Origin of the sequence: Mucilaginibacter frigoritolerans, from assembly GCF_007830615.1 — a bacterium.
GTDB lineage: Bacteria > Bacteroidota > Bacteroidia > Sphingobacteriales > Sphingobacteriaceae > Mucilaginibacter > Mucilaginibacter frigoritolerans.
Window position 1 is genome coordinate 346,029 of sequence record NZ_VLLI01000003.1, and the last position, 57,671, is coordinate 403,699.

At 39.6% G+C, this 57,671-nt stretch carries 55 protein-coding genes (2 of these 55 cut by a window edge); 12 read left to right on the forward strand and 43 right to left on the reverse strand.

Features of this window, described 5'->3' with window-relative positions; all coding sequences use genetic code 11:
* Positions 1-45, reverse strand: the start of a protein-coding gene (locus tag JN11_RS07270; RefSeq protein ID WP_144911159.1) for a DUF4783 domain-containing protein. Its footprint begins 354 nt before the window's first position; 45 of the gene's 399 nt are visible here — the first part of the coding sequence; it begins with the start codon at positions 43-45; its stop codon lies off the left edge, out of view.
* A gap of 251 nt (positions 46-296) precedes the next feature.
* Here JN11_RS07270 and gpmI point away from each other — a divergent pair, with 251 nt between their 5' ends.
* Positions 297-1,820 carry a 2,3-bisphosphoglycerate-independent phosphoglycerate mutase gene (gene gpmI, locus JN11_RS07275; protein WP_394348823.1) on the forward strand — a complete coding sequence of 508 codons (1,524 nt, stop codon included), beginning with the start codon at positions 297-299 and terminating at the stop codon, positions 1,818-1,820.
* Positions 1,807-2,364, forward strand: coding sequence for a hypothetical protein (locus tag JN11_RS07280; protein ID WP_144911163.1), 558 nt, complete (start codon positions 1,807-1,809; stop codon positions 2,362-2,364). The genes gpmI and JN11_RS07280 overlap by 14 nt, the downstream gene beginning before the upstream one ends.
* Here JN11_RS07280 and JN11_RS07285 read toward each other — a convergent pair whose 3' ends face one another.
* Positions 2,365-2,994: a tetratricopeptide repeat protein gene (locus JN11_RS07285; RefSeq protein WP_144911164.1), complete on the reverse strand. Its 630-nt coding sequence runs from the start codon at positions 2,992-2,994 to the stop codon at positions 2,365-2,367.
* A gap of 370 nt (positions 2,995-3,364) precedes the next feature.
* On the opposite strand from JN11_RS07285, the gene lon reads away from it, so the two are divergent.
* From lon to JN11_RS07300, 3 genes are all read left to right on the forward strand, one after another.
* The gene (lon, locus tag JN11_RS07290; protein ID WP_144911166.1) at positions 3,365-5,848 is read left to right on the forward strand and encodes an endopeptidase La; all 2,484 of its coding nucleotides are present in this window, start codon (positions 3,365-3,367) and stop codon (positions 5,846-5,848) included.
* Between the two features lie 228 nt (positions 5,849-6,076).
* A complete protein-coding gene (locus JN11_RS07295) occupies positions 6,077-6,628 on the forward strand; it encodes a hypothetical protein (protein WP_144911168.1) in 552 nt (183 codons plus the stop codon).
* Between the two features lie 219 nt (positions 6,629-6,847).
* Complete coding sequence (locus JN11_RS07300; protein ID WP_144911169.1) at positions 6,848-7,810, forward strand: lipid A deacylase LpxR family protein; 963 nt, start codon at positions 6,848-6,850, stop codon at positions 7,808-7,810.
* A gap of 102 nt (positions 7,811-7,912) precedes the next feature.
* Here the strand turns inward: JN11_RS07300 and arfB are convergent, their stop codons facing one another.
* Complete coding sequence (gene arfB, locus JN11_RS07305) at positions 7,913-8,329, reverse strand: alternative ribosome rescue aminoacyl-tRNA hydrolase ArfB (RefSeq protein ID WP_144911171.1); 417 nt, start codon at positions 8,327-8,329, stop codon at positions 7,913-7,915.
* Positions 8,330-8,457: 128 nt separating this feature from the next.
* Between arfB and cmk the strand changes: the two genes are divergently transcribed.
* Positions 8,458-9,129, forward strand: coding sequence for a (d)CMP kinase (cmk, locus tag JN11_RS07310; RefSeq protein ID WP_144911173.1), 672 nt, complete (start codon positions 8,458-8,460; stop codon positions 9,127-9,129).
* A 75-nt stretch (positions 9,130-9,204) separates the two neighbouring features.
* Here cmk and JN11_RS07315 read toward each other — a convergent pair whose 3' ends face one another.
* Positions 9,205-9,657 (reverse strand): deoxycytidylate deaminase, encoded by a 453-nt coding sequence (locus JN11_RS07315; RefSeq protein WP_170227709.1) that lies wholly within the window; start codon positions 9,655-9,657, stop codon positions 9,205-9,207.
* Between the two features lie 87 nt (positions 9,658-9,744).
* Positions 9,745-11,379 (reverse strand): MFS transporter, encoded by a 1,635-nt coding sequence (locus JN11_RS07320; RefSeq protein ID WP_144911175.1) that lies wholly within the window; start codon positions 11,377-11,379, stop codon positions 9,745-9,747.
* Between the two features lie 192 nt (positions 11,380-11,571).
* Here JN11_RS07320 and JN11_RS07325 point away from each other — a divergent pair, with 192 nt between their 5' ends.
* Positions 11,572-12,900: a sugar porter family MFS transporter gene (locus JN11_RS07325; RefSeq protein WP_144911177.1), complete on the forward strand. Its 1,329-nt coding sequence runs from the start codon at positions 11,572-11,574 to the stop codon at positions 12,898-12,900.
* Positions 12,901-13,042: 142 nt separating this feature from the next.
* Positions 13,043-13,702 carry a LysE family translocator gene (locus JN11_RS07330; protein ID WP_144911179.1) on the forward strand — a complete coding sequence of 220 codons (660 nt, stop codon included), beginning with the start codon at positions 13,043-13,045 and terminating at the stop codon, positions 13,700-13,702.
* A 139-nt stretch (positions 13,703-13,841) separates the two neighbouring features.
* Here JN11_RS07330 and JN11_RS07335 read toward each other — a convergent pair whose 3' ends face one another.
* Entirely contained in the window at positions 13,842-15,749 is a 1,908-nt protein-coding gene (locus tag JN11_RS07335; RefSeq protein WP_144911181.1) for an amidophosphoribosyltransferase, read from the reverse strand.
* A 247-nt stretch (positions 15,750-15,996) separates the two neighbouring features.
* Between JN11_RS07335 and JN11_RS07340 the strand changes: the two genes are divergently transcribed.
* Positions 15,997-16,851 (forward strand): sugar phosphate isomerase/epimerase family protein, encoded by an 855-nt coding sequence (locus JN11_RS07340; protein WP_144911183.1) that lies wholly within the window; start codon positions 15,997-15,999, stop codon positions 16,849-16,851.
* A gap of 396 nt (positions 16,852-17,247) precedes the next feature.
* Here JN11_RS07340 and JN11_RS07345 read toward each other — a convergent pair whose 3' ends face one another.
* The 30 genes from JN11_RS07345 to JN11_RS07490 all read right to left on the reverse strand — a co-directional run bounded on the left by JN11_RS07345 (position 17,248) and on the right by JN11_RS07490 (position 47,787).
* Positions 17,248-19,221: an amidohydrolase family protein gene (locus JN11_RS07345; RefSeq protein ID WP_144911184.1), complete on the reverse strand. Its 1,974-nt coding sequence runs from the start codon at positions 19,219-19,221 to the stop codon at positions 17,248-17,250.
* Between the two features lie 154 nt (positions 19,222-19,375).
* Positions 19,376-20,683: an ammonium transporter gene (locus tag JN11_RS07350; protein WP_144911186.1), complete on the reverse strand. Its 1,308-nt coding sequence runs from the start codon at positions 20,681-20,683 to the stop codon at positions 19,376-19,378.
* 106 nt (positions 20,684-20,789) lie between these two features.
* Positions 20,790-22,301: an NADH-quinone oxidoreductase subunit N gene (locus JN11_RS07355; RefSeq protein WP_144911188.1), complete on the reverse strand. Its 1,512-nt coding sequence runs from the start codon at positions 22,299-22,301 to the stop codon at positions 20,790-20,792.
* 4 nt (positions 22,302-22,305) lie between these two features.
* Positions 22,306-24,255: a DUF4139 domain-containing protein gene (locus JN11_RS07360; RefSeq protein ID WP_144911190.1), complete on the reverse strand. Its 1,950-nt coding sequence runs from the start codon at positions 24,253-24,255 to the stop codon at positions 22,306-22,308.
* 106 nt (positions 24,256-24,361) lie between these two features.
* Positions 24,362-25,966 carry a complex I subunit 4 family protein gene (locus JN11_RS07365; RefSeq protein ID WP_144911192.1) on the reverse strand — a complete coding sequence of 535 codons (1,605 nt, stop codon included), beginning with the start codon at positions 25,964-25,966 and terminating at the stop codon, positions 24,362-24,364.
* A 9-nt stretch (positions 25,967-25,975) separates the two neighbouring features.
* Positions 25,976-28,093, reverse strand: a complete 2,118-nt coding sequence (gene nuoL, locus JN11_RS07370; RefSeq protein WP_170227710.1) for an NADH-quinone oxidoreductase subunit L — start codon at positions 28,091-28,093, stop codon at positions 25,976-25,978.
* A gap of 2 nt (positions 28,094-28,095) precedes the next feature.
* Entirely contained in the window at positions 28,096-28,632 is a 537-nt protein-coding gene (locus JN11_RS07375; RefSeq protein WP_144911194.1) for a TonB-dependent receptor plug domain-containing protein, read from the reverse strand.
* A gap of 2 nt (positions 28,633-28,634) precedes the next feature.
* Entirely contained in the window at positions 28,635-28,940 is a 306-nt protein-coding gene (gene nuoK / locus JN11_RS07380) for an NADH-quinone oxidoreductase subunit NuoK (RefSeq protein WP_144911196.1), read from the reverse strand.
* Positions 28,937-29,485 carry an NADH-quinone oxidoreductase subunit J family protein gene (locus tag JN11_RS07385; RefSeq protein WP_144911198.1) on the reverse strand — a complete coding sequence of 183 codons (549 nt, stop codon included), beginning with the start codon at positions 29,483-29,485 and terminating at the stop codon, positions 28,937-28,939. Before JN11_RS07385 ends, nuoK begins: the two co-directional genes overlap by 4 nt.
* Positions 29,482-30,066 carry a 4Fe-4S binding protein gene (locus tag JN11_RS07390; protein ID WP_144911200.1) on the reverse strand — a complete coding sequence of 195 codons (585 nt, stop codon included), beginning with the start codon at positions 30,064-30,066 and terminating at the stop codon, positions 29,482-29,484. The genes JN11_RS07385 and JN11_RS07390 overlap by 4 nt, the downstream gene beginning before the upstream one ends.
* Before the next feature lie 99 nt (positions 30,067-30,165).
* The gene (nuoH, locus tag JN11_RS07395) at positions 30,166-31,236 is read right to left on the reverse strand and encodes an NADH-quinone oxidoreductase subunit NuoH (RefSeq protein WP_144911202.1); all 1,071 of its coding nucleotides are present in this window, start codon (positions 31,234-31,236) and stop codon (positions 30,166-30,168) included.
* 243 nt (positions 31,237-31,479) lie between these two features.
* The gene (locus tag JN11_RS07400; protein ID WP_144911204.1) at positions 31,480-31,983 is read right to left on the reverse strand and encodes a hypothetical protein; all 504 of its coding nucleotides are present in this window, start codon (positions 31,981-31,983) and stop codon (positions 31,480-31,482) included.
* 23 nt (positions 31,984-32,006) lie between these two features.
* Positions 32,007-32,516, reverse strand: a complete 510-nt coding sequence (locus tag JN11_RS07405) for a type 1 periplasmic-binding domain-containing protein (protein WP_144911206.1) — start codon at positions 32,514-32,516, stop codon at positions 32,007-32,009.
* A gap of 157 nt (positions 32,517-32,673) precedes the next feature.
* Positions 32,674-33,507 carry a glutamate racemase gene (murI, locus tag JN11_RS07410; protein WP_144911208.1) on the reverse strand — a complete coding sequence of 278 codons (834 nt, stop codon included), beginning with the start codon at positions 33,505-33,507 and terminating at the stop codon, positions 32,674-32,676.
* Between the two features lie 65 nt (positions 33,508-33,572).
* The gene (locus tag JN11_RS07415) at positions 33,573-34,088 is read right to left on the reverse strand and encodes an OmpH family outer membrane protein (protein WP_144911210.1); all 516 of its coding nucleotides are present in this window, start codon (positions 34,086-34,088) and stop codon (positions 33,573-33,575) included.
* Between the two features lie 54 nt (positions 34,089-34,142).
* A complete protein-coding gene (locus JN11_RS07420) occupies positions 34,143-34,673 on the reverse strand; it encodes an OmpH family outer membrane protein (protein ID WP_144911212.1) in 531 nt (176 codons plus the stop codon).
* A 16-nt stretch (positions 34,674-34,689) separates the two neighbouring features.
* Positions 34,690-37,245 carry an outer membrane protein assembly factor BamA gene (bamA, locus tag JN11_RS07425; RefSeq protein WP_144911214.1) on the reverse strand — a complete coding sequence of 852 codons (2,556 nt, stop codon included), beginning with the start codon at positions 37,243-37,245 and terminating at the stop codon, positions 34,690-34,692.
* 63 nt (positions 37,246-37,308) lie between these two features.
* Positions 37,309-38,049, reverse strand: a complete 741-nt coding sequence (locus JN11_RS07430) for an isoprenyl transferase (RefSeq protein WP_144911216.1) — start codon at positions 38,047-38,049, stop codon at positions 37,309-37,311.
* A gap of 498 nt (positions 38,050-38,547) precedes the next feature.
* The gene (locus tag JN11_RS07435; protein WP_144911218.1) at positions 38,548-39,066 is read right to left on the reverse strand and encodes an ExbD/TolR family protein; all 519 of its coding nucleotides are present in this window, start codon (positions 39,064-39,066) and stop codon (positions 38,548-38,550) included.
* Positions 39,067-39,203: 137 nt separating this feature from the next.
* Positions 39,204-39,989 (reverse strand): type IX secretion system protein PorG, encoded by a 786-nt coding sequence (porG, locus tag JN11_RS07440; RefSeq protein WP_144911220.1) that lies wholly within the window; start codon positions 39,987-39,989, stop codon positions 39,204-39,206.
* Positions 39,990-39,998: 9 nt separating this feature from the next.
* The gene (locus JN11_RS07445; protein ID WP_144911222.1) at positions 39,999-40,880 is read right to left on the reverse strand and encodes an NAD kinase; all 882 of its coding nucleotides are present in this window, start codon (positions 40,878-40,880) and stop codon (positions 39,999-40,001) included.
* A 45-nt stretch (positions 40,881-40,925) separates the two neighbouring features.
* The gene (locus tag JN11_RS07450; protein WP_144911224.1) at positions 40,926-41,276 is read right to left on the reverse strand and encodes a four helix bundle protein; all 351 of its coding nucleotides are present in this window, start codon (positions 41,274-41,276) and stop codon (positions 40,926-40,928) included.
* Positions 41,277-41,401: 125 nt separating this feature from the next.
* Positions 41,402-42,064 carry a CBS domain-containing protein gene (locus JN11_RS07455; protein ID WP_144911226.1) on the reverse strand — a complete coding sequence of 221 codons (663 nt, stop codon included), beginning with the start codon at positions 42,062-42,064 and terminating at the stop codon, positions 41,402-41,404.
* 1 nt (position 42,065) lies between these two features.
* A complete protein-coding gene (locus tag JN11_RS07460) occupies positions 42,066-42,827 on the reverse strand; it encodes an alpha/beta fold hydrolase (RefSeq protein ID WP_144911228.1) in 762 nt (253 codons plus the stop codon).
* Positions 42,828-43,066: 239 nt separating this feature from the next.
* Entirely contained in the window at positions 43,067-43,516 is a 450-nt protein-coding gene (locus tag JN11_RS07465; RefSeq protein WP_144911230.1) for a GatB/YqeY domain-containing protein, read from the reverse strand.
* A gap of 75 nt (positions 43,517-43,591) precedes the next feature.
* Positions 43,592-44,350, reverse strand: coding sequence for an SDR family oxidoreductase (locus JN11_RS07470; protein WP_144911232.1), 759 nt, complete (start codon positions 44,348-44,350; stop codon positions 43,592-43,594).
* Positions 44,351-44,654: 304 nt separating this feature from the next.
* A complete protein-coding gene (gene porT / locus JN11_RS07475; protein WP_144911234.1) occupies positions 44,655-45,395 on the reverse strand; it encodes a type IX secretion/gliding motility protein PorT/SprT in 741 nt (246 codons plus the stop codon).
* Entirely contained in the window at positions 45,392-46,123 is a 732-nt protein-coding gene (gene ubiE / locus JN11_RS07480) for a bifunctional demethylmenaquinone methyltransferase/2-methoxy-6-polyprenyl-1,4-benzoquinol methylase UbiE (protein ID WP_144911236.1), read from the reverse strand. The genes porT and ubiE overlap by 4 nt, the downstream gene beginning before the upstream one ends.
* Before the next feature lie 132 nt (positions 46,124-46,255).
* On the reverse strand, positions 46,256-47,227 hold the full coding sequence (locus JN11_RS07485) for a quinone oxidoreductase family protein (protein ID WP_144911238.1): 972 nt from the start codon (positions 47,225-47,227) through the stop codon (positions 46,256-46,258).
* A 68-nt stretch (positions 47,228-47,295) separates the two neighbouring features.
* The gene (locus tag JN11_RS07490; RefSeq protein ID WP_144911241.1) at positions 47,296-47,787 is read right to left on the reverse strand and encodes a VOC family protein; all 492 of its coding nucleotides are present in this window, start codon (positions 47,785-47,787) and stop codon (positions 47,296-47,298) included.
* A gap of 136 nt (positions 47,788-47,923) precedes the next feature.
* Between JN11_RS07490 and yihA the strand changes: the two genes are divergently transcribed.
* Positions 47,924-48,541 (forward strand): ribosome biogenesis GTP-binding protein YihA/YsxC, encoded by a 618-nt coding sequence (gene yihA / locus JN11_RS07495; RefSeq protein ID WP_144911243.1) that lies wholly within the window; start codon positions 47,924-47,926, stop codon positions 48,539-48,541.
* Between the two features lie 12 nt (positions 48,542-48,553).
* Positions 48,554-48,973, forward strand: a complete 420-nt coding sequence (locus tag JN11_RS07500; RefSeq protein WP_144911245.1) for an OsmC family protein — start codon at positions 48,554-48,556, stop codon at positions 48,971-48,973.
* Positions 48,974-49,052: 79 nt separating this feature from the next.
* Here the strand turns inward: JN11_RS07500 and JN11_RS07505 are convergent, their stop codons facing one another.
* Together JN11_RS07505 and rpsT are read right to left on the reverse strand one after the other, a co-directional pair.
* Entirely contained in the window at positions 49,053-51,260 is a 2,208-nt protein-coding gene (locus tag JN11_RS07505; protein ID WP_144911246.1) for a tetratricopeptide repeat-containing sensor histidine kinase, read from the reverse strand.
* 162 nt (positions 51,261-51,422) lie between these two features.
* Complete coding sequence (gene rpsT, locus JN11_RS07510; RefSeq protein ID WP_144911248.1) at positions 51,423-51,677, reverse strand: 30S ribosomal protein S20; 255 nt, start codon at positions 51,675-51,677, stop codon at positions 51,423-51,425.
* 202 nt (positions 51,678-51,879) lie between these two features.
* Between rpsT and JN11_RS07515 the strand changes: the two genes are divergently transcribed.
* Positions 51,880-52,839, forward strand: coding sequence for a zinc dependent phospholipase C family protein (locus JN11_RS07515; RefSeq protein ID WP_144911250.1), 960 nt, complete (start codon positions 51,880-51,882; stop codon positions 52,837-52,839).
* An 8-nt stretch (positions 52,840-52,847) separates the two neighbouring features.
* Here the strand turns inward: JN11_RS07515 and JN11_RS07520 are convergent, their stop codons facing one another.
* The 5 genes from JN11_RS07520 to gldG all read right to left on the reverse strand — a co-directional run.
* Positions 52,848-53,501: a VTT domain-containing protein gene (locus JN11_RS07520; RefSeq protein WP_144911252.1), complete on the reverse strand. Its 654-nt coding sequence runs from the start codon at positions 53,499-53,501 to the stop codon at positions 52,848-52,850.
* Positions 53,502-53,571: 70 nt separating this feature from the next.
* Positions 53,572-54,303, reverse strand: a complete 732-nt coding sequence (locus JN11_RS07525) for a DUF4397 domain-containing protein (protein ID WP_170227711.1) — start codon at positions 54,301-54,303, stop codon at positions 53,572-53,574.
* Between the two features lie 10 nt (positions 54,304-54,313).
* Entirely contained in the window at positions 54,314-54,994 is a 681-nt protein-coding gene (locus JN11_RS07530; protein WP_144911256.1) for a DUF4397 domain-containing protein, read from the reverse strand.
* Between the two features lie 191 nt (positions 54,995-55,185).
* Positions 55,186-56,310, reverse strand: a complete 1,125-nt coding sequence (gene dnaN / locus JN11_RS07535; RefSeq protein WP_144911258.1) for a DNA polymerase III subunit beta — start codon at positions 56,308-56,310, stop codon at positions 55,186-55,188.
* Positions 56,311-56,343: 33 nt separating this feature from the next.
* Positions 56,344-57,671: the 3' portion of a gliding motility-associated ABC transporter substrate-binding protein GldG gene (gene gldG / locus JN11_RS07540; protein WP_144911259.1), read on the reverse strand. It continues 1,087 nt past the right edge of the window; only the last 1,328 of its 2,415 coding nucleotides appear in the window; its start codon lies beyond the right edge, outside the window; its stop codon occupies positions 56,344-56,346.

Below are 57,671 nucleotides of genomic sequence, written 5' to 3' on the forward strand. Positions count from 1 at the left end.
CAGGTAGGAGATAAACAGCAATGGCAGGCAAAGTAGCTTTATCATAACTATAGGACAACGAAAAAAACTGGACGTTACTAAGTATTTGACATTCGATTATAGGTAAAATATGGCAAAATCTACACTAAAACATTCAACACTTTCATCAATTTACCGTACAAACAACAGTTTATTTCCTTTTGAGTTTGGGGCACTAACTCAATTATTAGTTTTAATAATTGAGTTAATGCCCGGGCACAGGGGCATTAACTCAATTATAATATACCATATTACAACGTTGCGTTTATATTTGCATTGTGGAAAAACATAAAAAAATTGCATTAATAATTCTTGACGGCTGGGGATACGGCCGTAATGATGAGTCGAACGCTATTGTGGCAGCCCAAACGCCATTCTTCGACTCCCTGATTAGTAACTACCCAAATTCAAAGCTGGAAGCATCTGGCACCGCTGTAGGTTTACCTGCCGGACAGATGGGAAACTCAGAAGTTGGCCACATGAACTTAGGTGCAGGCCGCGTAGTATACCAGGAACTTGGCCGCATACACAAAGCGGTTGAAGATAATGAACTACCCGGTAACCCGGTATTAAAGGAAGCTTTTGAATACGCTAAACAAAGCGGTAAAAAGGTACACCTTATTGGCCTGGTATCTGACGGTGGTGTTCACTCACACATTAAACATATTAAAGGCTTATGCGATGCCACTAAAGTTTATGATTTAGATAAAGTATTTATCCATGCTTTTTTAGATGGACGTGATACAGATCCAAAATCAGGCTTAGGCTTTATTACCGACCTGGAAGAATATATTGAAGGATCAAACATAAAAGTAGCTTCGGCAATTGGCAGATACTATGCTATGGACCGCGATAATCGTTGGGAAAGAGTTAAATTGGCTTATGATCTGATGATTAATGGTGTTGGCGAACCCACCACTAGCGTTACCCAATCTATCAAAGAATCCTATTTAAAGGATGTTACCGATGAGTTTATAAAACCTATTGTACAGGTTGATGCTGAAGGCACCCCGCTTGCGGTAATTGAAGAAGGCGATGTTGTAATCTGCTTTAACTTCAGAACAGACAGAGGGCGCGAAATCACCATCGCTTTAACTCAAAGGGCATTCCCTGAATATAATATGCATCCGCTTAACCTGCACTATATCACCATGACACCTTATGATGAAACATTTAAAAATGTGAAAGTGGTGTTTGATAAGGATGATTTAACGCAAACCCTCGGTGAAATTTTACAGAATGCAGGCAAAAATCAGATTCGTATTGCCGAAACTGAAAAATATCCGCATGTTACCTTTTTCTTTTCGGGTGGCCGCGAGAAAGAATTCACCAATGAAAAACGCTTATTAGTGCCTTCACCAAAAGTGGCAACTTATGATTTACAGCCCGAAATGAGCGCCGAAGGGATTCGTGATGCCATTATTCCGGAGTTAAAGAGCGGATGGGCCGATTTTATTGCACTTAACTTTGCCAATACCGATATGGTTGGCCATACCGGCGTGTTCAGCGCTGTGGTAAAAGCTGCCGAAACTGCCGATGCCTGCACTAAAGCGGTTGTTGAAACGGGTATTGCAAACGGTTATTCGTTCATCATCATTGCCGACCATGGTAATGCTGATTATATGATTAATGAAGATGGATCGCCAAATACGGCACATACTACCAACCTGGTACCTTGTATAATTATTGATAGCGATGTTAAACAGGTAAAAGATGGCAAACTGGGTGATATTGCACCAACCATTTTGCATCTGCTTGGCGTTGCAATCCCTGAAAAAATGACCGGGAATGTATTGGTATAAAACTACAAAATGGACAGGCTTTGCAATGTTATGCTGCATTATACTTTGCGGCACGGCTTGCAAGCCTGACATTAAAGAAACCGGAGCCGCGCTGAAGTATTTTGACATTAAAGGATATTTTAGTGCCGATATTGCGCACCTGAATCATTTAAAGATCCAGGTGCTTAAAACAGTTTCTCACAACGGAACTACCGAAAGCAAAACAGTAAAAATTGACAACTGGGGGCAGGAATTCAACCTTTTTATAGATGCCGATATTAACAAACCTGCCTGGCAAAAAAGCTACACCGTTATAACTGACGACTCCCTTTTATTTTATAAAGCGATAGACCCTGAGCTTAAAATGCGCGAAATGATTATAAAGCGCGATAATAAGCAAAAGGTAAAGTGGATATTGATTTTTAACCGCACTAAAAACATCCTGTATACCACTACAGAAAAACTATCCTATTATCCGGATTCGCTTTATTTAATTGAAAAAGATCAGCATGTAAGGTTAATGGGCAATAATCATTACCGCATTGAGGGGGTAATAAAGCACTAATTAGCGGTGTGCAAGCACCTCGTCTAATTTCAGTTTGGATTGATCAATGAGGGTAGATATATCGGCCCGATTTGGATTATCAGTCAAAACCCTTTCAAAATCAGAGATAGAGGCTTTTAATGAATTAATACCGCGGTTTTTATCGTAATACTTGCCGGTAGTTTGCAATTTAAAGAGGCCGTACTCCCTGTAAGCTATGCCACGCGTTTGGTAATATTTGTTCTGGGTATCGTTCGGATTAATAGATATGGCTTTTGTAAGGTCATAAATTGCCCCTATTAAATACTTCTCCTTATCTGCCGGCGAAAGCTGATTATCCTTGCCCAAATAGCTTTTATCCCGTGCCCGGTAATAATAGGCGGTGGCATCTGTTGGGTTTATTGAAATTTCTTTGGTGTAAGCGGCTATTGATTTTTTGTAGTTTTCGCTGTGGTAATAAGAATATCCCAGCATCCACAGCGCATTAGCATTGGTTGAGTCAATTAAACAAGCCTTTTCAAGCTGTGCCACTGCTGCCTTAAAATCGCCATCCATTAATGCTTCCTGTCCTAATTTTACATATGCGTTTTGGGCATAAGTATTTTCAAGGGAAGTAATAATCAGGAAGGATATGATAACCGATAACTTCATCAAATGCTTTGCGGTGTAACAAATTAGTATACAATTAACTGATATAAATTAAAAATATTATGCCGGTCAATAGTTTTACTTTAAATTATTTTTTAATTCATCAAATAACGGGATGCTATTATATGACTTTTTTTCATCTTTACCCAATAATTTATGACTAATTTGTAAAAACATCATACATTTGCAATTTACATATAATCAGCGTGTTACAACACAAATACAAATCCTGCTAACTATTATCATATATTGGCACAGGTCTTGAACCAATACTATTTATCAGGAATACCCGCTAAATAACCTACAGCCATAAGAGCTTGTTTATTTACAGGCTGACAATATGACGTTTTTAATCATACATAAAAGGTAGTTGATGAGTTTTGATCCATTTGATTTTAAAAGTGCTTTACCCGTAATAAACGAAGAATCTGAATTTTTTCCGTTAATGTCGTCAGAAGACGAAGAGGAAATGAATAACGAAGCTTTGCCCGAAATTTTGTCTATACTTCCACTGCGCAATACTGTTTTATTTCCGGGGGTAGTAATCCCCATTACGGTTGGCCGTGATAAATCAATAAAGCTGATACGTGATGCCAATAAGGGCAGCCGTATGATTGGGGTAGTTTCGCAACAGGACGTGGGGATTGAAGACCCTAATTTTAGCCAATTGAATTCAGTTGGCACTATTGCTCTTATTATTAAGATGCTGCAAATGCCCGATGGTAACACCACCGTGATATTACAGGGCAAAAAGCGTTTTATTTTAAAAGATGAGGTACAGAGCGTACCTTATATTAAGGCCACAATTGAGCCTTTTAAAGAAATTAAACATAAAGACGATAAAGAATTTAAAGCCATGGTATCATCCATTAAGGATATGGCCATGAGCATTATTCAGTTATCACCTAATATTCCGAGCGAGGCCGGCATTGCCATCCGCAACATTGAAAGCACTTCATTTTTGATCAATTTTATATCATCAAACATGAATGCCGATATGGCAGCAAAACAGCGATTGCTGGAAGAAGCCAGTTTACGCACCAGGGCAAACCTTGTTTTGGAGCACCTTACACTTGATTTGCAAATGCTGGAACTAAAAAACCAGATTCAGAGTAAAGTAAGGGTCGATCTGGATAAACAACAACGCGATTATTTTTTAAATCAGCAGCTAAAAACTATACAGGAAGAATTGGGCGGTAACTCGCCTGATCTGGAGATCGATAGTTTAAAATTGCGTGCTTTAAAAAAGAAATGGGGCAAAGAAGTTAAGGACCATTTTGATAAAGAAATGGAAAAATTGGCACGCACCAATCCGGCAGCGGCTGATTATTCTGTACAGATCAACTACCTGGAACTATTGGTTGACCTGCCATGGAATGAATTCACCAAAGATAATTTCGACCTTAAACGCGCCCAAAAGGTTTTAGATAAAGATCATTTCGGACTAGATAAGGTTAAACAACGCATTATTGAATACCTGGCTGTGCTTAAATTAAAGCACAACATGAAAGCGCCTATACTTTGCTTGGTTGGCCCTCCGGGTGTGGGTAAAACATCATTAGGTAAATCAATAGCAAAGGCCCTGGGCCGTAAGTATGTACGTATGGCTTTGGGCGGCATCCGCGATGAAGCTGAAATACGTGGCCACCGTAAAACCTATATTGGCGCTATGCCCGGTCGTATTATACAATCGGTAAAAAAAGCCGGTGCAGCTAACCCTGTATTTATACTGGATGAGATTGATAAAGTAGGTAATGATTTCAGAGGCGATCCATCATCAGCTTTGCTGGAAGTGCTCGATCCTGAACAGAACGGTACTTTTTACGATCATTATGTGGAGATGGACTTTGATCTGTCGAACGTGATGTTCATTGCTACAGCAAACTCACTAAGCTCTATTCAACCAGCCCTGCTTGACCGTATGGAGATTATTGAGGTAAACGGATATACCATTGAAGAAAAAGTTGAAATTGCCAAACAACATTTAGTGCCCAAACAACGCGAGGCACATGGCTTAAAAACCAAGGATGTTGCGGTAAAGCCTGAAATATTGGAAAAGCTTATTGTTGATTATACCCGCGAATCGGGCGTTAGGGCATTGGAGAAAAAGATAGGTTCACTGATAAGAGGTGTGGCTAAAAGCATAGCTATGGAAGAACCATATAATGCAACCGTAAGCAAAGCCGATGTCGAAAAAATATTAGGTGCGCCTATATTTGATAAAGATTTATACGAAGGTAATGATGTTGCAGGTGTAGTAACCGGCCTTGCATGGACATCAGTAGGCGGCGATATATTGTTTATTGAAGCCAGTTTAAGCCCAGGCAAGGGCCGTTTAACACTAACCGGCAGCCTTGGCGATGTAATGAAAGAATCAGTAACCATTGCTTTGGCCTATCTGCGTGCCCACTCATCCTATTTTGATATTGATGTTAAACTGTTTGACCAATGGGATATACATGTACACGTTCCGGCAGGTGCCACGCCTAAAGACGGACCATCGGCAGGTATAACTATGCTAACGGCGCTCACATCAGCTTTTACCCAGCGTAAAATTAAGCCTCATTTAGCTATGACAGGCGAGATTACCTTACGCGGCCGCGTTTTGCCTGTTGGCGGTATAAAAGAAAAAATACTGGCAGCCAAACGTGCCAATATCAAAGAAATAATTTTATGCGCATCAAATAAAAAAGACATCCTTGAAATTAAAGAAGATTACATAAAAGATCTTCAATTTCATTATGTTACCGATATGCGTGAGGTAATTAATCTTGCCCTGTTAAACGAAAAGGTAGTTAACCCTATTGACCTAACAGTAAAAGAAGACGTTGCCCCGGCAATAAGCCACCAATACTAGTTTTAAAGTATTAGTTGTCGATTTGCGCTTTAAGCAAATCGATAACTAACTAACTATAAATAAAAACCTTGTAATTACCAAGTAATTATTAAAACCTTATCATAAGTTACTCTTTTTTCATGTAAATTGAAACCTTTTTATTAACCCTAGCGTAATACGATCCGTTATCATAGTTTACCAATCCAATTATGGTATTAGTTAAGCAATCCCACATATTTTGATTTGATTATGAAGAAAGCTATTGCTCTAAAAGCCATCCCGCTACTTTTATTTATTTCTTTTCACTTATGTGCAAGTGCCCAAAGCCTGGAAGAAGATACAGTAAAGCGCGACACAACAACTAAAGTAAAAGGCAGCAGTCCAAAATCAGTATATTTGGAAGTGGGCGGAGCCGGGCTGGCACTCACTTTAAACTTCGACAAACGTTTTGGCAGTGGTTCTGATAAATGGGGATACAGGGTTGGGGCAGGTTATTATAACACGGGGTCAAACTCTGTATTTTCGGTTCCTTTGCAAATCAACTATCTGTTCAGCATAAATCACAGTACATCCAGTTATATTGAAGGCGCTTTCGGTACCACCTTCTTAAACTCAAAAGGAAGCCCTAATGGTACCTTTTTTGAATTTGATAACATAACCGGCTTTTGCGGAAACGCGTCCATAGGCTACCGGTATCAGCAGGAAAATGGCGGCATAAACTTCCGAATTATATTTGACCCCATTTTTTATGATGAAGGAGTACTGTATGAAGGCGGTTTAAGTATTGGCTATACCTTTTAAATACATTAAAGTCTGACTTTGGATAAAGTCAAACTTCACTTATAAAACATTAACCAACCTATCCTTATCTTATCACCTTAACTTCTCCCTTCACTGGCTGATAATTTACCCTTAATCCAAACACAGACGCTGTACGAGTAAAAAAGCTCAAAATTTGCTTTGAATTCGACATTTTGTTTCAGCTAATTATTACTTTAGTAACTTATATTAAAGGCCCTGATGAAATTCAAACTTTTTTTACTGTTGCTTTGTCTTATTGGCACTGCCAACTTGTTTGCCCAGTCGCATAGTACTGAAATCGGCGTTCAAACGGACAATGATTCATACCTTGCACAAGGATCTGACCGGTATTATACCGATGGAATTTTTATTTATTACAGGCATGCTTTAAAAGTTAAAGGTAAGGATACTGCTACTTTAGCCAATAAAGTATTAGGGTTTGAAACAGGGCAGAAAATATTCAATCCACAATCAGGCTATGTACCCGGCCCACAATATATCGATAGGCCATTTGCAGGTTATACCTACATAGGTTCTACCTTAAATTTTTTATATAAAAACGAAAGCAATATTAAAGTCAGTGCGCAATTAGGCGTAGTAGGCCCGGCATCAGGTGCAGAACAGGTACAAACATGGGTACACAAAACATTCGGTTTTTACACACCCGGCGGATGGCAGTACCAGATTCAGAATAACTTTGAATTAAACCTTTCAGCTGCTTATAACAAATTGCTTGCGCGTGCATCATGGGTGGATGTATCCTTTACAAGTTATTTAAATTTAGGCAACGGTTTCTCAGGCGCGGGCCTTGGCCCATTGATTAGGTTGGGAAATTTTAACCAGTTATTTAACTCAGTTAGTACACAAAGCACAGCCACAAAAAATAACAGCATCAAAAAATTGCACAAAAACGAATTATACCTGTATTATCAACCCCTTATAAACTATGTGGCCTATGATGCTACCATACAAGGCGGTTTATTTGATAATCATAGCGACCCAAATAGCCAGGAAATTACTAAAGATAAAGAGCCATTTATTTTCAGCAACCAGATAGGTTTAGCTTTTACCGCAAACCGCTTTACATTTGATATTGCAGCCATTTTCCATACATTGGATGATAAAGAAATGGTACAATCGCACCAATGGGGAAGCGTAACGGGGATGTACAGGTTTAAATAGCGGTAGATGCCCCACCTAATCCTCCCAGGTAGGGAGGACTTAAAAAATAAACTCGGGCGAAGCAAAAAGTCTCCCCTTCCGGGGGAGATTTAGAGGGGGCTACTAATCATTATCTCCCGGCCTTATTTTCCGGTTTTCTTTTTTGGCTGATGTAATGCGTTTATTTTCCAACCGGGCGGCCTTGGCAGCTTTGCTTACTTTGGTAGCCTTGCGTGCCTTGGGTTTATGCAATGCCCGGGTTAGCAAAAGAACCAATCTTTCAACAGCTTTTTCTTTGTTAAGGTATTGACTGCGCTCTTCATCACAAATTACCTGTACTAAACCGTCCTTATTAAAACGGGATTGCAATTTCTCATTCAGTAAAGCCTTTTCCTCATCTGTAAACAACAGCGAATTATTTACCGAAAACAATAGCTCCACTTTACTGGATACCTTATTTACATTTTGTCCGCCCTTACCGCCACTGCGCGATGTTTTATAAGTTATTTCTTTCTGAAGGTCGACCTTATTAAAATTCATGGCCAAAAATAGTTATTTGTTGATTGAGTTGATTAAGTGAGTGGTTATAAAATATTACCCTGTAAATTCAGCCATTCACTTAATCAACCCTTCACCTAATCAACTAATTTTTCTTAATTTAGTTGCCCATGAGTGATCAGATTATTGTAGCCATTGACGGCTATTCTTCGTGTGGTAAAAGCACACTGGCTAAGGCTTTAGCTAAAAAGCTCCATTTTATTTATGTTGATAGCGGTGCAATGTACAGGGCTGTGGCGCTGTATTTTTTGAGGAACAATATCGACCTTAATAATCACGATCAGATTATGGAGGCACTCAAAAAAATCCACCTTAATTTTCATTCACGCGATTATGAAACGCATATCACTTTAAACGATGAAGAAGTATCTGCCGAAATAAGGCTGATGCCTGTTTCTGAAACTGTAAGCGCAGTATCGGCCATTAAAGAAGTACGTACCGAAATGGTGAAACAGCAACAACGCATGGGTCGCTCAAAAAACATCGTAATGGATGGGCGTGATATTGGCACTGCAGTTTTCCCGGATGCTGCAGTTAAAATTTTCATGACCGCTGACCCCAAAGTAAGGGCAGAACGCCGTTATAAAGAACTGTTGCCTAAGAACCCTGATATAACCCTCGAAGAAATATTTGAAAACATAGCACATCGCGATTATCAGGATACTACCCGCAAGGAAAGCCCGCTGGTAAGGGCACATGATGCCATTATATTGGATAACACTGATCTTAATCCCGATGAGCAATTGCTATTTGCATTGAGCAAGGTAGAACCGTTTCTTTAATTTACAGTTTTAGAATTAAGATTTTAAGAAGACTTTATTGATTTCAACTAAACTCCTATCTCAAACCTCTAATCACTACTCCTCAAACTTCACAGCACTAACCCCAAAACGGTTCAGGAAATCAACACCCTCGTCGCTGGCCAGGCCTTTGTAAGCAGCGTATGACTTGTCAAAAAACACCTTTTTAACGCCTGCAGAGAAGATAAGCCTTGCACAGGGCAGACAGGGCGATAAAGTGGTATAAAGTGTAGCACCTTCCAAATTAGCCCCATTCTTCACCGCATACAATATGGCATTCTCTTCGGCATGAAGGGCAAGTGAGCAGCTCCCTTTCGAATCGCGTGCACAGCCCGTTGTCGGCCACTCCTCATCGCAGTTATGGGTACCCGCCGGCGGACCATTATACCCGATAGATATGATCCGCGTGTCTTTGGCTAAAACGGCACCGACCTGGGCCTTAACGCAATGTGAGCGTTTGGCCAGGTCGGTTGCCAGATTCATAAAAATATGGTCGAAACTTAATTTCATTAGTTCATTAGTTCACTGGTTTATTAGTAATGTATCGAACAATTGCCCCAATGAACTAATGAACAATTGAACTAATGAACAAAAATATTAATGCCCTCCTGAGGCTTGAACGTGATCAAGGTCAATACCTTGTTTAAGCAGTTCGCGTCCTACTTTCCATGCAAAATATGCCAGGTAAGTAAAGCCCATTACCGGAACAATGTACGAGAAGTGGATACCACTCATACCCGCAATCAGGTTATTACTACCATCAGCAATTTTACCTTGTAGTGGTGGTATAATTGATCCGCCTAAAATCATCATAATTAAAAATGCTGAACCCTGGCTGGTATATTTTCCTAAACCGGTAATAGATAGAGCGAAAATTGATGGCCACATAATTGAGCAGCATAAACCACCGCTGATAAATGAGAAGGTTGCCACTCTGCCGGTGGTAAATAAACCTACCAGCATAAAAATAACACCTAATATACCCAAAACAGATACGGTGCGGGTTGGCTTTTGCTGACCAATAAAGAAAGCAACCACCAAAACAGCAACACATACTGCATAAATGTAAAGATTACTTACATCAACACCGGTTAATGCATTGGCAAGTAATACAACACCAAATGCTAAAAACGGAATAATAACATATAACACATTTTTAGTTGTTTTTGAAAGATTAAAAGCACCAATAGAGCCTGCAAAACGGCCTATCATTAAGCTACCCCAATATAAAGAAATGTAAGGAGCTATCTGCGATTCTTTAAATGAACCAAACTCAGGTGTTTTTAATAATGAACCCATGTTACTTTGTATGGTTACCTCGGTACCTACATAAGTAAAGATAGCTATCATACCTAAAATTAACTGAGGATATTGCATGGCGCCCCAGCCTTCTTTGTTCTTTTTAGCAGCAAAAATAGTGCTGATAAGCGTAATTAAAATAATACCCAATGACGCATAAACAAAGTATTGACTTGGAATTGAAGTCCATTTGCTTAAAGGAGTGGCAGCAAGAATCAATAAAAATGCAATGAATATAACCAAAAGCGGTGCGTTTGCTTTTTGGCTCGATTCGATTTTCTCATCACTGGTAACCTTCGGAAGGTTAGATACCCAAAAGAATAAAGCAACTGCCAGGAACAACCCTGCTAAAATGTAATACAAATTATTAATAGATGATATTTCTACTGCGGCACCTGCTGCCTGAGCTTTTGCAGAACCAAACAATACAATACTCACTACAATTGGGCCTAACAAAGCACCTATATTGTTAACACTACCCGCAAAGTTTAATCGGTTTGAACCGGTTTCAGGTGGACCCAAAACTATCACAAATGGATTGGCTGCAGTTTGTTGTAACGAGAAACCTAATGCAATTACGAAAAATGAACTTAATATAAACCCAAAAGATCCGGAGTTTACTGCAGGGATCATTAACAGTGCGCCTACAGCTGATAATATCAAGCCAAAAACAATACCGTTTTTATAACCTATTTTATTAAGTATATCAACCTTTGATGCTGCTGATGCAAAGTACAATATCAGCGACCCGATAAAATAACCACCATAAAATGTAAAATCAATTAACTGCGATTCAAACTGCGTTAAGCTGAAATGCGTTTTGCAAAATGGTATAAAAATACCGTTAGAGGCCGCAAGAAAGCCCCAAAAAAAGAATACAGTAATAATAGTGTACAACGCGGTGCCGTAACTTTTAGAGTTTTTTTGTTCCATTATTAATTAGGTTTCTACGAAAGATTTTTTTAAGACTCTAAACATAACTATTTTTTATAATTCTGTCATAAATTTTTAATTAATTAACCTACTGTGTGTTTTCATTTTCTTAAACGATAATGGCTTTCTGTTTTATTTATCGGCAACTGTTATGTACATTGCATGGTAAACCTTTATATACCAATTATAAAAATGAAAAAAAATTCTGTTATGGCCTGGGCCATGGTAGTGGCCCTTGGTGGCTTTTTATTTGGTTTTGACACCGCAGTTATATCCGGTGCCGAAAAATCCATACAACAGTTCTGGCACCTATCAGTATTCGAGCATGGGCTTACTATCTCCATTGCACTTATCGGTACCGTCATCGGCTCATTACTGAGTTCAAGGCCATCTGATTACTTCGGCAGAAAAAACACTTTATATTTTGTAGCTATTGCTTATTTCATATCATCCATAGGCACTTCACTGGCCGACAACTGGTATATTTTTTTAATCTTCAGGTTTGTTGGTGGCCTGGGTGTGGGCACTTCGTCCGTAACCGCGCCTATTTACATTTCTGAGATTTCGCCCGCAGGGCGTCGTGGCACATTGGTTGGTTTATTTCAGTTTAACATTGTTTTGGGGATACTGATCTCCTACCTGTCTAACTATTTAATTACTCAATTTGGCGAAGCCTCCTGGCGATGGATGTTAGGTGTACAGGCTTTTCCTGCTGCATTATTCCTGGTGCTGATTTATTTTATACCCGAAAGTCCCCGCTGGCTTATTCTTAAAAAAGGTCAAATCAACCAGGCTTTGGCTATACTACAAATCATCAATCCATTAAACAGCAATGAAGAGCTTAAAGCCATTCAAAATTCAAAGCTGGAAAATACCGAAGGCAATGCCGATAATTTATTTTCGGGGCAATACAAGAAGCCCATTATATTGGCAATGCTGTTTGCATTTTTTAATCAGGTATCTGGCATTAACGCTATTATTTATTATGCGCCCCGTATTTTTGAAATGGCCGGGCTTGGCGCACACTCTTCCCTGTTATCAACAGTAGGCATCGGCTTAATTAATTTTATTTTCACCTTGCTGGCCATTAACATTATTGATAAAGTTGGCCGCAAGCTTTTAATGATGATTGGCTCCTTTGGGTTAATAGCATCGCTATTTTTGGTGGCATATACCTTTTACGCTAAAAACTTTAGCGGCTACGCTGTGCCGGTTTATATGATGATCTTTATTGCATTCTTCGCCTTTTCGCAAGGCGCCGTTATATGGGTATTTATATCCGAGATTTTCCCTAACCAGGTACGTGCCAAGGGACAAACCTTAGGCAGTTCTACCCATTGGATAATGGCCGCTCTGATCGCTTTTAGTTTCCCGTTTTTTGCAGAAAAGCTGGGTGGAGCTATCACTTTTTCCTTTTTTGGATCGATGATGGTGCTGCAACTCATTTTTGTGTGGAAATGGATGCCCGAAACAAAAGGAAAATCGCTCGAGCAAATTGAATCGAACATAATTATGCATTAATTATTAGCTTTTAATAGTCAATTTTACAATACCATCAAAAAAATTTAATTAATTAATCACAATTTTAAGTTTGGTTGTTTAAGATATAAAATTGCATATTCGTGCTGCCTTTTTTAATTAATGTGCACTTAAGTCTGACTTAATGATAGAAGCTGTTATTTCGGGTATTGGATTTGGATTAGTGCTCACGTTTTTGACCGGCCCGGTATTTTTCGCATTGATAAAAACCAGTATTGACAAGGGATTTCAAGCAGGCGTAGCCCTGGCATTGGGAGTAGTTTGCAGCGACATGGTATTTGTTGGCGCCATATTATTTGGTTCACAATATTTTGATGTTACCGCTAAGGATAAAATATACGCAGGCGTTGTAGGTAGTATTATTTTATTTGTAATAGGTATTTACTACATGTTTAAAAAAGCGCAAACAAGCTATAATACTACCGTACCCGTACCTACCAGGCTGCATAAAGCCGGGTATTTTTTTAAAGGATTTTTGATGTGTATCTTTAATCCTACCATACTTTTCCATTGGACCATTGTTATTGGCGCTGCCAGTACCGTATACCACCAGGGCGTACACAACCGGTCGGCCAAAATTGCCGTTATGTTTTTAACGGTATTAATTGTTCAGTTTGGATTAGATACCACCAAGGCTTTTTATGCCGATAAACTGCGCGATAAAATCTCTGTAAAATTCATCCACCGTTTAAATGAAGTTGCCGGTATTGCCTTAATTATTGCATCACTGGTATTACTGGATAAACTGGTAACACATTTTGTATTCTCGGCACCTTCGTCTTAGTCTTAAGCTCTTAGTTTGGTGTCTTAAGTCTTACTTGCATTTTTTATAAAAGGAAAAAGTCTTAAGCTTGATTGGGAAATGATTGATTTCATCTCACAAACAGACTTAAGACTTCGAACTGTAGACTAAAGACTAATAATTACATATAACCTCTCTGGTTCTTTCCTTCCATCCAGTTTACAAAGGCGCGGTTAACAACTTTGTTGCCTCCTGGTGTTGGGTAGTTGCCGCTAAAGTACCAGTCGCCCAAATGACCTGGACAAGCCACGTGCAGGTTATCCAGTGTTTGGTAAATCACTTCAACTTTAGCTTTGATATTTGGAGGGGTGATGATCTTTGCAATACGATCAGATATTTCCTGATCAGTAAATGGCTCATAAATAGCCTGCACATAGTTAACTACTTCTTCTTTTGGTAATGAAGAGCTGTCTTTACATTGCTGGTAAACCTTAAGAATCACATCCTCTTTTCCGGCATCTTTTAACAGGCTGATAGCTGCTTCAAAAGCCACAAACTCACCCATACGAGACATATCGATACCATAACAATCCGGATAACGGATTTGAGGAGCCGATGAAACTACCACAATTCTTTTAGGACCAAGCCTGTCAAGAATTTTCAGGATACTTTGCTTTAATGTAGTACCACGAACAATAGAATCATCCAACACTACCAAAGTATCTGTTCCTTTGTTTATCAAACCATAAGTGGTATCATAAACGTGTGCCACCATTTCGCTGCGGTCAGCATCCTGGGTAATGAAGGTGCGTAGCTTAACATCCTTAATAGCAATTTTCTCCACCCTAGGAGCCATGCAAAGCACTTCTGTTAATTCCTCTTCACTTATCTTATCTTCGCGGTTCAGTAACCTGTCGCGCTGGTATTTTTTAATGTATTTGTGCACCCCCTCAACCATGCCATAAAAAGCAACTTCTGCCGTATTGGGGATATAGGAGAACACTGTATTTTTCACATCGTGATCAACGGTATTCAATATCTGCTCGCATAATAAACGGCCCAATTGCTTACGCTCACGGTAAATAGAAGCATCACTGCCGCGCGAAAAATAGATGCGCTCAAATGAGCATGCCTTCTTTTCAACCGGCTCGCTGAACATATCTTCGCTGATGCGTCCGTTCTTTTTAACAATAAGGGCATGGCCCGGTTTTATCTCGCGGATATCTTCAATTGGTACATTGAAGGCGGTTTGAATAGCAGGACGTTCTGATGCCGCCACAACTATCTCATCATTATAATAATAAAAAGCTGGACGTATGCCTACCGGATCGCGCATTACAAAAGCATCTCCATGACCCAAAATACCGGCTATGGTATAACCACCATCCCAGTTTTTGGCCGATTTACGGAGAATTTTAGCCACGTCCATATCATTGGCAATCAATTTACTGATCTCAATGTTATCATCCAGGCCTTCGCGTTTGTATTGATCAAACAGGCCCTGGTTTTCGGTATCAATAAAGTGGCCTATTTTCTCCAGTACAGTAACCGTATCCGCTTTTTCTTTTGGGTGCTGACCAAGATCGTATAACTGTTGTAGTAACTCATCAACATTAGTCATGTTAAAGTTACCGGCAATTACCAGGTTACGGGTCATCCAGTTGTTTTGCCTTAAAAATGGGTGGCAATTTTCAATACTGTTTTTACCGTGTGTACCGTAGCGCAAATGGCCCAGTAAAACCTCACCTGCAAAACTCACGTTTGCTTTCAGCCATTCGGCATCGTTCATTTTTTCGGGAGTTTCCTTCTGGATATCGGCAAACTTTTTCTGGATATACTCAAATATATCAGCCACGGCATTGGAAGCCATGGACCGGTGCCTGCTTATATAGCGTTTACCGGGTTCAATATCCAGTTTAATGGTAGCAACACCTGCGCCATCCTGGCCGCGGTTGTGTTGTTTCTCCATTAAAAGGTAAAGTTTGTTAAGTCCGTACAGTGCTGTTCCGTACTTTTTTTGATAGTAAGAAAGTGGTTTTAACAGGCGAATGAACGCCACACCACACTCATGTTTTATCTGATCACTCATGACTGGTAATGAGCCGCAAAGGTATAATTTAAATGTTAAAACTTTGAATTAACAATGTCATAAAAATGCATTAATCTGCAACATTAATTTAACAGCAATTTCACTTACTTAAGCAGCTGATTTTGAAAATTTTAAGCATAAACAATACTTATTAAGTAACGATTAAGATAGACGGCAAGGTATAAGATGCTTCAATTAGTTTAATTTCTACATTTACTAAAACAACCAATTATCTCACATCATCAACATGAAGAAATTATTTTTTTTCTCACTTTTAATTTGTGCCGCATGGATCAACTGCACCCTTGCGCAGGATGGTAAACCCTTGTTTACCCATGCCATAGGCGTGCAGGCTTATACCTATCGTAACAGCTTCCCAAATGGTGTAGCAGCAGTGCTTGATAGTGTTAAAGCACTGGGTATAACCGAAATGGAAGGCCCTAATCCTAAAAACATCAGTCCCGAAGAATTTAAAAAAATGTTGGATGATCGCGGTATCAGCATGCCATCTATCGGTATTGATTATAATGCTATTGTGAAAGATCCTGAAGCTGCTATAAAACTGGCTAAAGTATTCGGCTCCAAATTTATTATGGTGGCCTGGATACCGCATGGCAAAACCTTTACTATTGATGATGCTAAAAAAGCAGTGACTGATTTTAACCGTGTTGGTAAAATTCTGAAAGAAAACGATATCACCTTTTGCTACCACGACCATGGTTACGAGTTTGGCCCTTACGGGGATGGGACTTTGTTTGATTATATTGTTCAAAACACCAATCCTAAATATGTATCCTTCGAGATGGATTTAATGTGGACCTTCCATGGTGGCGCCAACCCGGCTCAATTGTTATATAAATATAAGGGACGCTGGAAAATGGTGCATCTTAAAGATATCAGAAAAGGCATTGATAATGATTTAACCGGTGGCACCAATACCCATAATGATGTTGCCGTAGGCACAGGGCAGCTTAACTATCCTGAAATAATAAAAGCAGCCAAAGCAGTAAACATAAAACATTATTTTATTGAAGACGAAAGCCCGGATCACGCTATACAAATACCCGTTACTATTGCTTATTTGAGAGGTTTGAAAAAATAGATTTTTTTAACCTGCGTAGCTTAAAAAAAGAAAGCCTGACGGTGAATACTGTCAGGCCTATCATAATATAGGTTTATAATTGGTTTAGAATTCCGTTTTGATTGTTTTAAAACCAGGATACAAATCACTGCCCCGTTTTAAAATTTTGATGAAATTAGAACAAAAAAGTATATAAAAAAAATATTTTTTGTTATTTTTTTTAAACAATGGGGTAGTTTATCAACCATTTTTAATACTGCAATATTAAAGCAAGCTAAAAACTTATCAAAAACACCAAAAACTATATTTTTTTTATATAAAATTATCACATTTATTCCTTTTTTATTCCATTTTTTATCATTTTAAATACTTTTTAAAATATTTAAAAAAGCCTCAACACAGCAAAATATTTTTCAATTATTTAGTAAAACCTACCAATTGATGAAGCTTTACAGGCTCATATACATGTCCTGCTTTAATTACCAGTGTTACATTACGGATAGCCCTTATGTTATTTAACGGATCGCCATCAACAATTATTAAATCGGCCTGCTTGCCTGTTTCAATTGATCCGCTTTGCTTATCAACCTTCATTACCCGGGCTGGTGTTATTGTAGCAGTTTGAATAGCCTGCATAGGCGTTAAACCTGCATCAACATAAAGCTCCAATTCACGATCGAGGCTATACCCTGGGAAGCCCTGATCGGTACCGGCTACAATAGTTACATCATTATCATAAAGTACTTTTAATATTTTAAGCAAACTTTGGTACATCAGTCTGAATTTAGCTGCACGGGTCGGATCCATCCCAGTATCTTTAAACAAGGCCTGTAAAGGTAATGGCAGCGTATAAAATGCAGGTTCCATAGTTGTAATATCGTCCTTGGTTGAGCGAAACTCCATCTCAAAAACACCAACCGTAGGGTCAATCACCACATGATGATCTTTTATAAATTTAATCGCTGCTACACTTATTGAATCGTTAAAATCAATAGACCTGTCTTTATTCCGTTTCATGATGGAGTAAACATAGGTGATGTGATTAACCATGTTCATACCGGAGTCAACCCCTTGCTGTAAAGTCATACCTTCGGGAATGTGCCCGGTTACGGTTAGGTTTAGCCGGTGCGCCTCATCGCAAATAGCCTTTACAATTGCCGGTTTAACAGAGCTGTATATCTTAATCTGTACAAATCCGTTTTCTTTATAACGATCAACCGCTTTTATAGCTTCTTCTTTAGTATCAGCCTGAATAACACCCAGTCCATACGGGCCCTTACCATCAATAATACCAGCCTTTAATATTAGCGGACCAATCCCTTTACCATCATCAATGGCTTTTTTTACGGCATTTATGTATTCAAACTCGTTACCGCAATCGCGCACGGTAGTAACACCTGCTGCAAGGTACGCCGGCCCCCATTCGGCCTGTTCAAAGTGGGCATGCATATCCCACAAACCCGGTAGTATGGTTTTGCCTTTAGTATCAATAATTTTTGCACCCTTTGGTATAGTCACTCCGCCTACTTTACCAACCTGGGTTATCACCCCATTTTCTTCCAGCACTACGGCATCGGGTATTGTTTTCTGATTAACCACGTCAACCAGGGTGCCACCAACAATAGCAATTACCTTATCACCGGCTGTTTGTGTCGGTACGGCACTGGTAAACAAACGCATGCTATAACCTGCAGCCCTCGCAATTAACTCGGGCAACAGGCTTTCGTATTGTTCGCTCATCATTTCCAGCTTATCTGCTTCAGCATCATTGGTTATCAGGCATATTAAATTACCTGCTTTATCTGTCCAAACCAATTCATTGCCCCAAATTAATCCGCTAATGGTATACCTATCCAGCAAAAGAGGCTTGCCGTTAAAGCTTAACTCATCCTCCCCATCCTTTTTTATCTGTACAGCACCCACTGGCAATATTTTTATACTGGTCGGGTTATGGTGTTTTTTCCAAAACTGCAGCAATACCTGCTGTGCGGTACCGGGTGCATAACCTGCAATAGGAAAAGTTAAAGCGTCAATATTTTTGGTGAAGGTAGAGTCATCCACTTTTATAGATGCACTGTTTCCCTTTATGGTAATACTATCATTTATGGTGGCTGAACGTGCAACCCGTCCATTAAGGAATAATGACAATGGCTGTAATGCCGGAGTAAGGCTCAATTCCGTTTTTAAAGGAACCGGCGACCCACGGTCAGTAAACTTAAAATCGACCGAATAGGTTATCTTATCTTTACTTTTAGTAAGATGATAGGTTTCTTTACCGATGTTCTTTTCAAATTTATGCAGCAAAAAAACACCGCTATCAGCGGTCAGGTTTTGTGCACCGGCATTTAGCACTAATCCCGCTGAGCTTAAAAGCAATAATAATCTCTTCATAAGGCTGGTTTATAATGCAATATATTAATTTTTAGAAAAGAATATTGAGTAGGATGAAAAATTAGTGGCGGAGCGTGGACTTCTCCCACAAAAAAGACCCGGATATAAATACCCGGGCCTACATAGTAAAAGAAAAACTGAAACTGACTATTAACTATAACTTTTCACCATGCTGACTTATGTCAAGGCCTATAATTTCTTCTTCTTTTGATACGCGCAATGGCGATATCATATCAGTGATTTTTAATAATAATAATGATCCAAAAAAGGCAAATATGGATACGCCCACAAGGGCAATACATTGCACAAAAAACAAATGCGTTTGGCCAAAAAACAAACCATTACCGGTGGTATTGCCTGCGTTTACGTTCTGGCTTGCAAAAACACCTGTCAATAACATTCCAACCATACCGCCAACGCCGTGGCATGGAAATACATCAAGCGTATCATCAATTGAGGTACGGGTGCGCCATTCTACTACCAGGTTACTTACTACGGCCGAGATGATCCCTATAGCCAATGAGTGCGGCACAGAAACGTAACCCGCAGCCGGTGTAATGGCTACAAGGCCCACTACGGCGCCAATACAGGTACCCATTGCTGATGGTTTTTTACCCAAAAGCATATCAAAAAATATCCAGGTTAAACCTGCCGCTGCTGATGCTGTGGTGCTGGTTGCCAGCGCGGTAACCGCCAGATGGTTGGCACCAAAGGCCGAGCCTGCGTTAAAACCAAACCAGCCGAACCATAAAAGTCCGGTACCTATCATTACATAAGTGATGCGTGCAGGTGAATGATTAGGCTCGTTTCTTCTTTTCAAATATAATGCCGACGCCAACGCTGCCCAGCCTGCCGACATGTGCACTACCGTGCCCCCCGCAAAATCAAGCACACCCAATTTATTCAGGATGCCATCGGGATGCCAGGTTGAATGTGCCAGCGGCGAGAATATGAAGATGGAAAAAAGGACCAGAAATATAATGTAAGAGTTAAAGCGGATACGCTCGGCAAATGCGCCGGTTATAAGCGCCGGGGTAATAATGGCAAACTTTAACTGGTACATGGCAAATAATAGCAAAGGAATAGTTGGTGCCAGTTTCCAGGTAGCATTACCCAGCATCCCTTTCATCATAAAATAGGTAGACGGATTGCCAATAATACCATGAAAACTTTCGCCGAAGGCCAGGCTAAAACCAAAGATGCCCCATATTACGGTAATGATAACCATACATACTATACTTTGCAGCATGGTTGAGATCACGTTTTTTTTGTTAACCATCCCTCCGTAGAAAAAGGCTAGTCCGGGTGTCATGATCAAAACCAGCGCGGTCGACATTAGCATCCAGGCAATATCACCCGTATCAAAATGAGGATTACCGGCATTATGGAGCTCAACCGATGGAAAAAGGAAGGTTAAAGCTAAAACAACTAAAATTAAAAAGAATGGAAAATAGCGCTTCATCGCAAATTCAGGCCTATAAATTTATAACGGGCTGAAATTATGATAAAAAGTATATAAAAACGAAATAAATATTAATTTTTATTGAAAAAGATATGAAAATACAGATTTATAACACTTTAAGTATAAAATCAGGGAAAATACCTAACAAAACAATTAAAAAACACACAAATACACACAAAACAAGTACATTATATGATTTTATAGGCGATATTGAACTAATTTCAGTCCTTTTTAAGAACAAATTCAGTGGAATTTTAATATAGTAAAACAATGATACCACCGTGGTAAGAGCCCCTGTAATTAACAATAACAGCAACATTATATCATGACTTTGCTGGTAAATACCATATACTGAAGAGAAAACAAACAACTTGCCCGTAAAGCCTGCTGATATCGGAATCCCCGTTAATGAAATTAAAATAATCACAAAACAAACAGATGCTATTGGATATTTATGTCCCATTCCTTTGTAACCTTCCAGGTTTTCGGTGCCTATTACGTTGTTAAAATAAGTAGCCAATGCCAGGGCAGCAATATTAGCAATGCCATAAACAGCCAGGTAATAAGTCAACGATGAAAATGCGATAGTATTAAATACAATAATTGCCATTAAGGCAAAGCCCGTATGCCCTATGCTGGAGTAAGCCAGCATTCGTTTAACATTATTTTGCATTACCGCGGCAAAGTTACCGGCTATCATGGTGATAATGCTGATTACAGACAGTATCAGCCTGAAATCAAAAGCATGCCATTGCTGGTAATTAATAAAAGGGGTTAAAAAGTTAATGAGCAAGGCAAATGCAGCAATTTTTGGTAGGGTTGATAGCCAGGCCGTAACCGGGGTTGGCGCACCTTCATACACATCGGGCACCCAAAAATGGATGGGCACGAATGATAGTTTGAAACCTATACCAATTAATACCAACACCAGGCCAAAGCAGGCAGCTTCCTCATTTACATGAGATAAGCCTGCAACCAGGTTGCCTGTAAACAAATTAAGTGTACCGGTAAAGGCATATAAAAGCGATATGCCATACAGCATTATTGCTGATGCTGCCGCGCCGAACAGCACATATTTTAAACCAGCCTCGGTACTGAATGCATTTTCGGACCGGTAAGCTACCATGAGGTACGAGGCTATAGAAACCATTTCGATGGCTACGTATATGGATAGCAGGTTTACCGCCATAATCATTAAATGCAGTCCGAATATGGAACCGATAGTTATGGTGTACAGATCTGATAATCCTTTTGGATGAGCACTTAGCTTATCATCCCAGCTTAAATAAAGCAGCAGTATAAATGCCAGAATATCAACAATCAGCTTAAAACTGATACCGGTGCGGGTAAGCAGCAACATATCGCCAAAAAAGAAATGACCATTAGCCAAACCACCGATGGTTAACAGTTGAATTTGCTGATAATCTCGCTGTATCACTAATAAAATGCCTGCACAGGCAACTATTCGGCAAAGGTTTTGGGAGCTTTTGCCAAAAAGCAAATCTGTTACCATTACCACAATAAACAAAACAGCCAAATAAAATTCGGGCAAAAAAAACGGGATGCTGCCCAAAACATTGGTGATTGAAGCGGATAAAAATGGTAACAGATTATGCATTTTATTATTGAACTATTACAGTTTGATTTTTAGGGTATTTAACCTGATATTTTAATTCTAGTTTTTTATCGTCGGATGGTTTCAGCGTTAAGTTCCATGAAACCTTGCCGGTTGTTTGATCTGATTTACCGCCGGAAACATCCTGTGTCTCTACCTCTATAGATGAATTTTGCGAAACCGGCACCTGATCTTCCACCAATAAATTTACAGGTTGATTTTTGCGGTTCTTTACCTCAATCAACCAGTCTTTTGTTTCTTTTTTGTTTGAGCCGAAGCTTTGCTTTTCGGTGAGATCTTTTAAAGAAGTGCGGGTAACAACAATATTTTTATCGATGCCCAATGATAAATTCAGCGTATCGGTTGTAGCACTGGTGTTTAATAATGATTTACCAATAAAAGTACCTTCAAAAAACAGGTTTGCCTCGCCAGACAGGAAATTATATTTATTCCAGTCGGTAAGCCTTGCTGACAAAAATACATCTGTACTTAATTTAGGCGCTACGGCATATTGGTAAGTTGCATCTAAATCCAGCTGGTTAATCTCTACAGTATATTGTTTCCCGTCACTAGGCACTGAATATGGGTCCTTTATGTTAAATTCTATATTGGTTTGGTTTTCAATTTGATTTACTTCGACAGGATTGCTGGCAATTCCCCTTATCAAAACCCTTGAAGCTGCACCAGGTGCACCGCCAACAACCACCCCTGCAACTTTACCAGTCAAACCATTTAAATAACTTGGGCTAACACTATCAGCCGAATAACCAAGCTCTTTAGCTTTACGGTTAACCCCTAGTGCACCCGTAACCACCACTTCGCCTAACTGTCTTGTACTCGCATTGAGCCTTGCATTAATATAACCTGAGGTAACCGGATATTCCATCTTGTCGTAACCAACAAAAGATACTTCTATAGTTTGTGCTCCTGATGGTACCTCCACTGAGAAATTTCCGTTAGTGGCACTCACTGTTCCAATGGTTGTTCCTTTTACCCTTATAGATGCCCCGGGAAGTGGCAGACCATCATCACCAGAGGTTACTATACCACTAACTTTGGTAACCGTATTGGAGGTATTATTACCATAATACATCCCAAAATTCAGGTAATAGGGATTTAATTCAGGCTTGTTGCCGCTAACTGTTGGGTTACCTGTTGATAAGGTAAGCTTAATATTTTTCCAGTCCTCACCACTTTGCTGTGATACGTTTGCCTTGTATGATATACTCACCGGGCTATTTACGTCTTTGGCCCTGATATCATAAGTAGGATACCAACTGGCATCATGCACAACATAATTTAATGTAAACTCCGACTGTGTGGTCACTTTAGATGATATAGTTACCCGGATGTTGCTGGTTGCTGTACTGCTGCCTTTAAGTATGTCGGCTATCTGTTTATCGTATTTTTGAAGATCTGCATTCAGCAACGCAATTTCGTCGCTTATTCCGTGTTGCTTATTTTTAAGTTCAATTAGACGCGCTGTTTGAAAGTCAAGGGCCTGCTTTAATTTGATCACATCAAGACTTGCATTTTCACCGGTAACTACCTGATTTTTTACAAGCATACTTTCCTCTTCCTGATAAACAGATAAAAGGCTGTTTTGCAGGTTGATTTTGTACGTAAGTGCTTTTTGTTGCGCCTTTAAATCTTCTACCTGCTTTTGCTTCACCTGTTCATCAAGGTAATTTATTTCGTTCTTAACAGAAAGGATAGTAAAATCGCCATTGGCATGTACCTGTATGCTTTGCACATCAATTCCCGGAGAAATCCCCCAAAAAACCAATTCAGATGTGCCTGCATTTACATTTACCATTGCTGTACGCGTTACCTGTGCGCCATTTAAAAACACTATCACTTTTTGAACTTTTGAAGCAATCTTCTGATCGCCTTCTGCTTTGGTTACCGCCGCCATCATCATCAGGCAGGCAACCATTAATAATTTTCTACGCATCATCTTTTGGTTATTAAGTAAATGATTCAATTAACTCCGGTTCCTTTTATCTGAACCGTTTAACCAAAAGATGCGTAGAGAGCTGCTTTTCCATAAAGCAGAAAAAAATTTATTTTAAGTGCATAAACTGCACCAATGCCAATACCGAATCATTGATCTTATCAAATACCAGCGATGGCATAATACCCAAAACTAAAGCAATTATTGCCAATGGCGCCAAAGCTATTTTTTCGCGCAGGTTGAGGTCCGTTAAGGCTATGCGCCAAACAGAACCGCCTTTTAAGTTCAACCGGCCAAAAAACATGCGTTGCAGCGTCCACAAAAAATAGGCAGCTCCCAATAATATACCCAGCGAGCCACAAACGGCCATCCAATAAGGTAAAAGACCATTTACCGATGGCGATTTAAAGGCTCCCACCAGCGAAAAAGCTTCGGCAATAAATGCTGAGAAGCCCGGCAAACCTAATGATGCAAAAAAAGCTATCATCACAAACACCGTATATTTAGGCATAATGGTGGCCAATCCCCTGAAGTGATTGATACCTCTGTCGTGCACGCGGTTGTAAACCACACCCACCAAAAAGAACAGCATGGTTGATAAAAACCCGTGACTAACCATTTGCATTACTGCTCCGCTGATACCTTCGGTAGTAAATGAAGCTATCCCGAGCAAAACAAAACCCATATGAGATACAGATGAGTAAGCGATCAGTCGTTTTAAATCTTTTTGGGCGAGGGCATTTAAGGCACCATATAAAATAGATATGATCCCCAATAATCCCAGCCAGTACGCATTAGCCGAAGCTATATCAGGGAAGATGCTTACACATACCCGGATAATACCGTAACCGCCTACCTTTAACAATATACCCGCAAGGATGATAGATACCGGCGTTGGAGCCTCCACGTGTGCATCAGGCAGCCAGGTGTGTAATGGCACCACAGGTACCTTTATGGCGAAGGCAATAAACAGGATGATAAATCCTACCGTACGTGCCTGTATACCAAATAAGGTTTGATGACTTAAAATCGAAAATACCGATCCCTGCTCATAATTTGCAGGATTCATCATCTGGATGATATTAAAAGTATGATTACCTGTTACCGGATCTTTTACAGATAAGTAAAGGCCGATCATCACCAGTAACATAAATACCGAACCGAACAGCGTGTACAGGAAAAATTTGATAGCTGCATACTCCCGCCTTGCACCGCCCCACATCCCGATGAGGAAATACAGCGGTAACAACATCAACTCATAAAAAATATAGAACAGGAAGAAATCCAATGAGCAGAATACGCCGATAACAGCCATATCCAATATTAAAAATAATACAAAAAAGCCTTTTAAATTACTGGTGATTTCCCATGAGGCCAGGGCCGCAATTACCATCACCACCGAACTCATTAGTAACAGGGTAACCGAAATACCATCAATCCCCACAAAATAATCAATCTGCATTTTACCCATGGTACCCAGGTCAAGGTTTATCCAGGGGAGTTTTTGCATAAACTGAAACTGCCCTTCGTGATTAATACCACCAAAAGCTGCGCCCGACTTAAAGTTACAATAGATCCAGATGCCCATACCCAATTGAACCAGTGTAGCCAGCAGGGTAATATATTTAAAACTGCCACGCCATTTTGATGGCATTAGCGCAATGATTAATCCGAACAGGATGGGCGTAAATATGAGTAGGGTCAGGATATTCATTTGGCAGAATCAAATAACAATTTTCAAAATAAACAAAGCCAGTATAATTACCAGCATACTAAATAAATAATATTGCACCTTACCCGCCTGAAACACACGGAAAAAGCTGCTTATTATCCGCACAATTTCAACCAGCAAATGTAAAAAGCCATCAACAATATAGCGATCTGTCCAGGCAGAAAGTTTTGCCAGGGTAAGGCCCGCCTTTGCAAGCAAATTAACAAATCCATCAATCACACGCCTGTCAAACCAAAAAGCAAACCGGCTTAAAACCAAAACAGGCTTAACAATTATTTGGTTATAAATAGCATCAAAATACCAGGCATTGAACGACAAATTGAACAATACCCCTTTTTGCGGAAATGGATTGGCTTTACGTTTTACATACACCGCATAAGCCGCATACATCACCAATACGCTTAAAATATTTACCCCGATGGGTACAAGCGAATGGTAAACGTTTTCGCGCTCCAGGCCGCCGTTAGCAGCAAATCCTTTAAAGATCCAGGCTTGTTCGTATAAAAACGGGTTGATGGAGAATAATGAGAACACACAGCCGATAACTAAAAATGCCAGGGGCAATTTATACTGCCAGTTGCCATCGCTTAAATGAAGCTTAATGCCGGGTTTTATGTGTAGTAGTCTTAATTCACCAAAAAACACCTTTACAATAAGGCGGGTAACATAAAATGCGGTTAGCCAGGTGGTAAGCAAAGCAACAATGGGTACCAGTTTAAAAACGCCGCTGCGGCCATCGGTCCATTGAAATGATTGGATCAGGATGCTGTCTTTAGATAGAAAACCCGATGTAAACGGCAAGCCTATTAAAGCCAGGCCGCCAATTATGGCCACAATAAAGGTAAAGGGCAGCTTTTTACGCAACCCGCCCATGTTATTAATATTTTGTGGGTCGATGTCGAGCTGGTTGTCTTCCTTAATGTGTTGCATCTGGTGGATAACAATACCGGCAACCAAAAACAACAGGCATTTAAAAAAAGCATGTGTTACCAAATGGAACAATGACGAGGTGTAAGCCCCAATACCCATTGCCATTACCATGTATCCCAATTGAGATATGGTAGAATAGGCCAGGATCCGTTTCAAATCGGTCTGCGTAAGTGCGATGCTGGCCGCCATAAAAGCCGTAAAGCAACCTATAACAGCCAGTATGGTAAGTTCAGTATCGTTAAACAGCGGATAAACCCTTGCCAGCAAAAACACGCCCGCAGCCACCATAGTTGCCGCATGGATCAATGCTGATACAGATGTTGGCCCCTCCATAGCATCGGGCAGCCAGGTATGCAGCGGAAACTGTGCAGACTTTGCCGCAACGGCTAAAAATATCCCAGCAAAGGCAATGTACTGCCAGATAATCGGTAGGGCAGTATTACCCGAGTTGGCAAATAGTATCCACGAGGATGAATAAGTCGTCGCGTGTCCAGTTAATATAACTTTAGCTGTTATTGTTGTGGATTTGCTTACGAGATTCCCAGCACCGAAAAGCTTTTCGATGTCAAACGTGTGAAACATGGTAAACAGGATAATAATGGCTGTTAACAAACCTATGTCCCCTATCCTATTCATGATGAAGGCTTTTTTGTTGGCCTGTACAGCTTTATCACGCGTAAACCAAAAACCAACAAGGAGGTAAGATGAAAAGCCTACCAACTCCCAAAATGCGTAGAACAATACCAGGTTATCAGCCACTACCAAAGCCAGCATGCTGAAGCAAAACAAACTCAAATAGGCGAAATAACGGTTGAGGTTACCATCATGCTTCATATAGGCGGTTGAGTAAATATGCACCGGCAAAGCTATAACCGGCACCAATAACAGCATCAACGCCGAAAGGTTATTTAACAAAACGCCTGCATAAACAACGGTGTTACTAATGGTAAACCAAATAACCTGCTGATGCACCACATGGCCGGTATTCCAAACCTTTGCAAATACCGATACCGATAAAACCGCACTGAATAATATAGCCACAGTAGAAATCCACCCTGCAAGTTTGCTTTTTCTGCCGGGTAACAAAAAATTAAATACAAAGGCAAGCAATGGCAGCAATACCGCCGTTAGCGCGAATTTGATGGTTAAGGTATCTATGGCTTGTAAAAAATTATTCAAGGTTATTGCTTCGATGTAATAATTATAAGTGGTTGTTTGTTATCCATTCCGTTTGCAAACGGACTCATGCAATTAATAGAGAGTAACGCATTATCGGGTATTTCAAAAAGTACTTTTATCCTGTTGGTACTTTTATTATCCAGCGGTATACCATTCAATATGTAAAGAAAATCGGTATCGTCAATTTTGTACCTGCTCAAAAATCCCTTATACTTTTTAGAAAACGCGCTAAACTTCTCCTGATATTTTTTGACTGCAAACTCTTTTGTAACAATTATTATAGCGCCATTTTTTGCTTTTTCGCCATATAACGCTGTAGCACCTACGTCTTTTAATATATTTATACTGAGAATATCATTAGGATTAATATCTTTTATTGAATCTCCTACCCTTTCGTTTATGACATACAATGGTTTTTTATCAGCATATTTATCGCGTAAAAACACCTTTGTCGTATCAGCTATTTTAACAGGATTAGTCTGTGCAAACATAGAGGTTGCCAAAAATAAAACACCCAGTAAACCGATAAGCTTTTTCATATTTAATCTCTCAGTTTATCAATCCTGTCCGGATCAATGGTTTTATATTTCTTGTAAACGTTTAAAATAATGGCCAATGCCACCGCTGTTGTTGCGGCAGCCAGTACAATGGCAAAAAGGGCAAACATTTGTCCGCCGTTATTTAGTTTATCGTATTTACCAAAGGCCACCAGGTTTAAGTTGGCTGCATTCAGCATAAGTTCAATCCCAATCAGTATTTGTATGGCGTTGTGTTTGGATACAATCATGTACAAGCCAATACAAAACAATGCGGCGCTAACTAATAAAAAATCAGTTAAAGATATCATTGCTGCGCCTCCTTCCGTGATAAATGTGCTGCACCAACCAGTGCCACCATTAATAATATCGATACTGCCTCAAAAGGCAATAAGTAGCCGGTCATCAGGTTCACACCAATATTTTCGGTAGTTGCCGCCTCCGGCTCAATTACATTTTTTGTTTGGATAGATTGACTGATCCACCCTAAATGATCGGCATCAACCTTAAATATCATATTAATCAATACAATCAAAAATAGTACAGCCAGTAAAATAGCAGGTAATTTACTCAGGCTGATAAATTGCCTGCGTTGCTGTGCTATCACATTCAAGGTTTCTTTACCCGAGAGCATAAACGCAAACAGGATGAGTACCAGAATACCACCTACATAAATTACTATCTGGGTTATCGCCACAAAATCTGCCAGGGCCAAAACATACAGTCCGGCAAGGGCAAACAGCGTAATAAAGAACATAAATACCGAGCGCACCAGGTTTTTAGTAGCCGCCACAAACACTGCTGAAGCCAGTGCTATAAAACTCATCAAATAAAATAATGCCTGAACTAAGCTCATGCGCCACCCTCCTTTTTCTGCATAGCCGCCAATTTAGCTGCCTGCCTTTCAGCTTGCTGTTGCTCAAATTCGCGGCGCTTTTCCGCTGCTACTTCTGGCGTCATGTCCGAAAACTGGTAAGTAAGATCTTTTAGCTCCACTACACTTTTATCGTATTGGTTGGTCATCACAATACATTCGGTTGGGCAAACTATGGTACACAGGCCGCAATACATGCACTTGGCCATGTCGATATCAAACTTAGCAGCATAAAGCCGCTTGGTAGTACCGTCTGACGTTTGTCCAATAGCTTCAGTAGCTTTTATAGCCTCAATATCAATACAATTAACGGGACAAACCTTTGCACAAAGATCACACACTATACAATCGTCCATCTCCACATCCAATTGGTAACGGCCCACCTCGGGGATGGGCAGTTTTTGATGTGGATATTGAATAGTATTGGTTCCTTCCAGTTGCTTAAAGTAGTTAGCATCACTTGCAGGCAAAATCTCCCGCTTGCGGTGCGAAGCAAAAAGATGCCGCAGCGTGATTCGTAATCCCGTCCAGGCAGTGGTAAAACCTTTTATTATTTGGTTCATTAGTTCAATTGTTCATTGGTTCATTGGTTCATTGGTTTGTTAGTTCAGCTGCATATTAAACTTTGCGCTAATGAACTAATAAACTGGTGAACTAATGAACTACATTAAAAATAACCTCCATAATCCAGATGCCAGCATGCAGGCAAAAGCCAGGGGTGTCAATACCTTCCAGCACAGGGCCATTAGTTTATCTACGCGCATGCGGGGCAATGTCCACCGTATCCACATTTGTATGCCTACCAGGGTAAGCGTTTTTAATACTATCCATAAAATGCCCCATCCGGTGCCGGTTGTCCAGTTGGCTAACTGAACCCCGTATATGTTAGGCAGCGGTGTATTCCATGCCCCCAGGAACAGGATCACAGCCACCATTGATACCAGGAACATCATGCTATATTCTGCCAGAAAAACCAGCGCAAACCTTAATCCGGTGTATTCGGTATGGAAACCGGCCACCAGCTCTGATTCAGCTTCCGGAATGTCAAAAGGTGCACGGTTACTTTCGGCCAGTGAGGCTATAAAATAAATTACAAAAGCTATAAGCAAATGCGGTGCACGGAAAACATTCCACGAGAAAAAGCCTCCTATTTTGGTTACATCCCAAAAGCCTGCAAATTTTATTTTTTCGAGTGATAAGATGCCTTGCTGCATGGCAATGTCCTGCATGTTCAGCGTTTGGGCAATCATCACTACCGATATTATAGCAAACCCTGCCGGAATCTCGTACGAAATGATCTGCGCCGCCGAGCGCATAGCACCCAGTATAGCATATTTATTGTTTGATCCCCAGCCGGCCATAAGTATGCCCAGGGTTTCAACAGAAATAATAGCAAAAATATAGTAAAGCCCTAAATTGATTTTGGAAGGAATTAATCCCGGCCCCCAGGGTAGCGCGGCAAAACCCATGTACACGGCAATGAAGATGATAGCAGGAGCCATCATGAACAACACCTTATCTGCCGCGGCAGGGATAATGAGCTCTTTTTGCAGCATCTTTAAAATATCTGCAAAGGTTTGCAGGCTGCCGTATTTACCCGTTTCAGTGGGACCAAGCCTGTCTTGAATAAAGGCAGATACCTTGCGCTCAGCATATACACCAAACAATGCAAACATGGCCGAAAAAGCAAACAGGCCTATCGCAATAAAGAAATATGTAAGGTAAAAATTCAACACGTTAACTTAAGCTGCAAACTTAATGATTTTTGTGTTACGGAGTTGCCCAGATTGAATACTTGACTAAGTTGATAGATAAAATTATTTTTCTGTCTTCATGCGTTCAAAAATGAACACGTGGAGACGGTCAACGCTGATTAAATATTTTCCATACAGGGTAGTCCGCTACAAACCATCAAAAGCCTGATATTCCAATTTTTTAATGATTTATTGAAAGTAACAAGCTTACCCTTTTCTGTTTTAAGGTATAATTTTATCCTCAACGAGTCTATCGATTACGGTTTTCAAACCTTTATCGATCGTACCGGGATCATTCAAATCGCTATAATTACCGGCGGTAATATCTAATTGACTTTTCCAAACATTCTTGTGTGTGTGCACATCAACCAATGTCAGTTCAAAAGTGCCTAGTTTCTCACCGGTAATAGTTTGCTTTATCATCAAAACAGCATCTGGATTATAGTCAATAATTTTTTTATTTATGTCGGCATCATTCTCAAGTGATAAGGCATCGCGAAGATAAATTTCCGATTGTACCTGTTTTTGTGCAAACCTGTCTTTTAAGCCTGTGGCCAAGCCGGAACAAAATATCTTTCCTTCGGATGTGCAGTTTACTGTTAAATATATTTTATGCGGATGTTCTGTATAACCAGCTTGCTTATTTGAAATGATATTTACCGTTGCACAAGAGTTAAAGGTGATTGCGAGTATTAGCATTAACCCAAAATGGTGAATTTTTTTCATGTAAATTAGTATGCAAATGGTTATTAAATAATTTGGTCTTCCTTCAGTTTTAAAATCAGTTTCTTAACAATCGAATCAGAGGTATCTTCGTCCCACCACGGTCCGGTTACATCAATTTCGCTCTTCCAAATATTTTTTTGACTCACCTTATCAATTAAACTAACCTCAAAAACACCCCCACCAGGTCCGCCATTATAATAAGTAACATGCGTTTGCTTAATTATCATTAAAGCTTCGGGATCATAACTTCTTATTTTATTTAAGACGTCTTCATCTGTTTCTAATGCAACCGGATTGCGGACAAATCCATCAATCGTAATATTGTTTTCGGTAAACTTTTTTTTAACTCCTTCAAAAAGTCTTTCATTGAAGTTACTGACATCTTTTCCTAAATTACAAATGACGTAGATCTTCTTTAGCTTCCTGTTAAAGCTGGCATCCTTATTTGATGTAATTTTCGTGCTTACGCAAGACGTGAAAAACAGGCTTTGAAACAAAATTGCAATAATTGTAAATGACACTTTATTATTCATGATTAGAAAAACGGGGTATTCCCGGAGGAGTGAAACGGAAATATTTGCTTATGGTTACGGTTGAAATTATTTACTGCGATAAATATATTAAATAATCCCAAAAGCCTGTAAATAGTTTTATTTGCGGGCCTAGCATTTTCCTACCTTATCAGTTTCCTTACACCACCGCTGCATACCCCGATCTCACCGGCGCTTCAAAAAATATCTCGGCGTAGTGATCAAAATCAGCAGTATCATCTGTAGTGGTATAAAATTGTTGTGTACCGTTTTTGGTAAGGCGGCTTTCCATTTCAGGGTGACGTTGCAGGTAATCGACAAGGCTTTTAGCTACAATATCACCTTGCCCCACTACTTTTATATCCGGTGATAAAAAGGCTTTTATTTTAGGCATTAATAAAGGGTAATGCGTACAGGCCAGCAACAGCGTATCAATATTGGGCGATTGTGTCAGTATTTGTTCCAGATACTTCTCTACAAAGTAGTCTGCGCCAGGTTTATCATGCTCGCCATTTTCAATAATTGGTACCCACAATGGACAGGCCTGCTGATAAACCTTCAATTCCGAAAAAAAATGATCAATCTCTATCAGGTACGATCCCGACTGTACCGTTCCCCGGGTCCCTAGCACTCCAATCTCTTTGCTTTGGGTATAATCACCAATCACTTCGGCAGTGGGGCGTATAACACCTAAAACCCGCTTGGATGGATCTTCAAAAACCTTAAGGTCCTGCTGCTGTATGGTACGCAGCGCTTTTGCCGAAGCGGTATTACATGCCAGTATTACCAACTGGCAGCCCTGGTTAAACAACCATTGCACACATTCCCAGGTGTATTGGTGTATGGTTTGGAAAGATCGATTACCGTAGGGTGCACGGGCGGTATCGCCAATGTACATATAATCGTACTCCGGTAATTCTTTTAAAATAGATTTGAAAACGGTAAGGCCGCCATAGCCCGAGTCAAATATCCCGATAGGTTGTTTATTCAGCATTTTAACAAAAATAAAAAAAGCGCCCCGGTAATCCGTGCGCTTTTTAAATGTTTACAATTAAAATATTATTTTAAGCCTAATTTCAATTTCACTGCTGCTAACAGATCATCACCTTCAGGAGATACAATCAAAGGAGAACCTTGTGATGAATCAAATACATAAGTATAACCTTTTTCTTTAGCTACATCAGCAACTGCTGCACGTGCTTTGTCAATTAAAGGTTTTGAAAGCTCGTTGGTTTTGGCATCAACTTTTTGCTGGGCATCATTTTGATAATCCTGCATACGCTTTTGGATGTCCTGTAATTCTGCTTGCTTGGCTGTGCGTGCTGCATCAGTCATAGTAGCCTGGTTTTTTTGGTAATCGCCACCCTTTGCCTGTAATTCTGTGTTCATGGCAGTAAGCTGATCGATAAATTGTTTTTGGTAAATATCAACCTGCGATCTGATAGTTTTATACTCAGGCATTTGCGTAACCAGTGCGCCAAAGTTAATATAACCAATTTTGGTTTGCGCTTTCGCAAAGTTGCCTACAAATAACATGCTTACTGCAACTAAAGCAACTTTAAATAGTTTTTTCATTTTTTTGTTTTGTTCTGTGTTTAAAAATAGTGGGTTTATTATTACTAAAAAAATTTATTTTGCAAAAGCACCAGGCTTCAAACCAAGCTTGGTGATCACTTCATTACTCTTATCATAGCGCGGATTGGCATATAGCATAATCACTTCGCTGTTTTTATCAAATATCATATCCAGATCATCACTTTCAGCAACAGCCTGTATGGCTTTTGACATTTTATCCTGTATAGGTTTAATAATGGAGTTACTGCGTTGCTCCAACTCACCACCCGGCCCAAATTTCTGATTCTGAAAATCTTTAGCTGATTTTTCTTTATCGGCAATTTCAGCCTCGCGGCGTTTTTTCATATCAGGCGTCATCAAAACCTGGTCGGCATTATAAGCCTTATATAAACGGTCAATTTCCTGGTAACGGCTATCCACTTCTTTTTGCCACTGGCCCGATAGCGCACTCAACTGCTTTTGGGCAGATGCATATTCGGGCATATGCTTTAAAATATAGTCCGAATCTACATAAGCAAATCGCTGCGCAGTAGCCGCAGCGAATGTTAGTAACGTAAAAGCCAGTATTAAAATTATCCGCTTCATTTATTTTTTGTGGCTGTTAATTAAACCCGCCATTTAAACTCTGAGAGATTGAAAAGCTAAACTGGCCTTTGTTTGCACCCGGTATACCCGGTATAGCATCAAAACCATAGCCATAATCAAGACCCAACAAGCCAAATATAGGTAAAAACACTCTCGCTCCAATACCTGCCGAGCGTCTAACATCAAACGGGTTAAAGTTATCAAAACTATTCCACACGTTTCCGCCTTCAGCAAAAGCTAACAAAAATATTGTTGCTGATTGGCTTTGTATAACAGGGTGCCTTACCTCAAAGGTAAACTTGTCATAAATAGAACTTCCCGGGTTAGTAGTTGCATTATAATTTGTTCCTACCGGGATAACAGTAAAGTTCTGGTATCCTCTTAAGCCAATGATATCACTACCCTGTAAAAACTGGTAGCTCTGCATACCATCACCACCCAGTTTAAACCTTTCAAACGGTGAAGGACCAACCTCTGAGTTATACTGACCAAGGAAACCAAACCTAACCTGCGACATTAATACCAGCTTACCTGCTAATTTGGTAAACCATTGTGCATCGTATTTAAATTTGTAATACTCAACAAAATGATAGCGTTCTTCAGGAGTTGCTATTTGGTAGTTGATATTATTAAATAACGAGTATGGAGGTGTAGCCTGTATGGTTAACTTAATGTTTGAGCCTGTTGTTGGATAAATAGGCACATCCAATGAGTTACGTTGTAACTCCTGTGTAAACTTGATGTTATACGAGGTACCGTTTTGGAACAGGTAACCGGTATAATTATCCAGATTATAGTGGTCAACGTTTAAAGAGTAGTTTAACTGGAAGTAGTTATCAGGCCAGTTTAAACGTTTACCCAATGTTATACCTGCACCATTTATTCTTAATTTATTGTAAAGCGGGTTGGTTGGTGCATAATATTGCCCGGTTGAGCTTAATTGTGTATAAGCAGAAAACGCAAAGTAAATTGGTTTTTTACCACCTAACCATGGCTCCGAAAATGTAAACGAATAGTTTTGGTAAGTACGTCCGCTGGTTTGGCCTCTTAAGCTTAATTTCTGTCCGTCGCCTTTTGGCAATGGTTTGTAATCTTTTAAGTGGAAGATGTTACGTATAGAGAAGTTGTTGAACGTTAAACCTAACGTACCAACCAGCTGACCGCCACCAAAACCGCCTGATAACTCAATTTGGTCTGATGGTTTTTCAACCACGTTATAAACGATATCAACCGTTCCGTCCTGCGGGTTAATATTGGTAGGCTTAGGCTCTGTTTTCTGCTCGTCAAAGTTACCCAGCTGTCCAATTTCACGGGTACTGCGTATTAATAACTCTTTATTAAATTTCTGTCCCGGTTTGGTTCTTATTTCACGCATAACCACTTTATCATTGGTTACGTCGTTACCTTTTAAAATAACCCGGTTAATGGTATACTGCGGACCTTCATAAACCCTGATGTCCAAATCAACCGTATCATGATAAATTTTAGTTTGAACCGGATCTGCCTGATAGGTTAAATAACCATCATTTAAGTAAAATGATGAAACGTCATCGTTATTAGGCGTTGGGCCCGTTAACCTTTTGTTTAACTCATCCTCACTAAAAATATCACCTGTTTTAATTTTAAATATCCTGTTCAATACATCTGCCGGATATTTGGCATTGCCAGACCATTTGATGTTACCAAAGAAATATTTATGGCCCTCAAAAAGTTTAATCTTTACACCAACAGTATTTTCACCTGTTTTAAAAACAGTATCACTTATCAGCTCGGCATCGCGGTATCCTTTATCCTGCATCTGGGTAATAAGATTCTGCTTATCTTCCTCGTACTTATCCTGCTTGAATTTTTTAGAGCCAAATAAATTATACCATTTTCTGGTTCTGGTCTTTTTTAAATATTTAGCCAGTTTCTTTTGCGAAAAAGCGGAGTTGCCCTCAAAAGTAACCTGCGTTATCATTACTTTTTGCTTCTTATCAACCTTCACATCCAATATTACGCTATTAGCATCTCCCGGATCTTTCTTTTGCTTAATGGTAACGGTAGTATTTAAAAAGCCTTTTTCGTTAAAATGCTTTTTAATAATGGCCGTAGTGGTACTCAGTAAATTTTCGTTTACAATTTTGCCTGTTTTATCAGATAATTTTTTCTGTACATCTTCAATTTCGCCTTTGCGTATGCCGGTAATGTGCATACGTGATAAACGCGGACGCTCAACAACTGCAATTTCAAGATATATGGTATCCATGTTTATTTTGGTGATGAACAATTGAACATCATCAAATAAACCCTGGCTGTACATATTTTTAATAACATTAGCATTAGCCTCACCCGGTAAATTTATACGGTCGCCTTTGTTTAGTTTTGATATGGTAAGCAATACATCTTTGTCCAGATTTTTAGTACCACTGATGGTTACCCCACCAATAATATAATCTTTTGGTTCCAGGTAACTCAAACTATCAGCCGGCAGGGCTGATTTAGAAAGCGAAAACCGTGGTTGGTTCGATATCTGGGCAAATGCGGCCGTACTCAATACAGAGAAAAGAATAGCAAAAAGAAGTTTATTCATTCGAATATTTTAGTGGGCTAAAAATAATTTATACAGTTGTTAAAAAGTGTTAAAAGTAAAAATTTAGTTTACTTGCTCACTTGTCATCCCAAAACGGCGCTCCCGTTTCTGATAATCAAGTATCGCTTCGTAAAAATCCTCCTTGCGGAAATCGGGCCATAATTTGGGCGTAAAATACAATTCGGCATAAGCAATTTGCCAAAGCAGGTAATTACTTATCCTGAATTCACCGCTGGTTCTGATCAGCAATTCAGGATTAGGCATGCCTTGTGTATATAAATTATCTTCAAAAACAGCTTCATCAATTTCATCAGCATTTAATTCGCCCTGCTGCACTTTTACGGCAATATTTTTAACTGCGCGCAAAATTTCGCGGCGCGAGCTATAGCTTAAAGCCAGCGTAAGTACCAGGCCGGTGTTATTTGAAGTTTTTTCGATAGCATTTTGCAACTCATTATAACACTTCGCAGGCAACAGTCCCAAATCGCCAATTGCATTAAGACGCACGTTTTTTTCCATAAAGTTTTTTATTTCTTTATGAATAGTGCTTACCATTAATTCCATAATAGCCATTACCTCCAGTTTTGGCCGGTTCCAGTTCTCGGTAGAGAAGGTGTATAATGTAAGGTATTTCAGGTCGAGGTTCACTGCACCTTCAACCACATCCCTTACAGAAATAACCCCATTATGATGACCGAATATCCTTAATTTGCCTTTTTCCTTTGCCCAGCGACCATTACCATCCATTATGATGGCTATGTGCTGCGGTAATTTCGACAAATCAATCTGATCCCTATATCCCATTGTAATGATATTAAAGCCACAATTATGGCTTAAAAAAAACACGTTATTTTTATAATTCTGCTAATAACGTACCTTATATTATTTGCTTTTGCTCAATCAACCAGTTAAAATCAGCCCAAATTGGCGTAGTTTTTTATGCAAACGCCCATTTTTTCAGGTGACAAAGGTAAAACTTAATTGTAGTTTTTTTAGTATCCAGACAGAAAAGAAAATTTGGCACTGTTTTCAGTGCCAAAGCTTAGTAATTGGAGATCAGAGATTAGTGCTTTTTGATGAGGATACTAACTCAGCAGCGTTAATCCCGCACGAAGAGTTTACTTTACCCCGGCGTATTCCCCCCTTGGGCGGATCACCAACCCTCTATATCGCAAGCGATAAAGAGGGTTGGTGGAAGCTTTTATTTTTCATTTTTTTCTTTGCCCTCTTTACCGCTTGCGGTAGCGAGGGCAGATCCAGCGTAGCGTCGATCGGGTGAGTCAATACGCCAATGCATTACTATTAATAAATCCCTTTTTGTTTTAAAAGGTCAATATCTTTTGGAGATATAGCTGCAATGGCGTAAGTAGGTACATTAGTATAGTTCAGTTCATCGAGGGTGTTTACCAGGTTTTCATATACCGAATGTTCTGCAGGTTTAACCAGTACAATTAAGTTTTTACCCATTGATGCCTGTACCAGTTTAGCATTATCTAAAATAACCTTGCGCATATCCTTACCATAGCCTACCAATTGTGGTTGTGATAAAGGATGATCGGCCATACCCATATACCATAAAGCATGATTGTTTTTGCCCAGGCAAAAGGTAATGGTTTGTTTGTCTGATACGGGCCCCGGCTTGCCATCGCTTGGCATTACAACCGGCATAACGCGTGGTTTAACGAGTGAGGTAGTCAGCATAAAGAAAGTGATCAGCAAAAATGCAAGGTCAACCATTGCAGTAAGGTCAACACGAAGGGGCATTCTTTTAGCACGGGTTTTACCACGTGATCTTCCGGAGGATTGGTTTAGCTCAGCCATGACTTTTTAGATTTAAGGTTAAACAATAGGTTGAAACAGTAAAGGATTACCGTTTTTATTATTAACGATTCAAGATAATAATTTATTGCAACATTGATGCAATAAAAAATAAAAATCAGGATTTCAGGCTTCCGGTTCTAATGTAAGAAGTAGCACTTTTCGGTAACGAAGGTGTAGGAGAATGTTATTTGCGTAAAGAAGTAAGTATCGCGCGGATTTAAGTCACCTCGTTGTGTGCCAGGTGTACCTATATAAACGCCTGTTTTTTCGCCAGAGCGATCAGACAGGGCCTGTTGTAAAGGTGTTAGTCCCGCTTTTGAGGGATAATAGCCGCTCACATCATCCAGGTAATCGGTATTGGGGTTACGGTAACCAATTTCGGCACCAATGGTAAACTTGCCTGCAATATTATATTTAACCCCGGCACCATAAGGAATAGAAATGGCAATGGTAGAAAAAGTTTTTTCTCCATTGGTTTCAGCTCCACGCAAGTTATAGGTTTGCCCTTCGTAAACGGTGGTAGGATTATAATTTACGGCTCCAAGTCCCAAATACAGATAAGGTGTCCATTTATTTTTACCGGCTTCGGGGATATAGCTAAAAAAGTTAAACTCGGCCAGTAAAGCACCTTCCAGCAGTTTATCATTAAAACTCAGATTACGCTGGCGGAACTGTGCATCGCTCGAATTACTATCAGCCGCAGCAATTTCGCCATAAGTAAAATTCGCCCGTAGTGACAGGTAGCCGTTAAAGTTACGTTTTACAAAAACACTAGCCGATGGACCACTCACTTTAAGCGGATTATTAGGGTTCAGATCGCCCATATAGCCCGAACCTCCGGCCCCTACCCCTATTTCCCAGGTTTGGGCCTTTAAGCTGCATGATATTAAAACAAGAAGTATGGCAAGTATAAATTTTGGCATCCGGTAAATTTAATAATTGCGGACATCAAGACCCCACAATAGTTTGTTTCTTAACGTTGATAAATAACTTTCATTATTCAGGCGGATCAGGTTTAGCTTAAATCCGGCCTTGGTTACCTTAAACCGCATGGTTTTATCAATAATAGCCGTCCGCGAATCGCATGATATCAGGTAATTGTTGCTGCGGCATTCCACATCAAAAGCCAGGGTACTGGAATCAGGCAGCACTATTGGCCGCACATTTAAATTATGAGGAGCATTAGGCGTTAATACGATACTGTTTGATTGCGGGAATATAATAGGGCCGCCACAACTCAGCGAATAGGCGGTTGATCCGGTTGAGGTTGATATAATAATACCATCGCCCCAATAGGAGTTCAGAAACTCCTCATCCAGAAACACATGTGTAGTGATCATGGCCGAATCATCGCGCTTATGGATAGTAATATCATTAAGTGCAAAATTATCTTTCCCAAAAATCTCCAGGTCAGAATCAATATTGAGCAGCTCGCGGCTATCCAGCGTAAACTGCCTGTTCACTACTGCATGAATGGCCGCGGCAATATCATTTTTATTAATGCTTGCCAAAAAACCCAGCCTTCCAAAGTTTATACCAATTACCGGGATACAGGTATCGCGGATAACGGTAACCATATCCAACAGGGTGCCATCACCACCAAGGGTTAAAAACAGATCAATAAAGCCTTTCAACTCGCCTGTACAATCAAGCACGGTATAGTTTACACCTCTAATAGCATCCTTTAAATAATCATGTAATTGCGGGTGAACGTAAATATCAACCTGGTGCTGTGCAAGAATATCAAAAACCTGTTGTATGTAGGGTAATACTACACCATCATTAAATGGCCTGCCGTAAACTGCTATTTTCATTTTATAATGTTCGTGGTTGATAGTTCATGGTTCATAGAAAAACGGTTAAATTGATTTTTTTAATGCCGTAATCATTTTTACCAATATTTCATATTCGGCGTACAGTTCACCAAATAAACCATCGTCAATATATTTTCTTCTTTGTGCTATAAACAAACACGAAACAACTTCAATTGCCGATCTAAGGGAATAACCTAAAAAAACTTTGAATACGGCCTTGCTCTGCCCTGTCGACCCTTCAGCTATATTTAAAACTACCGAATCTGCAGCTCTTTTAATTGGGGATGTTAAAATAAATAATTCCTCTTTAGGAAATAATTTTATTAATTGATTAATTTGCTCATCCAGCTCAATTGCTTTCTGCCAAACCTGCAAATCTTCAAACCTAAACGCCATTATTTATTTCTACTTATACTTATTGTAATCTAATTAACTACCACTATAAAACCCTTAAGTACCAGTCGTCAACTAATAATTAACAAGCATTTCTATGAACCATCAACTATGAACTATCAAACTTTTTAAAGATTAAGGTAATTCATTAAAGAATCATACCGGTCTCGTGAGTTATCATTATCATCGCTATGGTTAAAGGTTGCCTTTATATCATACTCATAGCGTAAAAAAGTAGCTATAATAGCCGAAATATCCTGTTTGTTTACTTTCAGTGTTACTTCCATCCGAGTTGAATCGGGGAAAGTGCGCACATACGAGCTCAATATCTGTGCATTGTCTGATTCAACTATCTGCGCCATATGGGCCAGCGAGTTATTTTTATTATTAATCTCCAGCACAATAATGGCTCCGGGTTGTGCCACCGAAGTAAGCTGCGCAAAGTATTCTGTTAAACTATTGATGGATATAAGCCCAAGATAATTCATCTTAATATCCAGAACCGGAACCACGGTTAACCGACGCTCATAAAATATGCGGATAACATCATAAATATGCTGATCTTCCAGCACGTACGGGTTTACCAGCGATAATGCAAGCGACCCGATAGGTGTTTGGTAATCACTCGTTGCAACTAAATCATCCTCAGAAATAAGCCCAAGAAACTGTTCTTCGTTTACAATTGGAAGATGCCTGATACGAAACTCCACCATACGGTCAACAACTTTCTGAATACTATCAGAAGTATGTGCCGGGGGTATTACATCAGCTATCAATTCAACTGCAAGCATATCATTCTTTTATCTTATCCAAAAATTGTTTTAACAACTTATTAAACTCTTCGGGTTGCTCCATCATGGCAGCATGCCCGCATTTATCAATCCAATGCAACTCTGAGTTAGGCAGTTCTTCATTAAATTCAACTGCCACCTCTGGTGGGGTGATCTTATCATCTCTTCCCCATATTAATGATACAGGTATGGTTATTTTATGCAGATCATCCTTCATATTATGACGGATGGCTGATTTAGCCATTGCCAATATCCTTATTACGCTATGGCGGTCATTAATGATACGAAAAACATCGTCAACCAGTTCTTTTGTTGCCGTTGCCGGATCATAAAAAGTATATTCTACCTTTTCTTTTACAAAATCATAACTACCGCGTTTAGGGAACGAACCGCCAAAAGCGTTTTCATATAAACCTGAACTGCCAGTTAAAACCAATGCTTTAACAACCGTAGGATGGGCCAGTGTATATATTAATGCAACGTGCCCACCCAGTGAATTACCCAACAGGGTTACATTTTTTAGCTTTTTATACCTTACAAATTTGTGAACATACTTGGTAAGTGTTTTCACTCCGGTAGTTAACAAAGGCAAATCATATACAGGCAAAATAGGAATAATAACCCGGTACTCTTTACTAAACTCCTCTACTACCTTTTCCCAATTGCTTAATGCCCCCATTAAGCCGTGTAACAACAGTAAAACCTCACCTTCGCCCTCATCGATATAACTAAAACCGTTTTCCTCTTTAAGCACGAAATTCATATAAATTTATAAAGTTTAAATTTTTAAAGTTACTCCGGAATTCAATGCTCATAAAAAAAACTGAATATTCCGCCATAAAAATAGTTTATTGCATTTGAGTTACAACAATTAATGCAATTATTTATATTGGTTCATTGAGTTGATTAAGTGAGTGGTTGATTAAGTGGCCTTCATTCAACTTAATTTGTTCTATTCAACTCAATCAACCTAATCCAACCTATTCAACCCAAACAACCAATTTAGCCCAGCAATTGCTTCACCACTTCTGATATGGTGCGCCCATCTGCCTGCCCGGCCAGTTCTTTATTAGCCAAACCCATTACCTTACCCATATCTGCATTTGATGTTGCACCAACGCGGCTAATCAGTTCCTGTAAGTACCCTTCAATTTCAAAACGGGTCATCTGTTGCGGCAAATAAGGCTCAATCACCTTCATTTCGTCAATCTCTATCTGGTACAGATCCTCGCGATTTTGTGTTTTATATATCTCTGCCGATTCTTTGCGTTGCTTTACCAGTTTTTGCAATACTTTAATTTCAGCTTCGTGGGTTAGCTCTTCTGTCGCACCTTTTTCAGTACGTGCTAAAAGCAATGCCGACTTAATGGCCCTTAAGCCCCTCAAACGATCGGCCTGTTTGGCCAGCATAGCTTGTTTTATATCCTGGTCTATTTGGTTTATTAGTGACATATTCTTTGTTTATTTCGGATGTTCGATTTCGGGTTTACTTTATTTATTAATTTCCACTTTCCTTTAAGGCATTAACTATTTTCTGAAAATGGTGCCTGCATTGGCTTGCGCCGTTGGCATTACAATCATATCATTAATGTTTACATGCGCCGGGCGCGATACTACAAACCATATGGTTTCGGCAATATCATCGGCTACCAAAGGATCAAATCCTTCATAAACCTTTTTGGCCCTTTCTTTATCACCCTTAAACCGTACTTCCGAAAACTCGGTCTCCACAGCACCCGGATGTATAGCTGAAACCTTTATGCCGTGTGGCAACAGGTCAATGCGCATCCCTTTGTTTAATGCATCTACAGCATGCTTGGTTGCGCAGTAAACATTGCCATTGGCATAAACTTCCTTGCCTGCGATAGAGCCAATGTTTACAATATGGCCTTGTTTATTATCAATCATCCAGTTTGCAACTACTTTGCTTACGTATAGCAAACCTTTAACATTGGTATCAATCATGGTGTCCCAATCATCCAAACTACCATTCTGGATAGGATCTAATCCCTGACTCAGGCCTGCATTGTTAATCAATACATTAACTTTTTTCCATTTAGCGGGCAATGCTTCCAGGTTGGTTATTACCTGTTCGCGGTCGCGCACGTCAAATGCTGATACCGCAACTTCAACGTTATATTTGGTATTTAATTTCTTTGCCAGTTTTTCCAAACGGTCTTCCCTGCGGCCGGTAAGTACCAGGTTATAATGCTCACGGGCAAACAAATGAGCACAAGCTTCACCTATCCCTGAGGTTGCGCCTGTTATTAATGCAATTTTAGCCATAGAAAGGTAACTCTTGCAGCGAAATTATGTTTTTTCATTGGAATAACTTGTCATTTATTGGCAATCAAAGTCATTTAAGTTTTTAGCAGTGTTTTGGCGGGTAGAATATTATGGGGTATTAGCATTAACGCCGCTCGCATAGTTAACCGAACATCACTACGCTCGTTCTCCCTCTCTCCCGCAAGCGGCAAAGAGGGTTCGGGAAAGTTTTTTATTTATTTTCTTCGCCCTCTTTATAACTTGTCATAGAGAGGGCAGGTCGCGCGAAGCAATGACCGGGTGAGTTAACTCGCCGCTCATGCTTCTACTCAAAATATAAACTGAACATTATAGTATGTAATGACAGTTTGCTTATCGGTGCCGAAAACGGTTGATTATCCTGCACCAGCACATTTCCCAAAGAGTTGGATATTTTTATTTCGGGCGATAGTTTAAAAAACTCAAAATAAAAATCACATCCAAGGCCTGCTTCGTAGGAGCCATAACCACTGGAGTTTCTTACCAGTTTTTGAAGCGGATCATCATTTTGATCTGATGCTGCGCCTTTTCCAATTTGCTCTGAATATTTTATGCCACCCAATATGTAGGCTCTGAAATTACCTACCCTGTCTGACTTTAGCTTAAACGATAGCGGAAAATCAACCACCGTTGGCTGTACCTGCTTATTCATATCCTGACTTGGATCGGTAAAAGTATAACTAAGCTCCCTGTCGGCAAAAATCAGCGATGGGGTTACACGCACTTCCAGGTTATCGGTTAAACTGTAACGGGTAATAAAACCAATGCCAAAACCGGGTAATGATTTTGAACCAATTCCTGTTAATGGACTGGTAAGAGAATTGCCGGTAGCCGGGTCCACAAGCGGGGCCTGCCAGTTAACTTTTTTTGCAATTTTATAACTATTAGTAACGTACGAGAATGTAAAACCGAAACTAAGGTCGGTTTGGTCGGCACCACCACCCCATGCAGGCACCATATCCTGCGCAAGCAAGAATTGACTGCAAAATAAAAGTAAAATAATGGTCAGGTAGCCGTTTCTTATCATTTAATGCCAGTATATATTGAACAGATACCAAACGCCAGCGGCCTGTATTTCGTATTTTTAAACCCTACTTTATCCATTAAACCGGTAAACTTTTCTCCATCGGGAAATGCAGCTACCGATTCGGGTAAATATGTATAAGCCCTTGAATCTTTTGAAAATAATTTACCAATTCCGGGTGTAATATAATTAAAATAGAATTTATACAATTGCTTTATTGGGAAAACTTTAGGCTTTGAAAACTCCAGCACTACCGCCTTGCCACCAGGTTTTAATACCCGCTGAATGTCGGCTAAACCGGTTTCAAGGTTCTCAAAGTTGCGCACACCATAAGCCACGGTTACGGCATCAAACTGACTATCACTAAAAGGAAGTTTCTCTGAGTCGCCAAGTTTTATTTCAAACAGGTCGCCCATGCCCCTTTTGTCTATTTTTTGCTGCGCGATGTCAAGCATACCCTGTGAAATATCAACACCGATAATTTTTTCAGGTTTAAGGATGGATAAGGCCTCAAAAGCAAAATCGCCAGTACCGGTAGCAACATCCAGTATTAATTTAGGCTGATCTTTTTTCAATTCGTTAATGGCCTTTTTGCGCCATATAATATCAATCCCCAGTGATAAAAAATGATTTAGAAAATCATATGTTTTAGATATGTTGTTAAACATATCGGCCACCTGTTCTTTTTTGGTAGCCTGTTCGTTTTGATAGGGTGTTACTACTTTGCTCATATTAATGTGCCAAAGATAGTTATTTGAACGGCGGATTTAAGTTGTTGGCTTTCCGATTTATTTGCCGTTTATCCTATTAGGCATTATAATCCCAACAATTACGCCTTCAAGGCACTTGTTCGCGGCCAAATATTACATTACAATTACCAGCCTTTTCCCAGCACCAACATGCTCGGTCCATGCCGTTTCAACATCTTTTAATGGCCGGGTAACGGTTTCTATTTTAAGCCTGCCTAAAGCCGAAAGCTGCAGCATCTCTGGTAATATTTCTGAATTCAGCTTTTCCATTGCATCTGCCTGCACACTGCCAAAACCCGAGCCTAACAGCTCAATGGCCGTACTCCTCAATATATTACTCGATACCTTAATTTCATCGCCCGCCATTGAGCCAACGGTAACAAAGCGTACTATTGGTGTAATATTATGCAATCCACCGCCTTTTAATGCATTAATAATCACCTCGGCCGGGTGGCCCCATGTATAGTCAATAACGCTGCTGATTGGGCTGTTGCCATGAATTTCCTTTATCTGCTTAATTATCGTTTCGTCATCATCTTTCAGCGAAATAACTTCGTCGGCCCCTAATTGCGTTAACAGCTTTAACGACTCCGGATTACGACCGGTAGCAATTACCTTTTTTGCGCCATAATACTTGGCAATTTGTACTGCTGCCTGCCCGGTAACTCCGGTTGCACCATTAATTAAAACGGTATCGCCTGCTTTTATCTGTGCGCGGTATTTAATGGCCAAAGCGGCACCCATAATGGCATTAGGCAACGCTGCAGCTGTTGCATCATCAACACCATCGGGCAAAACAGTATATTGACCTTTGTGAATAAGCGCTTTTTCAGCAATCATTCCGGTAATACCAACAGCATATACACGGGTACCATCCTCCAATACGCCTACACCGTCAACACCAACTACCGTGGGTAAATTGGTATGGCTGGCATAGTGACTCCCGCTGGCGCGCCCTTTATCCAAATTTTTAACGGACGCAGCCTTAACGGTTATTAAAACCTGGTCTTCATTTTGGGGAACTGGAACTGCAAAATCTTCATATTTGGGGGCTGTGCCCAGCTGATGTAATACGGCTGCTTTCATAAAGTAAAATGTTTATCAAATATAATTCTAATCGCCAAAGCCATCTTCTTTCTGATATTTTTTTTCGCTTACAAAGTTAATTCTCCCAGCAAACTTTCAATATCCAACCTGTGGGTAAACATGGTCAATTCGCCATTGTCATCTAAGGGCCAAAGTTCGCGCGGCCTGTCCCAATAAAGCTCCACCCCATTTTTATCCGGATCATCCAGGTAAATAGCTTCTGATACGCCATGATCTGATGCTCCGCTTATAGGGTACTTGGCATCTATCAGCCTTTGTAGTATAGCAGCCAGGTCTTTTCTTTCCGGGTATAATATAGCAGTATGAAACAATCCTGGTGCATATTCAGGGGCCGGTGGTGCGCCCTTACTTTGCCAGGTATTTAAACCTATGTGGTGATGGTATCCTCCTGCGGATATAAAAGCAGCCTGATCACCATATAACATCATCTTATCAAAACCCAGCAAACCACAATAAAAACCGAGCGATTGTTGCAGGTTGCTTACTTTTAAATGCACATGGCCAATGCGTGTTTGCGCCGGTATCTTATACTCATTCATAAATTACATGTTTAAACATCAAATATACTTATAACATTAAGATTTATTGTTTGGCATTTGTAAAACAAAGTTTTTAATAGATGAACCATTTACCTTTCGTCTTTTTCCTTTCGCCCTAAACAAGTACCTTTACACAATGATCGTAAAATCAGCCGAATTTATTTGCAGTAATACCCAAATCTCCAAGCTACCGCCGCCGGTAAAGGCAGAGTATGCTTTTATTGGGCGCTCAAACGTAGGTAAATCATCGCTTATAAATATGCTTGCCGGCAAAAAGGGCCTTGCCAAAACATCACAAACACCCGGTAAAACACAGCTCATTAATCATTTTTTAATTAATGATAGCTGGTATATTGTTGATTTACCCGGCTACGGATATGCACGGGCATCAAAAACTAAAAAAGCCGATTGGAACAAATTTATTCATACCTACCTGGATAAGCGCGAAAGCCTGCAATGTGTACTGGTATTGATTGACAGCCGGCTTGAACCTCAAAAAATTGACCTGGAGTTTTGTAACTGGCTGGGCGAAAAAGGCCTTTCATTTGTTTTAGTTTTCACCAAGGCCGATAAGCAATCGAGCCTTAAAACAGATCAGAATGTGGCGCAGTTTAAAAAGGCACTTTTGCAAACGTTTGATGAGTTTCCGCAATATTTCGTCACCTCGTCCGAAACTCAGTTAGGGCACGATGATATATTAAGTTTTATAAGCGAAGTGAATAAGCATTTTACAATACCAAGCATAAACATTTAACCAAAAAAATCTATGAAACGTACAGCACATGCCCATTGGAATGGCACCTTGCAGGAAGGCAAAGGTGAAATTACCACTCAAAGTACTACTTTAAACAACACCCAGTATTCATTTAAAACCCGCTTTGCTGATGGTGTTGGTACCAACCCCGAAGAATTGATAGCCGCTGCACATGCAGGCTGCTTTACTATGGCCGTTGGTGCAGCCTTAACGCAGGCAGGCTTCAAACCAAATGATTTAACTACAGATGCCATTTTAGATCTGGATATGGCGGCCTTAAGCATTACCGGCATCCACCTGGAGTTAAAAGGATCAGCAATTGATGGTGTAAGCGAAGCTCAGTTTAAAGAAATAGCCGAAGGCGCAAAAGCAAATTGCATTATCTCAAAAGCACTTAATGTGCCTATTACGCTCAATGTTCAGTACGCGTAATTTATTGTAACCCAAAAAAGCAAAAAGTCCGGGAGCTTACACTTCCGGACTTTTTGCTTTTTTCAAATTCCCTTGTTTCTTAAGCCATTTCCATCCTGGCTTCGTTAGATATAGCTACTGGTATGGTGAAAGAAAACTCAGTACCTTGTCCCGGCTTGCTGGTAACCCATATTTTACCGCTGCACCTTTCAACCAGATCTTTACAAAATAACATTCCCATACCTGTACCCGATTCATTATTGGTGCCTGTTTTGCTATTCACTTTGCCTTTAAACAGTTTATTCAGCTGTTCATTGCTCATGCCAATACCGGTATCTTTAACAGTAATTAAATGGCTATGGTCATCCTGCTGTGAAGCAGTAATTTCAATGGTATCATTTTCATTCGAAAACTTAATGGCATTGGTTATCAAGTTGCGGATAACTATCCGGATAGAGTTTGGATCAGCCGAAGCCATCATATGATCTGGAACGCTATCAATCAGGGTTATTCCTTTCATTGCAGCTTGTTCATTATAACTTTCCGCTTCATATGCTACAATATCTTTTATATAAAAGCTTTTTGCAGAACTTTCAAAATTTTCCATCTGGCTGTTGATCCAGAATAATAAAGTATCTAAAAAGTCAGACGTGTATTCAAGTTTTTTTAACACACCGGGTATCATTTCCAGCAATTGCTGATGGGTAATGGTATCATCCTGCAAAAGGCTGAATAAACCGCGCAGCGTACTTAAGGGCGCCCTTAAATCATGAGCTAAAACTGATATAAGCCTGTCTTTTAAAACATTTAAATCATTAAGTTTCTGTGCCTGGTCATCCAGATCTGTTTTTTGCTGCAAAACCTCATGATTCTTTTCTTCCAGCATCAGGTTAATTTTTTGCTGCTTACGTTTTTGCCTGTAATAAACAATTGATATAGCAACCATCCCCAGTATAATGGTCAAGAATATCATATTAATAAGCTGCTGCTGCTTAATACTTTGCTTATACAAAATTTCCTTTTCGTGCTGCTGTTGTGCCAGTTGATGCTGTTTGGTTGCAAAATTAAGCTCCAGGTTATAAGAGGTTAGCTTTTGCATGCTCTCATTATTATTAAGACTATCCTTGAGATCAATATACTGGCGTAATAATTTATAGGCATCGTCATATCTGCCCAAACCAGCCAGTGTTTTATTTAACTGCAGGGCTGCGTTTGACCGAACCGACAGGTTACCCAGTTTTTTCGCCAGGTTCTGGCCCTGCATTGCATATTTATAGGCATTTATATAGTCGCCGCGCAAATTATACATGGTAGCAAAACCTATCAGTGTATAAGCCTCATTATATACAATTTTATATTTCTGGGCAATATCTAACGATTTTTGTAAATACTGCATAGAAAGCGCTGCCTGGTGCTTATTGGCATAACACAAGCCCAAATCATTGTATACAGAGCTCATACCATCCTTATCATCTTGCTTTTGCGCTATTTTAACTGCTTTATCCAGATACGTGATAGCCTTGTCATAATTCTTTTGCGCAAGCATAACCTCACCAATATTTTGATTTACAGTACCTACACCATTAAGATCTTTAGTACCCTGAAACAGCTTAAGCGCTATTTTAAAATACTCCAAAGCTTTTGGATAAGCTTCCATACTCTGCAAAACAACACCTATGTCATTATAATTTGCAGCCATGTAAGGTATGTTATGATCTTTTATGGCAATAAAAAGTGCTTTGTAATAATAATCGAGGGCTTTTGACAGCTCGCCTTTGCTATAATAAACTATACCAATATTTTTATAGCTATTGGTTATACTTTGATCATTGCCTGATTTTATATTGATTTGTAGAGATTGATTTAAGTAACTAAGAGCCAGATCATATTTAGCCAACAAATTATACATACGGCCGCATAGGGCATAACAATTACCAAGGCCAACAAAATTATTTGTGCTTTTATAAATGGCTATAGCTTCATTAAAATCCTGTTCGGCTAATTTAAAGTCACCCTTAAAAAAACTGGCATGCGCAGTTTGTACCAATCCGTTGGCTATACCCGGCTTATAGTTTACTTTTCGTGAAAGTTCTACACTCTTTTGAGCGTAATAAAGGGTACTGTCCGGATTTGAATCAAAGTAATTGGCGGCTAGTGCATTCAGCCTGTTAATATAAAGGGTATCCGTCTCATCTTCTTTTTTAGATGAAGCTACAAGCGTTTTTAAACTATCCAGACGCCCCCTGTTAATCAGGCAAAACCCGTTTAAAGAAAGCACCAAGAAAGCAATAGTTAAATAAATTCTCAAGATAATACGCCCCTTAATTTCGCTAAATTTATACCAACACGCTTTGTGTTAATACCTTTTGTACGAAAACAGCATATAATTTTGTTTTGTCAAAATAGAACAAAATAAAAAAAGCCCGTTTCTTACAAAGAAAACAGGCTTTTTCACGAAATATTTTTTACCTTATTTAAGGTTATTTACAAATTTAGTAAGCTTTGATTTGTTATTCGAAGCTTTGTTTTTATGAATAACATTCTTTTTCGCTAAACGATCAAGCATTGATATAACCTTAGTTAAAAGTACACCTGCTTCAGCTTTGCTGCTAGTGCTTCTTAATTTTTTGATGGCGTTCCTGGTGGTTTTTGCCTGGTACCTGTTACGTAAACGCTTCGCAGCGTTAGCACGGATCCTTTTTAATGATGATTTATGATTTGCCATTGTATAGCTTTGTTATTCTTTCTACTATTTTTAAGGACTGCAAATATAGGATGATTATTTTAATTTTCAAATACCTTTTTTTATTTAGTTTTTTAAAGGGCTATTTTATTAAAATACTTTAAAGTTAGCCTGTTATATTTTATAGTAAAAGCTTTACCCTTTTCTTATTATCTTCAAACGCTCAAACCTTTCAATGTTTGTTATGAAACCATCATTCAGAATATTATCTGGATTCTTATTGATTATCTTTTGCTCATCGTGGGGATTTTATGCACATTACCGAATTAACAGGCTTGCCGTTTTTATACTACCTAAGGCAATGTCAGGTTTTTACAGGGCTAATATTCAATTTATAACAGAACATGCCATCAGTGCTGATAAACGCCGTTACGTTGACACAACAGAAGCTCCCCGTCATTATTTAAATGCAGATCACTATGGCAAAAAACCTTTTGGCAATATCCCGCAGAACTGGGATGACGCCGCGCTGAAGTTCACAGCCGATACGGTTATTAAATACGGCACCGTTCCATGGACCATTCAATATAATTATTACCGGCTGGTAAAAGCGTTTAAAGAGCATGATACCACCGCCATTTTAAATACCTCTGCAAACCTGGGCCACTATATTGCTGATGCACATGTACCGTTGCACCTTACCCAAAACTATAACGGACAATTAACCAATCAAACCGGTATACATGCCTTATGGGAAAGCCGGATACCCGAATTATTTGGCAATCGGTATAGCTTATACGCCGGCAAGGCCCGTTATATTGAAAACCCGCTGGCCGAAGCATTTAAAATATGCCGCAGCTCGTTTAAAAGCGTTGATAGCGTATTGCTTTTTGAAAGGAAATTAAACAAATCATTCCCTCCTGATAAAAAATACGTAATTGAAAAAAGAGGGAAAAAACAGGTAAGTAACTATTCCGAAGCTTATGCAAAGGCTTACCAAACCATGTTACAAGGCATGGTGCAGCGCCGAATGCGCTCGGCTATTTTATCAGTAGGCAGTTTCTGGTACTCTGCCTGGGTTGATGCCGGGCAGCCCGATCTGGATAAATTAATTGCACAGCCCTTAAGTAAAGATGATATGGCTAAAATCCAGCAGGAAGAAATCAGCTTTAAAAACACAAAAGCAATAATAAGGGTAAAGTAAAGCTGCTATTAAGCAGCCTGTTTCTTACTCATACGGCTTTTTACAGCAGCAAAAATTGGAGGGACTACAGACACCAAAATAATCACCACACCTACCAAAGCAAAATGCGCTTTAAAGAAAGGTACATTCCCCAAAAAGTATCCAGCAAAAAGAAACACAATGATCCATGATGCGCCACCAATAATATTATAAAGGCTGTATTTCAGGAACGACATTTTACTTACCCCGGCTACAAAAGGGGCTATAGTTCTGATAATGGGCATAAAGCGGCTAAAAATCACTGCCAATGCACCATGTTTTTCAAAAAAAGCATGTGTTTGCAGATAATAATCAAGCTTAAGTATTTTATTTTCTGGCTTAAACACTTTGGGGCCCAGATAACTTCCCAGCATATAATTTACTGTATTGCCGGTAAAGGCAGCAACAATTAAAATAAGCGCCAGCATATAAATGCTTAAGCCTGTATTTCCGGCAGCTATTAAGGCACCTGCGGCAAATAATAATGAGTCGCCAGGTAAAAACGGGGTAATTACAAAACCTGTTTCGGCAAATATGATGGCAAATAATATCAGATAAGTTAAAGCATGATACTGACTTATTATATCAGCAAGGTGCTTATCAATATGTAAAATAAAATCAATGAGGCTTTTAACTAGTTCCAAGGCTTTGTTGTTTTGGGGCAAAAATATAAATTATATTCAGTATCGGTGGTTTTATATCTCCAGAGAATGCTTACTTGTTGGTAATAAACCCCGAATTAAACGCCGCCGAATCTGACCGGGTGGTATAACCATAAGCATAAATAGTGTACAGTCTTCCATCTTGTACTGTTACGGTGGACTGCTCACTTAATATGGCTGTGCCGCCTGCGGCTTTTATTTGTATATCATAATTACCAACAGGTACTTCAATGAATTTTGAATTGGTTGGATATAGCTGTGCACCAAAAGCCAGTGTTCCATTAGCATACATATCAAGACCGCCGGTTGCACTTGGTGATACATTAACAAACCTTATTTTTGCCCGGCCTATTGCGGGTTCAGTTGCAGTATCAACGGTAAAAAGCTGCTGTGGCACACCATTTACTGCTGTACCGGTAATAAATAAACTGTATTTTAAACCAGTTTTTAAAGAATCACTGCGTGAAAACAAAGTGGTACCTGAGTTTCCATTATAAATAAATGGCCTGAACTGATAAGGAATATCAACCGATGGCACATAAAAATAACCTGAATTAACGCCATATATATATGGAGTGGTTAAAGAGTTTACCTGGTTATAATCAATATAAAGAGAAATATACCCTAAGTTGGGACTCAAATTCAGTATTTCGTATTGTATATTAAGCCCCGCCGCACTTGCCGCACCCGACTTACCGCATGATTGTATGGATGATATAAATAACACTCCTGCTACACCCAAACAAAACCAGATCCAGATATTGCGCATATTTTTATAAGCCATTTTAGCTTTTTTAATTAACATTAATTGCCACTCCAACATTAAATGCAGCGGTGCCCGTTCCCTTTAATAATCCCTTCGAATACAAAGTATATATATAAGCCGGTTGAAATACAATAGACGTATCTTTTAAAAGTAGAGATGTACTTGCCTGATAAATTTTAATCTCTTTTACTCCGCTCGCCATTGCCGCAAATGACGATGATGATTTAAAGGCGACTGAAGCAAAACTAATGGTATCTCCAACAAAAACATTAAGCGCGCCTGCATCAGGCGATACATTTACAAACCTTACCTGCGTGGTATCCAAATGACCTGTTATAGTATCAAGTTGATCTGTTGTCTTAAGTGTTTCACTTGCCGATGGGCCATACACAAAAACAGAAGTGTAGGTACTGTCAGTTAAATCCTCCGGCAAACTAAATAGAATGGCAGAAGTACCTATTTTTTTAAACTGATAATTTTGTATTCCGGCTGGTACCGACAGATAATAAGATTGCCCCCCCGGATATAAACTTGAGGTATTATTTTGACGGGTACCGTTTAAAAAGAAATTTAAGGTATCAACAGATGCATTTACAATATTTAAACCAGTAGTAACTTTCTTTGCAAAAACCTCATCATTGTTTTTACAGGAATAAAATACTATTAGCACAGCAGCCATAACCCATAAAACCGAAAATCTCTTATCCATATAAATAATTGCTATAATAACTGCGTATTAAACATTTTGTTATAGTACCCGAACAAAAAAGTCCGGTTCTATGCCGGACTTTTGTATTAGTGATCAGCGATAAGTGGCTGGAGATAAGTCTTGACAGTTAAATAAACAGTTTTAGTAAAACCGATGATCCTAACCTCTACTCACCAACCTCTAATTACTAATTATGCGTAGCTGTTAAGCATTACCGGCATCACAAGCATCAATACGTCCTCGTTTTCATCACCACCCTGTGGTAGTAATAAACCGGCACGGTTGGGGGTCGACATTTCAAGCACAACCTCTTCGCAGCTCAGGTTCTTTAGCATTTCTATTAAAAAACGGGCGTTAAAACCAATTTCCATATCCTCACCTTCATATTGGCAGGTTAAACGCTCGTGTGCCTCGTTAGCAAAATCAATATCTTCTGATGATATATTTAACTCGCTGCCGTTTATTTTAAGCCTTACCTGGTGGGTAGTTTTGTTAGCATAAATAGCTACACGGCTTAATGAACTTAAAAACGACTGACGGTCAATATTCAATTTATTAGGGTTATTCAATGGAATAACGGCCTCATAATCAGGGTAACGCTCATCAATTAAGCGACAAACCAGGTTAATATTACCAAATTTAAAAAATGCGCTGGTGGTGTTATATTCTACCGAAACATTAACGTCATCACTTGGTAATGATGATTTTAATAAGGTTAACGCTTTTTTAGGTAATATAAATGAGCTGGTGCTGGCAGCTTTAGCGTCCTTACGGCGGTAACGTACCAGTTTGTGGGCATCAGTAGCCACAAAAGTAAGGTACTGGGTTGATAGCTGGCAGTAAACCCCCGTCATTGCCGGGCGCAATTCGTCATTACTAACAGCAAAAATGGTTTTATTAATGGCCTCTGCCAAAACAGATGCAGGCAGGTTTACTGATGATGCATTTTCAACAACCGGTATTTTCGGAAAGTCTTCTCCGTTTTCGCCATTCAGTTTGTATTTACCATCACCGGCATTTATTTCAATAGCAAAAGTTTTATCATCAACAGAAAAAGCTATAGGCTGCTCCGGTAATGATTTTAAAGTTTCTAACAAAATGCGTGATGGTATAGCGATACGGCCATTTTCCTTTGACTCAACCGGCAATGAAGTAGTCATGCTGGTTTGCAAATCGGTAGCCGAAATGGTTAAGTTTCCATCTTTTATCTCGAACAAAAAGTTCTCCAGTATGGGCAACACAGTACTACTGCTCAGTGCACCGCTAACAGCCTGCAATTGCTTAAGTAAGGTTGATGTAGAAACAATAAATCTCATATAATTACAATTAATCAATCAAAAGTATAAAATTTAATGTGCATACTTCCTCCTGCGGATATAATGTTGAAAAATAGCAAATATTACCAACAAAGCCAAAGGTATAACCGTGTTAATTACCTGCCAGTACAGCTTTTCGCTACGTACACGGGCACGGTTAAGCAGGCGTATTTTAACCTCTTTGGTACGCAGGGCAATAAGGCCCGAATCGTCCGTCATATAATCGGCAATGTTCAATAACAGGTTCTTGTTGCCAAAATCCTGGCGCATATACTGGTCATATCCCAGCGGATATGGCGAGCCATCGGCGCCTACCTGGTTCTTAAATATATCGCCATCACTAATCACAATCATTTTAGTAGGTACACTTTGCGGTAACTGGTTTACATGCTCAGTTAATCCGGGCGGCGTGGGCCTGTTCAGGAAATCGCTCTGAAACTTACCTTCCAGTAATACAGCCACCGTTTTCGGCGCACTCTGAAACTGTTTCGGATCGGGTTCCTGCTCAATAGCCTGTAATGATATAATATGCGGCGCGCTTATTTTTTTATTATAAGGCGATGAAGTAAGCAGAATAGTAGTTTTAACATTTTTAACCGCCAGTGTATCAATGGTGCTGGCAAATTCACTTCTTATACCATCCAGATTTTTCACTATCGGGTTTTTTGAAAGCGGCATAAACACCGGGTAAAATAACCACGGCACCATCTGAATTTGCGCCTGGCCGCCAACATTGCCGGTAGCAATAGGTATTTGTGCACAGCTGATATCGGCAATCAAATCATAGTTAATACGTACACCATAAGTAAACAGCTGATCATCCAGATCCAACTGTTTCGGGAACGACATCTGGTCGCCGCCATGCCCGCGCAGGCTATCCAGTTCAGCATTTACCTGGTCTATCGACCATAATACCCTGCCGCCACGCATTACAAACTGGTCAATCTTAAATTTCTCCAGCTCATTAAGCGCCGTATCCGGTTTAGGGATAATCAGCAATTTAACTCTTTGCAATACGCTGAAAGGTACTGTCTTCAGGTTAATCCGGCCAATTTCAAATCCGTCTGATAATGATTTCATGGCATCATTCAGTTGCACATCGCTCAGCTCATGATCGCCCTCGGCAAAAGCAACAATAGGCTTGCCGCCACTGGTTATTTTTTTAATGGCCGATGAAAACGCATATTCAAGGTTCTGGATAGAGTTGTTATAAATCTCCTCATCTGTAAGCCCAATACGGTTCTGCAATAAATTAACAGCAATGTATTTTCCTTTATATTCTACCAATGCTTCAGGGAAAAGCAGCATCTGGGTAACGCCATTATCCGTTTTTATACTGGTTGGTTGTGCAGCAATTCCTT

Bases quoted from the DNA above. Each gene is read 5' to 3' on its own strand.
- JN11_RS07430 (WP_144911216.1), bottom strand. From the start codon at position 38,049: ATGGGATATAGGGATCAGATTGATTTGTCGAAATTACCGCAGCACATA.
- JN11_RS07325 (WP_144911177.1), top strand. From the start codon at position 11,572: ATGAAAAAAAATTCTGTTATGGCCTGGGCCATGGTAGTGGCCCTTGGT.
- rpsT (WP_144911248.1), bottom strand. From the start codon at position 51,677: ATGGCAAATCATAAATCATCATTAAAAAGGATCCGTGCTAACGCTGCG.
- JN11_RS07365 (WP_144911192.1), bottom strand. From the start codon at position 25,966: ATGAATATCCTGACCCTACTCATATTTACGCCCATCCTGTTCGGATTA.
- JN11_RS07500 (WP_144911245.1), top strand. From the start codon at position 48,554: ATGAAACGTACAGCACATGCCCATTGGAATGGCACCTTGCAGGAAGGC.
- bamA (WP_144911214.1), bottom strand. From the start codon at position 37,245: ATGAATAAACTTCTTTTTGCTATTCTTTTCTCTGTATTGAGTACGGCC.
- JN11_RS07415 (WP_144911210.1), bottom strand. From the start codon at position 34,088: ATGAAAAAACTATTTAAAGTTGCTTTAGTTGCAGTAAGCATGTTATTT.
- JN11_RS07385 (WP_144911198.1), bottom strand. From the start codon at position 29,485: ATGAGCTTAGTTCAGGCATTATTTTATTTGATGAGTTTTATAGCACTG.
- JN11_RS07455 (WP_144911226.1), bottom strand. From the start codon at position 42,064: ATGCTTGCAGTTGAATTGATAGCTGATGTAATACCCCCGGCACATACT.
- JN11_RS07490 (WP_144911241.1), bottom strand. From the start codon at position 47,787: ATGAATGAGTATAAGATACCGGCGCAAACACGCATTGGCCATGTGCAT.
- JN11_RS07470 (WP_144911232.1), bottom strand. From the start codon at position 44,350: ATGGCTAAAATTGCATTAATAACAGGCGCAACCTCAGGGATAGGTGAA.
- JN11_RS07530 (WP_144911256.1), bottom strand. From the start codon at position 54,994: ATGGATAAGAGATTTTCGGTTTTATGGGTTATGGCTGCTGTGCTAATA.
- porG (WP_144911220.1), bottom strand. From the start codon at position 39,989: ATGCCAAAATTTATACTTGCCATACTTCTTGTTTTAATATCATGCAGC.
- JN11_RS07340 (WP_144911183.1), top strand. From the start codon at position 15,997: ATGAAGAAATTATTTTTTTTCTCACTTTTAATTTGTGCCGCATGGATC.
- JN11_RS07390 (WP_144911200.1), bottom strand. From the start codon at position 30,066: ATGAACCAAATAATAAAAGGTTTTACCACTGCCTGGACGGGATTACGA.
- yihA (WP_144911243.1), top strand. From the start codon at position 47,924: ATGATCGTAAAATCAGCCGAATTTATTTGCAGTAATACCCAAATCTCC.
- JN11_RS07355 (WP_144911188.1), bottom strand. From the start codon at position 22,301: ATGCATAATCTGTTACCATTTTTATCCGCTTCAATCACCAATGTTTTG.
- JN11_RS07330 (WP_144911179.1), top strand. From the start codon at position 13,043: ATGATAGAAGCTGTTATTTCGGGTATTGGATTTGGATTAGTGCTCACG.
- cmk (WP_144911173.1), top strand. From the start codon at position 8,458: ATGAGTGATCAGATTATTGTAGCCATTGACGGCTATTCTTCGTGTGGT.
- JN11_RS07445 (WP_144911222.1), bottom strand. From the start codon at position 40,880: ATGAAAATAGCAGTTTACGGCAGGCCATTTAATGATGGTGTAGTATTA.
- JN11_RS07345 (WP_144911184.1), bottom strand. From the start codon at position 19,221: ATGAAGAGATTATTATTGCTTTTAAGCTCAGCGGGATTAGTGCTAAAT.
- JN11_RS07515 (WP_144911250.1), top strand. From the start codon at position 51,880: ATGAAACCATCATTCAGAATATTATCTGGATTCTTATTGATTATCTTT.
- JN11_RS07450 (WP_144911224.1), bottom strand. From the start codon at position 41,276: ATGGCGTTTAGGTTTGAAGATTTGCAGGTTTGGCAGAAAGCAATTGAG.
- JN11_RS07435 (WP_144911218.1), bottom strand. From the start codon at position 39,066: ATGGCTGAGCTAAACCAATCCTCCGGAAGATCACGTGGTAAAACCCGT.
- JN11_RS07485 (WP_144911238.1), bottom strand. From the start codon at position 47,227: ATGAAAGCAGCCGTATTACATCAGCTGGGCACAGCCCCCAAATATGAA.
- JN11_RS07335 (WP_144911181.1), bottom strand. From the start codon at position 15,749: ATGAGTGATCAGATAAAACATGAGTGTGGTGTGGCGTTCATTCGCCTG.
- murI (WP_144911208.1), bottom strand. From the start codon at position 33,507: ATGCTGAATAAACAACCTATCGGGATATTTGACTCGGGCTATGGCGGC.
- dnaN (WP_144911258.1), bottom strand. From the start codon at position 56,310: ATGAGATTTATTGTTTCTACATCAACCTTACTTAAGCAATTGCAGGCT.
- nuoK (WP_144911196.1), bottom strand. From the start codon at position 28,940: ATGATATCTTTAACTGATTTTTTATTAGTTAGCGCCGCATTGTTTTGT.
- JN11_RS07525 (WP_170227711.1), bottom strand. From the start codon at position 54,303: ATGGCTTATAAAAATATGCGCAATATCTGGATCTGGTTTTGTTTGGGT.
- JN11_RS07400 (WP_144911204.1), bottom strand. From the start codon at position 31,983: ATGAAAAAAATTCACCATTTTGGGTTAATGCTAATACTCGCAATCACC.
- JN11_RS07320 (WP_144911175.1), bottom strand. From the start codon at position 11,379: ATGGAACAAAAAAACTCTAAAAGTTACGGCACCGCGTTGTACACTATT.
- JN11_RS07315 (WP_170227709.1), bottom strand. From the start codon at position 9,657: ATGAAATTAAGTTTCGACCATATTTTTATGAATCTGGCAACCGACCTG.
- JN11_RS07420 (WP_144911212.1), bottom strand. From the start codon at position 34,673: ATGAAGCGGATAATTTTAATACTGGCTTTTACGTTACTAACATTCGCT.
- JN11_RS07465 (WP_144911230.1), bottom strand. From the start codon at position 43,516: ATGTCACTAATAAACCAAATAGACCAGGATATAAAACAAGCTATGCTG.
- porT (WP_144911234.1), bottom strand. From the start codon at position 45,395: ATGATAAGAAACGGCTACCTGACCATTATTTTACTTTTATTTTGCAGT.
- JN11_RS07460 (WP_144911228.1), bottom strand. From the start codon at position 42,827: ATGAATTTCGTGCTTAAAGAGGAAAACGGTTTTAGTTATATCGATGAG.
- JN11_RS07280 (WP_144911163.1), top strand. From the start codon at position 1,807: ATGTATTGGTATAAAACTACAAAATGGACAGGCTTTGCAATGTTATGC.
- JN11_RS07300 (WP_144911169.1), top strand. From the start codon at position 6,848: ATGAAATTCAAACTTTTTTTACTGTTGCTTTGTCTTATTGGCACTGCC.
- ubiE (WP_144911236.1), bottom strand. From the start codon at position 46,123: ATGAGCAAAGTAGTAACACCCTATCAAAACGAACAGGCTACCAAAAAA.
- JN11_RS07405 (WP_144911206.1), bottom strand. From the start codon at position 32,516: ATGAATAATAAAGTGTCATTTACAATTATTGCAATTTTGTTTCAAAGC.
- JN11_RS07350 (WP_144911186.1), bottom strand. From the start codon at position 20,683: ATGAAGCGCTATTTTCCATTCTTTTTAATTTTAGTTGTTTTAGCTTTA.
- JN11_RS07375 (WP_144911194.1), bottom strand. From the start codon at position 28,632: ATGAAAAAGCTTATCGGTTTACTGGGTGTTTTATTTTTGGCAACCTCT.
- JN11_RS07360 (WP_144911190.1), bottom strand. From the start codon at position 24,255: ATGATGCGTAGAAAATTATTAATGGTTGCCTGCCTGATGATGATGGCG.
- lon (WP_144911166.1), top strand. From the start codon at position 3,365: ATGAGTTTTGATCCATTTGATTTTAAAAGTGCTTTACCCGTAATAAAC.
- arfB (WP_144911171.1), bottom strand. From the start codon at position 8,329: ATGAATTTTAATAAGGTCGACCTTCAGAAAGAAATAACTTATAAAACA.
- JN11_RS07295 (WP_144911168.1), top strand. From the start codon at position 6,077: ATGAAGAAAGCTATTGCTCTAAAAGCCATCCCGCTACTTTTATTTATT.
- JN11_RS07285 (WP_144911164.1), bottom strand. From the start codon at position 2,994: ATGAAGTTATCGGTTATCATATCCTTCCTGATTATTACTTCCCTTGAA.